Origin of the sequence: Desulfohalovibrio reitneri (genome assembly GCF_000711295.1) — a bacterium.
Lineage (GTDB): Bacteria > Desulfobacterota > Desulfovibrionia > Desulfovibrionales > Desulfovibrionaceae > Desulfohalovibrio > Desulfohalovibrio reitneri.
Map to the genome: position 1 here is coordinate 56,941 of NZ_JOMJ01000004.1, position 57,671 is coordinate 114,611.

Genomic DNA, 57,671 nt, shown 5'->3' on the forward strand with positions numbered 1-57,671 from the left:
CCTGGAGTGGCGGCACAGCGACTACACGGAAGAGCGGTCCTGCCAGTCCTGCCACATGCCCGCCCTGGAGGAACCAGCGGAACTGACCTCCGTGCTGGGCAAGGAGCGGGACGGGTTCTCGCGCCACGTTTTCCGGGGCGGCAACTTCCTGATGCTGGACATTCTGCGCGAGAACGCCGGAGAGTTGGGCGTGGTCGCCCCGGCGGCGGACCTGCGCGTCACGGCCGAGCGCACGCGGGAGCACCTGCGGGAGAAGTCGGCACGGGTGGCGCTTGAGCGCACGGCCCTGGACGGGCGAAGTTTGGCGGTGGACGTGCGGGTGGAGAATCTGGCCGGGCACAAGCTGCCCACGGCCTATCCGTCTAGGCGGGCTTGGCTGCGCCTGCGGGTGGAGGACGCCGGGGGGAACGCGGTCTTCGAATCCGGGGCGCTCAACCCGGACGGCTCCATCCAGGGCAACGACAACGACCTCGACCCCAGGGAATATGAGCCGCACCGCGAGATGCTCACCGCGCCGGGGCAGGTGCAGATCTACGAGGCGGTCATGGCCGATCCGGACGGCGTTGTGACCACGGGGCTGCTGCGGGCCATCCGCTACGTCAAGGACAACCGCGTCCTGCCGCGAGGGTTCGCCAAGGACACGGCCGGGGAGGACATAGCCGTGCGCGGCCGAGCGGTGGACGACGAGGATTTCACCGCCGCGGGGGACACGGTGCGCTATCGGGTGGAGACTCCCGGCGGCGGAGGTCCGTACACCGTGCTGGCCGAGCTGTGGTACCAGCCCATCGGCTTCCGCTGGGCGAAAAACCTCGAAAGGCGGGAGGCCCCGGAAATAGCCCGCTTCACCGGCTACTACCGGGGGGTGGCGGGCAATTCGGCCATCCTGCTGGCCAGCGACAGGAAAACCGTGCGCTAGCTCCCTTCCCATAGCGGTCAGCCGCCTGCTTATTCGATGCCTCGCGGCCGCGTTGTCCGGCGGCCGCGGGGTTTTCTTTTTTCCACAGGGTGTTGTGTATTCCGCCTGGGTCGGGCGAGAATATGCTATGGTAAAAAGATATATCCCGGTTCTTTACAAGAAAAAAATGGGCATTAATATGGTGTGTAAAACACAGCGCGTTTCATTCCCGTGAAACGTCGCCGATTCTGTCGCAAGGAGGTGTCCATATGGAAATGAACAGGCTGAAACCGTGGAACTGGTTCCGCAAGGAAGAGCAGGAGGCCATGCCCGCCCGGTCCGAGTTCGGCGTGTCCAGAGAGATGCGTCCCTGGGATGTCTTCCGCGACATGGACCGCTTTTTCGAGCGCGCCATGCGCGAGGGAGGAATGCCGGAGTTTCCCGGCGAGTTGCAGTCCTTCAAGCCCCGGGTGGACATAGCGGGCAAGGACGGTGAATACGTGGTAACCGCGGAATTGCCCGGAGTGGACGAAAAGGACATCTCCCTGGATCTCTCCGGCGACAACTTGGTTCTGACCGCGAAGAAGGACCAGGAGAAGAAGGAAGAGGACAAAGAGGGCGGCTACTACCGGGTGGAGCGGTCCTACGGTTCCTTCCGCCGGGTATTCACCCTTCCCGCGGACGTTGACCGCGAGAATATCAAGGCCAACTACGACAAGGGCGTGCTGACCATCACCATGCCCCGCTCCGAGCAGCTGGAGCAGGGGGCCAAGCGCATTGAGATCGGCGGCTCATAGACGCCGGGCGCGCGGCATGCACGACGGGCGGACGGGCGGACCGGCCGCCCTTTTTTGTGTCCGCCGCTTTTCATCAGCGGTCGCCTAGCCTATCCTGGCCTACGGGAGGACGCATGGCCAGCGAAGACGTGGAGACATTCTACCAGTGGCTGGAGCACGACCCGGGCCTGAGGGAATCCTTCGAGCGCATCGACCCCTCGGCAGGGCGGGCGGCTTGGCTGCGGGCCGTGGTGGCCCTGGGCCGCGAGCACGGGCTGGAGTTCAGCGAAAAGGAGTTCGAGCGGGTCTCCGAGGAGCTTGCCGGACGGGGAGGCGGGGGCCGCAAGTCCGGCAAGCCCTGGTGGAAATTTTGGTAAGTCCGCCCGCCGTTCACGGGAGGCGCGCTAGTCCAGCTCCTTGGCCGTCCAGATGCAGCGGGCGATGATGCGGAAGTGGTCCTCGCCCCGTATTTCCTGTTCCACCCCGCCGTTGTCCGAGACCATGAGCACGGTGTCGCCGCGCTTGCGCAGCCGCTTGATGACGATGCCGTCCTGGTGCTCCACCAAAAAGACCCGGTTGTCAGCGAACTCCGTGCGCGACTCGTCGCAGAGCACGATGGAACCGTCCTCGATGGTGGGGGCCATGGAGTCGCCGTCGGCCCGCACCACCACCATGGAGCCGGGGCCGCCCTTGGTGCGCAGCCAGTCGGTGCGGAAGGCCAAGTGGGACTTGACCTGGCGGGACAGCTGCAGCGACTCCCCGCCCATGGTGGGCACCGCCTCCAGGAAGGGCACGCGGGTCAGGCCCTGCTGGCCGTATTCGGCCACATGTTCTGGCATGGAGAATTTTTTCCGCGAATCGTCTTCGGGGCGGTCCGCGATTTCCCTCCCCATGCGGAGCATGTCCTCGTAGCCGTAGCCGAGGAAGGAGGCGATGTAGCGCCTGGTCTCCTCGGTGCCGGCGCCGCGTCCGTTCTTGATGTCCGCGATGTAGCTCGATTCCTTTCCCAGGGCCTTGGCCAGCCGGGCCTGGGTACCGCGTTCGCGTCCAGCCAGGACGCCCTTGAGGGCCAGCCCGAAAATCTTTCCCGTGGTGTCGTACATGGCGCCATCCTACATGATTTGCCCCGGAAAGAACATTCTTCAAGTTCCAACAACCGGGTTGATAGTTTCGTTGTAATCCAATATACTGTTCGAAATCAAGGCGGGGCGTGAAAAATAGGTCAGCCATTTTGGAGCCTTGAGGTTTTCGTTTTTCAATTCGTGTTTCCGGTTGGTCGTGTTCCGGCCGGATGGTCCCCGGCTCGCCGGGGCGAACACCGCCCGCCCGCTTCGCAAGGCGGACGGGCGGAAAACACTGGAGGCGACATGATGCGCTACCGCTTCGTTGCGCGGCCGGATTCGGCCCGGCCGGCCGGGGGCGATCTCCCGGCCATTCGGCCGGAAACCGCGCCGGAGGGCCGCCACGGGCCGCGCCGGGAGCGGGCATGACCCGGAGGGGGCACCGTCCGCGCCACTTCGCCATTGAGGAGCTGGTCCCGCCCGAGTTTCTGCGTGAATACACGGAGCGCATTCTCTGGGGATTGCTCGATTCCAGGCTGTTGTGGACCATCGACGCCTTGCGCGACATTTATGGGCCGCTTGTCGCCAACACCTGGCACGGCGGCGGCGAGCACGCCTACCGGGGGCTGCGTCCGCACGATTGTCACGTGGGCGCCCCGCTCTCCGACCACAAGTACGGCCGGGCGGTGGACCTGGTGCCCGTGCATGCCACGTCGGAGCAAATGCGGGAGGACATTCGCCGCGACGCCCATCCCGAGGCCTTCCAGCATCTCACCGTGGTGGAGCTGGATACGCACTGGCTACACATCGGCTTCCGCAACATCGACAACTCAGACGGCATCATCTGGATTCCAAGGGGGTGATTCCAATGGCCATCCTGCTCGTGGGAAAGGAACAGATCGCCAAGGCCCTGGGCGTGGGTAAAAACACCATCCCGCGCCTGGTGCGCGAAGAGGGGCTGCCGGCCTGGCGCGAAGGCTCCAGGGGCATATACCGCGCCCTGCCGGACGACCTGACCACCTGGCTCAAGCAGCGGCGGCGCCAGTACAAGGGCGACTGCTGACGCGGGCCTCGTCCGATGCGGGCGGCCGGCAAGTGAAGCGGCTCCGGGGGAAGGGCGCTCCCTCCCCGGAGCCGCCCGATCAACCAGTGGCGGGGGAGAAAAGCAGGGGGGAAAATTAGATGTTTCGCACGGTTTGTTCTGGAAAAGGCCGAATCCCTCCAACGTGGCGGATTCGCCGGAGAACTTCCCTCGCGTGTCCCGCCATGACCAATCCCGCGAACACACATGTGAATTGTTTTGCCGCGGGTCCAGGCCACGCGAGTCCTGGTCGCCCGAAGGGCGAACCCGTAGATGTCTTCGATGTCCTGTGATTCAAGGAGGTTTTGTTTATGTTGGTCTATGTGGCCCGCGACAGGGACGGCGAGGTGCGTCTGCATGGGAAGCGCCCGGAGCGTCTTGAGGCCTTGGGGCTGTGGGATTCGGGCGGGGAGGCGGCCACGCTGGCGGGGGAGTGGCCGCGAGCGGTCTGGCGGGAGGGGCCGGTGGCGATGCGCCTGGTGGCGGCGGTGGATGCCCCGCGCGTCCCGGCGTGGGCTCCTGGGGTGAGGGGGTGTGGAAAACATACGTAAACGGCCTGATATTTTTTGTCTAATTTGTCGCAAGCTTTGCATGCCGTGGGTCGCGGCATGATAATTTTCGCACAACCTCTTATGGAAATGGAAAAACGTATCCGATGTGGGATAGGCGGAGGGTCGGAAAAGGCTCCGTTCCGGGCTGGGCGGTTCGGCGTCGCTGGAAGGGGCCCTCTTTTCATACGGCGCGCGACCCGGCGGGGGCGCGCCGGACTATTTCGCAGGAGGGTGTATTCCATGAGCATTCGTCTCAAGCTGCTGCTGCCCATCATACTGACAGTGGTGGTGCTGGGGCTGGGCGGGTATTTCGTCATCCAGGGCCAATTGGACGAACTCCGGGACATGAACGTCCGGGCGCGGGTGGAGTCCAAGCAGGGCGAGATCGCCAACGCCATCGACGAAGCCTCCCGCTTCGCCCGCGATACGGCGGCCATCTTCTCCAAGCTGCCCGAGGTGATCGAGGCCTACCAGCAGGCCACGGGCGGGGACGTCAATGATCCCGAGGACCCCGCGGCCCAGTCCGCCCGCGAGATGTTGCGCCGGAGCCTGGCACCGGCCATGGCCGGGTACGCCTCGGTGAACCAGGGGGACAAGCTGCGGCTGCACTTCCATCTGCCCTCGGGCCGCTCCCTGGTGCGCATGTGGCGCGACAAGCAGGCCAGGCGCGGCGGGCAATGGGTGGACATCTCCGACGACATCTCCTCCTTCCGCCAGACCGTTTTGGATGTGAATTCCCGTGGCGAGCCGGTGCAGGGCATCGAACTCGGGCGTGGCGGCTTCGCCATCCGTGGGCTGGCTCCGGTCGAGTCGGGCGGGCGGCAGCTTGGCAGCGTGGAAACCCTCATCAGCTTCGAGCCCATCCTGCGCTCCGCGGCCAAGGGCGAGGCCGGAAACCTCATCCTCTATATGAACGCGGACAAGCTGCCCATCACCACCAAGCTGCAGGACCCTGATGAATATCCCGTGCTGGGCGGGGAGTATGTGCGCATAACCTCCACCGCCCGGGGCGGCGGCGTTCCCGAGGGGGTGGACCGCGCCCTGCTGAACGCCGGGACCGGGGGCGTGAGCATGCGGCAGGTGGAGGGCGGCGCCCTGGCAGCCTTCCCGGTGAACGACTACAAGGGCGATCAGGTGGGCGTGCTGGTCTACGCCCTGGACACCTCGGCGCAGCAGGCGGTCATCGGCCGCGCCGAGCGGATATTCCTGGGCGTGCTGGCGGCCATCCTGGTCATCCCCGCCCTGCTGGTGGCCCTGCTGGCCGGCCGCTACATCGCCGGGCCGGTCTCCCGCATCGTGGCCGTCATCAAGGACATCGCCCAGGACAAGGCCGACCTGACCAAGGAGCTGGACATCAAGCAGCGCGACGAGATCGGCGAACTGGCCACCTGGTTCAACCGCCTCACCCGAAAGATAGACACCATCCTCTGCGACAGCGAAGGCTACGTGAACATGCTCAACGCCGTGGCCGACCCCATCTTCGCGGTGGACGACGACTACAACATCACCATGGCCAACAAGGCCACCCAGCGGTTCCTGGGCATGGACATGGAGCAGTTGAAGAACAAGCGCTGCTCCCAGCTCTTCAAGACCGAGCTGTGCGGCACCGACCGCTGCCCCATGGGCCAGACCATGCGCCACGGCAAGTGCACCGAGGCCGAGGTCATCCGCATCGGCGACGAGAACGACCCCACCTACATCCTGCCGACCACGGACATCCTGCTGGACTGCCACGGCAAGAAGGCGGGCTATGTTGAGGTGGCCCGCAACGTCACCGACCTGATCAAGAAGGAGCACGAACTCAACGCCAACCTGGAGCGCGTGGAGCGGGTCAACTCGCAGGCCTCCGGCGCGGCGGGCGAGGTTTCGGACGCCGCGGACAACCTCTCCGTGGCCTTCGAGCAGATCGTCACCGGGGCCTCCCGCCAGCGGGAGAACGTGCAGGACACCGCCTCGGCCATGGACGAGATGAACTCCTCCGTGCTGGAAGTGGCCAGAAACGCCTCGGACACCGCCTCCCAGGCGGACACCGCCCGGGAGCGGGCCACCGCCGGGGCGGAGATCGTCTCCCAGGTGGTGGAGGCCATCGACACCGTGCGCAAGCAGGCCAACGAGACCGCCGAATCCATGTCCGAGCTTGGCGAGCGGGCCGAATCCATCGGTCAGGTCATGAACGTCATCACGGACATCGCGGACCAGACCAACCTGCTGGCGCTCAACGCGGCCATCGAGGCCGCCCGCGCGGGCGAGGCCGGGCGCGGTTTCGCCGTGGTGGCCGACGAGGTGCGCAAGCTGGCGGAAAAGACCATGTCCGCCACCAAGGAGGTGGGCGAGGCCATCCAGGCCATTCAGGACAACGCCCGCAAGAACGTGGATGGCGTGCATGCCTCGGTGAAATCCGTGGAGCAGGCCACGGAGCTGGCCAACCAGTCGGGGGAGGCCCTGCAGGAGATCGTGGCCATCGTGGCCCAGACCACCGACCAGGTGCAGTCCATCGCCTCGGCCGCGGAACAGCAGTCCGCCACCTCCGAGGAGATCAACCGCTCCATTTCGGAAATCTCCCGCATCACCGACGAAACCGCCGACGCCGTGGACCGTTCCGCGCAAAACGTCCGCAAACTGGCCGACCTCGCCTCCACCCTGCGCGACATCTCGCAAGGCTAGAAAGCGCTGGAAAAACATGGAAGGCGGCGGAAGGGCACAGCCCTTCCGCCGCTTTTTTTTCGTGCGATGCGGGAAAGAGGGTGGAAGGGAATGGTGGAAGGGAACGCGTGGTTGTTGGCGGGTAGGTGAAAGTTTCCTTTGGAGTCTGCGCATCAAGAGCCAAACGGCCGGGATGGGTTGCAACCGGTTGGATTCGCCTCGAAATCGTACAATCGCCGGGGCGCTCCCTCGCCGCACTCCACCGCGCGTCATCACTCGTCACAACCGCAAACCGAGTTTGCCTCGGACCCGGGGCCGCGCAGGCCCTGGCCGCCCGAAGGGGGAATGCCCGCCGTCAGCGTGTTACGGCGATCAGTTCCCGCACGGCTCGGATGAAGTCGTTCATGCGGACGGGTTTGCTGAGGTAGGCGTCGTAGCCGCCGTCGAGGATGCGACGCCGGTCTCCTTTCATGGCGCAGGCGGAGACGGCCAGGATGGGGATGGCGGAAAGGCCGGGAGTGGCCTTGATGCGGCGGACTTGCTCAATGCACTTTTCCGGCGGGTACTGGACGTCGAGGACGATGAGGTCGAAGTCGCAGGTATGCAGCTTTGCCAGTGCTTTCTCTTCGTGGTCCACACCAACGGGCAGCATGCCGGCGCGTTTGAGAACGCTGATGAAGAAGTATCTGTTGCTCAGGACGGGCTCGTTCACCAGCACCAGGGGCTTGGCGGTCAAGCGGGGGGTATCGGCGAGGCGGTCGTGGCAGAAGGTGACTGATTCGCGCGCCGAGGGACCAGCCGGAAGTGCTTGTGGAAAGTCGCTGCTGTCATGGAAACGGATATTCATGATGGCTCCGAAAGTTGCTGCGTACTGTACGGTCCACGTTTTTATCCGCCTCCTCTTACATATTTCTCACCCGCCCAACTTGTGGGTTCTGGACGCGTATCGGCTTTGGCCATACCCTGGCCGAAACCGATAGAGGGAGCGGGATATGACCACCATTCGCCGCAACGCCGCGCTGGAGCAGTGCGAGTTGCTGGATCGTTCGCCGTGCCGGGTGCTGCTGGTGCAGGCCAGGGCCGGGCAGGGCAAGACGGTGCTGGCCGGGCAGTTCGCCGAGGAGGGCGGGGGTCCGGCGGGCTGGGTGGCCCTGAGCGGGCTGCACGCCTCGCCCACGGTGTTTCTGGAGGCTCTTTTGCGGGAGCTTTCGCGTCTGGCCCCGGAGGTGTCGCCGGAGGTGGTCATGGCCCCGGTGCTGGCCAGCACCACGCCAGGGGAGCGGGAGGTGGCCTTCCGTTCCGCCCTTGAGGCCGCCTTCGACGGCCGCGACGTTCGCCCCGCGCGGCTGGTGGTGGACGACGCCCATTTGCTGCTGGACTCCCCGGAATCCCTCGGCCTTCTGCGGGCGGCGGTGGACGCCACCCCGGACAGCCTGTCCTGGCTCGTCCTCACCCGGCACAAGCTGGAGCGGGAGGGCAAGCCGCTGTTCCGCTTCAACGAGTACCTGCGCATCGACGAGGGGCTGCTGGCCTTCGAGCGGCGCGAGGTGGTGGAACTGTACTCCGAGGTCTTCGGGGAGAAGCTGACCTCGGGCGAGGCGGACGGACTGCTCCGGGCCACCGAGGGCTGGCCCGCGGGGCTTGTGCTGTTGCATTCGGAGTCGCGCGGGCAGGGGCTGAACCTCACCCCCGGGGCCTCGCTGGACAGCTACTTCCTCAGCCTGTGCCTGGCCGGGGCGGACGAGGAAACCGCCACCCAGGCCATGCTCCTGGCCCACCTCAAGGAGATGCCCCGCGAACTGCTGGAGGAACTGCGGCTGGAGAAGGCCCAGGCATGGCTGGAAGGGCTGGCGCAAAGGCGTCTGTTCGTGCGGCGGGCGGAACGGGCGGGAGGCGTTACCTACTTCTTCCACCACCTGTTTCAGGAGAGCCTGCGCACGGCTGCTGGGGAGAATCTCGATCCGGAGCGTTTGCGGGAGTTCTGCCGCGCCGCCGGGGACAGGCTGGCCCGCCACGGCTCGCCGGAGGAGGCCATGCTCCTGGCCGCCTCGGTGCAGGACTGGCCGGTGCTGCTGGATATCCTGCGGGAGCACGGCGTGGGCCTGCTCTTCCGCAACCGCGACTCCCTGGTGCGCCAGGCCCTGGCCGACTGCCCGCAGGGAGATTTGGAATCCTCGGCCTGGGCCTGTCTCTGCCTGGGCCGCGCCCTGCTCACGGAAGACCCGGGACGCAGCGAACAGCTCTACCAGCGTGCGGCGGAGCGGTTCGTGGAGGCGGAGGATAGGTTTGGGGAGTTGTTGGCTCTGGTGTTGTTCGTCCAGTTCGAGATTTTCGTCAAAGCGGATTTGCGAGGGATGCGTGACATAGCCCCACGGTGTGAACGTCTCCTAGAAGAGCTTCAGGAATACTTGCCGCCAAAGCTAGAGCAAATCTGTTTGGAGCAGATATGCTATGCCATATGCTATGGCACAGGCGACTTTACTCACGCCACCAAAACACTTGAAAAATGCAGTGCATTTTCTTCACAGATCGGATTTGGCTCTCTCCCTCCGGAATTGCTCATTGTTGCCAGCCATATATGGACCGTGCAAGGTAATGAAATCGCCGCATTGCGAATGCTGCAAAAGCACTATCACAGCCGCAATGATGCATCTCTCAGTCCAGTAGCAAAAATTCTTTTCAATATTGTCTATCTCAACACAAGTCATATGCGAGGCAGGTTGGATGACTATGCATCCATGCGTGATGAATTGCTCTCTAATCACCAAGATGCATTGCAGAACAGCTATTTTGATGGCTTCATACGGATTTGGGATATTGATCTTGTCCGGAAGAAAGACGACCAGCAGGGTGTCCTGCTCATGGTGGATGAAGCCCTCTCGGATCCGAGAGTCGCCGGTATCTCCCATATTTCCAGTTTATGCTACATGGCCCGGGCTATGGCCTTGGCCATGCTCGGGGAGTCCGACAAAGCCTGGACTTCCATATCGCAAGCACTGCGGCTGCGTGCGAAATGTGGCGGGTTGATGTTTATTCACCTCGGCCATTCGGTGACCGCCTGCGTGCTCTCTCTCATTGGCGATCATCGCCGTGCTGAGCACGTTTTCGCGCGTTGTCTGCGGCGTTCGGACCAGTTTGGGGAGTATTCCGTCCGCGCCCAGCTCTACGCCTACCGCGCCCACATGCGGCTGGACCAGGGGCGGATGGACGAGGCTATGGCGGATTTTCGGGCCATGCTGGCCACCCTGGCCGTGTACGGCAACACCTACTTTTTCTACTGGTCGGACCGCGTCATGCTGCGGCTGTTCGGGGAGGCGGCCCGGCGGGGAGAGATGACCGCCCAGGCGGAAAAGATTCTGCGGCGGCAGCTCGACCACGGCGTCCACCAGGGGGAGATCGTGCCGCTGCTGCGTGTCCGCTCCATCGGCGAGTTGCGCTTGAGCGCGGCGGACGGGGCCGCCCTGGACCGGGGCGACCTGACCGCCGGGCAGGAGGCGCTTTTGCGTTTGCTGTTGCAGCGGCCGGACAGAAGTCTGGCCGTGGAGCGGGTGATGGCCGCGCTGTGGCCGGAACAGGCCCAGGGCAAGGCCAGGCGCAGCTTCGACACCGCCCTCTCCCGGCTGCGCAAGCTGCTGGACGCCACCTTCGGCTCCGGGCGCGGCAAGGCGTATCTGCGGACCCGCTCCGGGGTGCTGCGGCTGGCCTGCTGCCGGGTGGACGCCGAGGAGCTGCGGGCGGAGATCGAGGAGGGGCTGCGGGCCGCGCGGGAGAACGAGCCCTGGCACGCGGACATGCGCTTCAGGGCCATGCGGCGGCTGGTGGAGGCCGCGCCGGGGGACGCGGAGTGGCCTTTCGAGCTGGCCGAGGCCGTCAGCCGGGCCGCCCTGGCCTGGGCGGACATCCTGGTGGCGGCGCGGGAGAGCCAGCGCGCCGTGGAGGCCCTGCAAAGCGCCCTGCGCCCGGCTCCGCTGGACGAGCCCCTCAACATGCGCCTCTACCGCCTGCTGCTGGACACCCGCCAGTCCGACCACGCCGCCAGGCACCTGCGGGAATACGCCGACCGCCTCCTTGAAGCGGGCTTTTCCCAGGACGACGTGGAGGAGGTTCTGGCGGGATTCGGCGAGTAAGGCGGGAAGCTGGCCGCCTCCACGCCGGTCAGAACTCGTAGCCGAACGCCTCCACGTCCTTGGCGTACACGTCGGCCACGATTCGTTTCGACGGCTCATCGTAGTATTCCCTGTACGGCCGCTTGGCCCTGTTCACGTTCTTCCTGTCCAGTCTGGCGCGCAGTCCGAGTTTATCGGAAATGACGCCGAAATCCTTGCCCAGCGTCTCCAGCCTGGCCACGTAGCCCACGGACAGGTTTTGGCCGTCCAGAGTCAGGTAGTCGAACTGCGGCCGGAAGTGATGGTACGTCCGGGCGTTTTCCGGCGAGAGCCAGCCACTGACGAAGGCGGGGAAGTCGTTGAAGCGGGCGATGTGCCGTTCCGCCCACCGCCTGTCGTCCTCGTTCATCCCGCCGCGCTTGAGGAAGAGGAAGGCGGAGACCAGCCTGTCCCACGGGTTCCTGACCACGGTGAACTTGAAGAACTTCCGGAACTCGCGCGGGCTGAATATGGCGGCGTATTCACGGATGGTCCTGTGCCCCCCGGCGAGGTTTCCGAACAGGGCCAAGCACACGGAAACGCCCGCGCATTTGGGGATGTGGACGAAGATGGCCTGGTGGTCGAGGAAGGGTTTCAGGGAGTAGGTCGTCGTCGTGGTCCTGCGCCGCAGAACCATGTTCCGGCAGCTCTCCAGGGGGGAGAGGAACGGATGGGTGTAATGACGCAAGGCGAGGGCGAGGCGAACCTCATCCCGGCCCGCCTTGTGTTCCCCTCCTCCCTGGTGGATTCGCGGCATGGCGTGCGCCTCCCGGTTTTGCCCGACAGGTGGGGAGAAAAGCACCATCTCAGATGGTCGCTTGGATGCCGGGCCTGCCCGCGCGGGACGCGAACCCCTTTGCAAATGGCGTGCGGCGGGGCGGCGAATAGCCGCCGGTTCCTTGACCGCCGAAGGGCTTCTCATGGAAAGCCGGAGAGTTCGACGCGGGACTGCGGGTATGGGAGGGCCGTGCGTATCCTACCGGACGGGGCGGAATGTAAAGGCCGCCGACGTCCGTGCCTGAAAAATTGACAACATTTCTCAGCCGCGCCGTTTGCGGCGGGCCTTCCAGACCACCCCGGCGCCGCCTGCCAGCAGCAGGGCCTGGCTGCCCGGTTCGGGAGCGGGCACGGGGCCCTGGCCGTGGAGCGCGTCGTTGGCGCAGTTCATGGTGAAGCCGTAGGTCAGGGTGCCGCCGGGGCTCAGGCCCAGCAATCCGCTTATTCCGGACACGTCCCAGTAGGCGCTGTAGGTGTCCGCCAGCACAGGGTCTTTTTCCCAGCCGGAGAAGGCGGCGGAGCCGATGAGCCCTGCCTGCTCCAGCGTGGCCAGCACGGGATGCCCCTTGCGCTCCAGGCCGCCGAGGGCGTTGTAGACGTCGTCGGAGAAGGCGTAGGACCCCGCGTCCCCGTATGCCAGGTTCACGCCGTAGACGTTCCGGCTTCCGGCCTCGCGGCTGAGGGCGTTGGCCAGCGCCACGTCCCAGTAGCCGTCGGAGTCCACGTCCAGGAACCAGTCGCCGGGGACCACCGTGTCCCACAGGGCTGTGGACGGCGCGGAGTAATCAACCCGGATTCCTAGCAAATGCTGCCCATTAAAGACGAACTCGCCGCCCAGCAAGTCGGGGGTTCCGTTGACGTCCCTGGCGTTCTGCCCGGAAAGCGGGCTGGCGTAGCCGGGCCAGTGGACCACGGAATCGGAAAAGACGAAGCCGTGGGCGGGGAGGGGGGAGCCGAGCAGGAGGGCCAGGGTGAGCAGGAGCGGGAGTCGGTACATGATCTTCTCCATGATTTGTGGATAGTCAGCAAAGGACGTACCAAAGCGATGCTGCCGTGCGGGGCGGATGGGCCGGACAAGTCGAACAACCTTACATTGGCGCGGATTGCCTGCGCGGGAGTGCAGGGGGACAACACGGGGAAGATTGCATAACAGGCTGAAATGGCGTGCCTACGTATGCATGGCGCACAGCTTGCAATACGGGCGGAAGGCATTCCCCACTAAAGGAGACTTCCCGTGAAAAAGATCGTGCTGGCTCTGTTTCTGCTCTGCCTGCCCTCCATGGCCTCCGCCCTGCCGGTGGTGAGCCTTGGGCCGTCAATCCAGTCCGACTCCGACTTTTTCTCCTGGCTGCCGGCCGGCGGCGTGGAGACGTTCGTGGCCCAGGGCCGCATCGGCGACCTCGGCGGCGCCGCCACATACGAGGTTGGGCTGCACGGTCCGGACATGTTCACAAACGCCGGGCCGATACCCGGAGGCAGCAGCCAGTGGGCCTGGTCCAACGGCGTGGGCTACGATTTCAGCCTGTCCCGCTCCGGCGGCCTCATAAACTTCCAGCTTGGCGGCTACGACGGTTCCCTGGCCGAGTCGGCCGAGACCAACCTGCTGGCCATCCGCATGTCCGTGGCCCCGGACAGCGGCCTTGACCTGACAGGCCTGGAGATGGACGGCTCCCAGTTGCCCGACTTCGCCAACGACAACAACCTCGCCAACCGGATCGTGGCCTACATGGTGGTTGAGGGGTTCGGCGCCGACTTCTATTTGGACGGCCTGGCCGGGATGTCCTGGCTGAACCAGGCGCCGGGGCAGTCGAACCTGGCCTTCCAGATCAAGGGCTACAGCGTGCCCAACCCCGTGCCCGAACCGGCCACCCTGCTGTTTTTGGGCGCCGGACTCCTGCCCATGGCCTACATGGCCAGGCGGAAGAAGCGGAATTGAAACGCCGGCCCGGGGCGGGAACGAGAGGCCGGTTCCTTCGGGAATCGGCCTCTGGCGCGTGGTGCGGGGAACAATGCGTGGAACGGACAACTCGGCCCGCTCCATGTTTCATGGAAACGGGTGGAGCGGAAGCCGCGCAACCCCCTTGCTGTGGGCGGAAATAGCGGCTTTTCCTTTTGGCATGCTTCTCGCTTGATTCTCGTGTTGGACCTTGCCGCCAGCCCCGCGCCAGGCCGTCCGCCATTGCCGCGAGGGCGGGCTTTGGGCGTGGTCCACGGGAGGAGAAGTGTGAAACGGAGCATCGAACGGCGCCGCACCATCCGGATCCGGCGTTCGTCACTGCTGGAAGCCAGGCTGGAAGACCTGGACAGGCCGAGCATCAAGATCGCGGAGACCCTGGACGAGTACATCCAGTCCTTCCGCCTGGTGCATGACGAGTATCTGGCCCAGGGATACATCCCCGTGCCGGAGTCGGGGGGAATGAGTTACAACCTGTACAATTTCCTGCCGAAAACCTGTATCTTCATCTTCAAGTCCTACCTGGACGTGCTGTCCACCCTGACCTACGTGCCGGACAACGACGTATTCGGCCTGCCCATGGACACCCTCTACAAACCCGAGGTGGACGAGCTGCGGGCCAGGGGGCGCAAGGTGGTGGAGCTGGGCGCGCTGGCCACCGTGCGCAGCAAGCGCTGGCGCAACATCCTGATGATGACGGTCAAGGCCATGTTCCATTACGCCAAGTTCACCCGGGCCAACGACCTCTGCATCACGGTCAACCCCAAGCATGTCCGGTTCTACAAGAACATTTTTCTTTTCGAGGACTTCGGCGAGGAACGCTTCTTCGAGAAAGTGGGCGCTCCGGCCGTGGCCCTGCGGGTGTCATTCGACAACATCGAGGAAAAGCTGGCCAAGACCTACGGCGGCATGGACTTCGACACCGACCTGCACGGCTTCTTCGTGCAGATGAACCGCAACCCCATGGAGCCGGACATTCCTGAATACCAGGTGGAGCGGCGCAGGCCCCTGGAGTACGAAGTGGCCAGGCACCTGCTGGCAAACAAGCCGGAGCTCCTGTGCGACTTCAAGAACGAGGAGCAGGCCAGATACTTCGAGGGCTTGTATCACAAGGCACTGTACGCGCCGACCGGGGTGGCCAGGGTTCCCTGCGCGCCCGACGTGACGCAATGAACATCATCGAGGACAAACGGCTCGAAGGCCCCTGGGCCGGTCCGCTGGGCAGGCTGGGCATCACCACGCTGGAGCAGTTCCAGGACGAGGCCTTCGCCCGCAACCTCGGCATCCTGGACTTGGCGGAGCAGGACAGGCTGTCCCAGGCCACCGTCTGCATCCCCGGCATGGGCGGGGTGGGCGGCCAGCACCTCATGGGGCTGGTGCGGCTGGGCATCCGCCGTTTCCGGCTGGCCGATCTGGACACCTTCGACCTGGCCAACTTCAACCGCCAGTATGGCGCCACGCTCAACGGCCTGGGCTCCCCCAAGCTGGACGCCATGCACTCCACGGCCTGGTCGGTGAACCCCTTCCTGGAAGTGGAGCAGTACCCGGACGGGCTGGGGGAGCAGAACATCTACTCCTTCCTCAAGGGCGCGGACCTGGTCATGGACGGCCTGGATTTCTTCGAGTTCCCCATGCGGCGGCGGCTGTTCACCCTGGCCAGGGAGATGGGCATACCAGTGGTCACGGCCGGGCCCCTGGGGTTCGGGGGCGCGCTTCTGGTCTTTACCCCGGAGGGCATGTCCTTCGACCGCTACTTCGACATCCGCGAGGGGCAGACCCTGGAGGAGCGCTTTCTGCGCTTCGGCATGGGGCTGGCCCCCAAGGGGATGCACCTCAAGTACATGGACCTCGGACGGGTGAACCTGCACGCCAAGGCCGGGCCGTCCACCTCCATCGCCTGCCATCTGTGCGCCTCCCTGGCCTGCATGGAGGCCATCCGGCTGCTTCTGGACCGGCCCGGCGTGCGCGAGGCCCCACGCTACATGCAGTTCGATCCCTACCTGACCAGGCTGCGCACCGGAAAGCTGCGCTGGGGCAACCGTGGACCGGTGCAGCGCGCCAAGATTTTCGTGGCCTCGCGTTTCCTTCTGGACAACGAGCCGCCGGCCGGGCAGCGCGCTCCGGATTTTCCGGACACCATCATGGTGGGCTCCTCGGTGAGCGACGAGGCCCTGCGCTACATCATGCACGCCGGCGTTGCCGCGCCCTCCGGGGACAACGCCCAACCCTGGAAGCTGCGGCCCAAGTCCTCGGCCGTGGGCCTGCACCTGGACGCCGACGCGGACCGCTCCTTCTTCAACGTGCGCCAGATCGCCTCCCTCATCTCCTGCGGGGCGGTGCTGGAGAATATGCGCGTGGCGGGGGCGGCCATGGGGCTGCGGGGCGAGGTGGTGGAGGCGGACTCCTTCCCGGGGAACGGCCCGGTGGCCGAGCTGCGACTGACCGCCGCTCCGGAGGTTGGGGACGCCCTGCACGACGCCATCTGGGAGCGCACCACCAACCGCCGCCTTTACAGCCGCAAGCCGGTGCCCGAGGGGGTGCAGCGCCGCCTGGCCCGCGAGGCCGGGCTTGTGGGCGGGGTGCGTTTGCACTGGCTGGAGGGGAAGGAGAGCCTGGAGCGGCTGGCCCGCGTGGTGGCCAGGGCGGACACCATCCGCACGGAGCACCGGGGGCTGCACGAACATTTCCACGCCATGCTGCGCCACTCCAAGGACGAGGCGCGCAAAACCCGCGACGGCCTGCCCGTGGACAACCTCTACGCGGGCAAGTCCGGGGAGTTGTTTCTGCGGGCCACCGGACCGTGGCCGGTCATGCGGACGGCCAACCTCTTGGGAGCCAGCCGCATGATGGCCATGCACTCGGCGCGGGGCATCCGCCACAGCGGGGCGGCCGTGCTGCTGACCACCACCGGCTTCGGCTGGGAGGACTTTCTGCGAGGCGGCCGGGCGCTTGAGCGGTGCTGGCTGCGGCTCAGCCAGCTGGGGCTGGCCATGCAGCCCATGACCGCCATCACGCTTTTCCGCCTGCGTTGGGTGCTGGAAGGGGAGGAGGAGTTCGACCCGGTGCACAGGAAGCGGCTACGTTCCCTGTGGCCCATCTACCAGGAACTGTTTCCCCAGGCCAACCTGGACCGCGAGGGCGAGGTCATGCTCTTCCGCATCGGTCACGCCCGGCCCATCACCCGCGGCACCCTCCGCCGCAAGCTGGATTCCTTCATTCTCTAGGCCCCGGTTGGGGCGCTTTCCAGGGGCTTCATCCCGGCGACCGGGCGGTAGCCGGGAAGCCGGGCGTTCCCGTGGTGCTTGATTCAATTCCATCCAAGGGCTTTGCTTACCCGCCGAAGCTGGGGACTGGTATTCGCTTGATTCATGAATCGCCAGTAGCAGACGCCGGCGGCGTCTCGCGGGTCAGGGGCCTGTTGCTTCGGGCCTCGCTTGGGGAGCCGGAGCGGCCGCGATTACAAAGCCTGCCCGGCCAGGGGGCGCATATGGTGGAAACCGGAGCAGGGGGATGCGGCGCCGCCGTGTCGCCGTCGTGGAGTCCCGGAAAAGCGATCGTTCCGGTTGGTAAACAAAAAAGTGCGGGAGGGCCCGAGGGCCCTCCCGCGATGTGGGGGGGGGAAGTGACGTTGTTGGGGCTTAGGCCGCGGCGTTCTTCTTCTGGCGGCGGCGGAAGCCAGCCAGGCCCAGCAGGCCGGCGCCGGTGATCAGCAGGGTGCCCGGCTCGGGGGTGGCCAGGACCGCGGGGTCGTCGCTGATGAAGGCCCACTCGGAACCGGCGTTGGGGTTGGTCTGGAAGGTGGACTCGCCGTAGAGGTTGACGTCCAGGTCGAAGAGGGCTTCGGCCGGATCGTTCAGGATGATGTCGGCGAAGGAGGAGTTGTAGTAGTTCAGGCCGAACCAGGTGTCGCCCTGCACCAGACCGGAGGTGGGATCGATGGTCGGGGTGCTCCACCAGTAGCCGCCGTCGAGGGTCAGGTCGAGCCAGGTGTTGCCGTCGGTGTAGGTGGTCAAGCCATCGGCCACGGTACCGGCGTCGGGGACGGATTCGGTGCTGTCGGCGTAGAGCTTCAGGACCACCTCGTCGCCCAGCTCGGCGTCGCTGATGATGCCGTTGGGGTCGGTGGAGGGGGCGCCGAAGATGAAGTTGCCGAAGCCGTCGATGGACGTGACTTCGAGCAGGAAGTAGCCGGTCAGGGTGTCGAAGCCGCCGGCGACCGTGTCGTCAGAGTTCCAGTACGTGGTGGACTGGTCGAGATTCGTGATGTTCTGGGCGGTCAGGATGCCGTAGAAGGTGGAGCCGACACCGGCAACTTCCTGTCCTTCCTGAAGGATCACGTTCTCAAAGTTGTTGAAGAAAATCTTGTTCAGCCCCGGGCCGAGAACGGGAGCGGCGAAGGCGCTCCCAGCAGCGATCACCATGATCGCAGCGCTGAGGATGAGGGTTCTGAGGGTCGTCCGCATCGTAAAACCTCCAAGTTGGTTTTTCTCCATCTGGAGGCTCTGTTTGCACGGGGTGTGCCAGTCTTTACTGTACTGAAATAACTGGCTATTTGTCATGTTTTTTCTCTGGCTGGGCCTTTGTCTGTAAGGTGTCCCGACAAGCGTGGCAGGGCTGTCGACAATCATTCATCCGCTTGCGGCGCCCCGTCCACCTGGATGAAGGCGTCCATGCGCAGCCCGGGGTAGATGTCGGGGTTGCCTTCGAAATCGATGAGGACTTCCAGCACCCGGCGATCCTTGCGCTCCTCGGGTTCGCCGGTCTGGATGCGCTTGGGCCCCACCATCTCGCCCACGTCGATGACCACGCCGGGGAAGCGCCTGTCCCCGTAGGCGTCGGCCCGGGCGTAGGCGGGCTGCCCCTCGCGCACCAGGGCCACGTCGCTCTCGTCCACCTCGGCCCGCAGCCGCAGTTGACTCATATCGCCCACGGTCATCACCGGGGAGGCGAAGAATTCCGACACGGCCTCCCCCTCCTTGCGGTGGATGCGCAGGATCTCCACGGAGCGGCGGGTGCGCAGTTCGGTGTTCTGCAGGGCGGCCCTGGCCTCGTCCACCCGCGCCTTGGCCTCTTCCAGGAGGGCGCTGGCCTCGGCGATGTCCTCCTCCCGGCCGGTGGCTGTCTGCTGGTACTGCTGCCGGATGGCCTCGTACCGCTGCTCCGCCTCCTGGTACTCGGTCCAGGCGCGTTCCGCGGTCTCCTGGTCGATGAGGTCCTGCTCCACCAGCTCCTGCCTGCGCTCGGCCTCCTTGCGGGCGTTGCGCATAGTCACCTGGGCCCGCTGCAGTTCGGCCAGAACCTCCTTCTGCTTTTCCGGACGCGCGCCGGAGAGCATGCGGTCCAGGGCGGCCTCGCGGGCGGTGACCAGGTTTTCCGCCTGGGCCAGCATGGCTTCCTCCTCCTCGCTTTCCAGGGTGGCCAGCAGGGTGTCGGGCTCCACGTTCCGCCCCTCTTCCACCAGAATCTCCTTGATAACGCCGGTGGCCTCGAAAGAGAGCAGGATTTCCTCGTCCAGGGGCTCCGCCCGTCCGGCGGCGGCCACCCACCGCCCGTCCTCCTCGTCGGGCATGGTCTCCACGAAGGAGGATGTGGCGTTTTCCGCGGGCGCGGGCTGGCGGCTCTGCCAGATGGCCACCGAGCCGCCCGCCAGGATCAGGATCGCGAGCAGGAGAAGGATGGTTTTCATGGTTCGCCTTCGGCATCTAGAGGTTGTTCCCTGGAAAGCTTGCCGTCCTCGATGGTCACGACCCGGTCGGCGTACCGGCGGATGCGCGGGTCGTGCGTGACCACCACCAGCGTCCTGCCCAGCTCGAAGGTCAGCCGGTGGAGCATGTCCAGGATGCGTTGGCCGTTCTCCGAGTCCAGGGCGGCCGTGGGCTCGTCAGCCAGGATGATTTCCGGTTCGCCGCACAGGGCGCGGGAGACGGCCAGCCGCTGCTTTTGGCCGCCGCTGAGCTTGGCCGGATAACTTGACAGCTTGTCCGACAGCCCCACCCAGTCCAGCCGTTCCTCGGCTATCTCGCGTGCCTTGCGGCCCCGGATTCCCTTGAGGTCCAGCACCACCAGCAGGTTCTGCACCACACTGAGGGTGTGGAAGAGGTGGTATTCCTGAAAGATGAAGCCGATGTGGCGCAGCCGCACCTCGGCCAGGCGGCCCCGGCCCAGGGAGGTGATGTCCTGCCCGGCGATCATGATCCGTCCGCTGTCCGGGGTGAGGATGCCACCCATCATGGACAGCAGGGTGGTCTTGCCGCTGCCGGAGGGCCCCATGAGCAGCAGGGTCTCACCCCTGCGCACGCGCAGGTCGGCCCGGTTCACGGCCAGGGTGGCGGAGGGGCCGGAGCCGAAGCGCTTGGTGACGTCGCGCAGCTCCAGCTGGATGGAGTCGTCCCGGGACATGCTCATCGCCCCTTGAAGACCAGCATGGGGTCGGTCTGGGTGATCTTGTTGATGGAGACCAGGGACGCGCCCAGGCACATGGCCAGGGTGAGGAAGAACATCCCCCCCACCACGGGCCAGGGCAGGCGGATGAGGGCCTCGGCGTTCTGGCTGAGCCGGGCCACTCCCAGGCTGGCGGCCATGCCCAGCAGGTAGCCCCCCACCGCGCTGATGACCGCCTGGGCGATGAGGATGCGGTAGATGTACGCGTTGGGCGCGCCCACCGCCTTGAGGGTGGCGAATTCCGGCAGGTGGTCCATGGTGGTGGCGTAGAGTGTCTGGGCCACCACCACCATGCCCACCACCAGCCCCAGGAAGGCGGCGATGAGCAGGGCCATGCCCGCGCCGGTGCTGAGCATCCAGTAATTGATGGTTTTCAGGCTGAATTCGCCCGTGGTGAAGACGTCCACGTCGTCCACCCTGGCCAGGATGCGTTTCTTGAGCTCACTGGAGGAAACGCCGTCGGCGGCCTCCACCAGGATGTAGACCAGCTGGTCCTCCTGGACTGTGGAGTACTCCAGGGCGTTCTTGAAGGAGGTGAAGACGTAGGGGGAGGTGGTGAAGGAGCGGATGCCGTGGGTGAAGGCCACCACCCGCGCCCGCTTGTTGGCGATTTCGGCCGAGTCGCCCAGATCCACCACGCCCAGCTTCTCGGCGTACAGCCTGTCCACCACGATGGTGTCGCGGATGTCCAGCCAGTCCGTGTTCCCTTCCACCAGGTTCCACGGCCCGCCAAGCCCCTTCTCCAGCTCGTAGCCCACGATCTCGATGGATTCCAGGTCGCCGTTGGGCTTTTTCCAGTTGGCGAACTGGATGATGAGCTTGCCGGTGCGCGCCACCCCGGGCACGGCCATGACCAGGTTGTTGGTGCGCTCCTCCATGGGCAGGGCGATGTCGAAGTTCTTAATGCCGCGCGAGGCCACCCACACGTCCGCCCCGGAGTTGTCGATGACTCCGGAGATGGTCGTGGTGAAGCCAATGAACAGCCCCAGTTGCACACTTATGAGCACAACCGCGAAGATGACCCCGATGAGGGTCACAGCGAGCCGAACCTTGTCGTGGACAAGGTTGCGGTACGCCAGAGGTACGATCACCGCATCACCGCCTCCGCTCCGGACAGGGACGGGAGATACCAGTCGGCGGCCTTTTGCAGTCCCTGCCGTACATCAAAGGCCGGTTCGTATCCAAGCAAAGAGCGTGCCTTGCTTATGTCCGCCAGGGAATGCCGCACGTCTCCCGGGCGTTCCGGCCCGTATTCCGGCTCCATGTCCAGCGCGGAAGGACGCACCTGGCCCACGATTTCTCGAATGAGTCCGAACAATTCGTTGAGCGAGGTGCGCTGGCCGAAGGCCACGTTGTACACCTGCCCGTGGGCCTCGGGGTTGGGGCAGCGGGCGGCCAGCAGGTTGGCCTGCACGGCGTTGTCCACGTAGCAGAAGTCGCGGCTGGTCTCGCCGTCGCCGTTGATGACCGGCCTCTCCCCGCGCAGCATGGCCGCGAACCAACGGGGGATGACCGCGGCGTACGCCCCGTCCGGATCCTGCCTGGGACCGAAGATGTTGAAGTAGCGCAGCCCGATGGCCTTGAAGCCGTAGCAGGACTGAAAGACCTCGGCGTACAGCTCGTTGACCAGCTTGGTCACGGCGTAGGGGGAGAGCGGACGGCCGATGGTGTCCTCCACTTTGGGCAGGTCAGGATGGTCGCCGTAGGTGGAGGAGGAGGCGGCGTAGACGAAGCTTTTCACCTCGGCGTCGCGGGCGGCCACCAGCATGTTCAGAAAGCCGTCGACGTTGTTGGCGTTGGTCAGGGCCGGGTCCTCGATGGAGCGGGGGACGCTGCCCAGCGCGGCCTGGTGCAGCACGTAGTCCACCCCCTCGCAGGCTCGGGCGCAGGTGCCTGGCTCGCGGATGTCCCCCTTGATGAATTGGAATCGCGCCCGCTGGGACGCGCCCACCCCGTCCAGGGCCTCCTCCACATTGATGAGGTAGCCGGTGGAGAGGTTGTCCAGCCCCACCACCTCCTGATCCAGGCGCAAGAGCGTTTCCACGAGATTCGATCCGATGAAGCCGGCCGCCCCGGTGATCAGCCAGCGAGCTGGCCGGTCCGAGCTGAGGAGAAGAAGATTTTTTTCCGTAATGTCCATGCATCCCTCTCTGCGGTTTGGTTCACGCGGGTTGTTCAAGAAGCGTGCAAGCCGGGGGAAGCGGTCGGGCAAACCAGCCCATTCGAGTTAAAATCGTGTGCTTCCAGCTGGTTGTCTTGCCACCCTTCCAGGCTGGGAGCCTGTCGGGGGCGAACCGAGGGTGCGGAAACGTCCCGGTGGTGTCCGGGGAAAGTATTTCGCGGGCGGACTATTCCGAAAAAACCGGACAAGCGGGGGGTGGTCGGAGGGGGCAGCGTGGGGGCTGTGTGTTCTACTAGCTTGAAATGTTTATTTTTATTTTGCCAGCGGATGCTGGCACGCATTTCGCTCAAGAGGGGGACAGGCATCGGGCCCGGCCGCCGTGACGCGGCTTGGGGACGAAGAGAACAGGCCGGCCCTCCTCGGCCGGCAATCGGGGAAACAACCTGGGGAGAGTGAACTCGTGTTCAGAGCAAGAACCTTTCTCGCGGCCGTATGCGCGGCCTTCCTGCTTCTGGCGGCCGGATGCGGCCAGGACAAGGCCTCCCTGTACGAACAGGGCCGCGAAATGCTGGAAAACGGGGACTACAACGGGGCCATCGTGCATCTCAAGAACGCCCTGGAGAAGGACCCCAATCTCGAGGACGCGCGCTTCGACCTGGGCCGGGCCTACATGGAGGCCGGGAAGTTCGACCGGGCCGAGGCGGAATTCAAGAAGGCCCTCCTCCTGGATCCCTACGACAAGCGGGTCAGCCTGCATCTGGGCCGCATAGAGAACTCCCGCCGCAATCCGGACAAGGCGAGGGAGCACATCCGCGAATACCTCGAGGAATACCCGGAGGACGCGGCCGGGTACGAGCAGTTGGCCTACGCCTACTCGGTGGACGGCCGGCCGGAGTTGGCCGTCACCCAGCTGCGCAAGGCGCTGGAGCTCGAACCGGACAGGACCTCGGCCCGTCTGGGGCTGATCCACACCCTCATGGACATGGGCGAGAACCGCGCCGCGGGGAAAGAGGTGGAGATCATCCTGACGGACGATCCGGACAACCGGGCGGCGCTGCACGCCAAGGCGCAGCTGGAGAGTCAGGAGGGCGACCTGGACGCCGTGCTGGCCACTTACACCCGCATCGGTTCGGCCCACCCCGGGGACCTCTACGCCCGCTACAAGGCGGCCACCCTGCTCGGAGATCGCGGCGAACTGGACGAGCTGAACAAGACCGCCGAAAAGATCATGGCCGAGTACCCCAAGAAGGCCCAGGGCTACAAGCTCAAGGGACAGTACCATTTCAAGACGGGCAACTACGAGGAAGCGGTCAACTCCCTGCGCGAGGCCATCAAGATTCAGCCCGACCTGGAGTCGTACTACCTCCTGGGCCTGGCCTTCTCCCAGCTGGGCAACCTGGAGATGGCGGTCAGCCAGCTCAACACCGTGCTGGACTACAGCCCCGAATTCACCAAGGCCCGCCTGCTGCTGGCCGAGGTGCTGGTGCGGCAGAAGCGCGGCGACATCGCCTTGAGCGAAGTGGACAAGGTGCTGGAGTCCAATCCGGCCGATCCGGCCGCCCTGGCCCTGAAGGGCGACGCCCTGCTCTCCATGAACCGCAACCGCGAAGCCCTGGAGTGGTTCGACAAGGCCGCCGAGCGGGCCCCGAAGATGTACCAGCTGCACCTCAAGAAGGGCATGCTGCGGGTGGTCATGGGGGAGCACGAACAGGGCGAGGTAGACCTGCGCCGCGCTGTTGAGGAGGCTCCCGAGGTCAACGCGCCGCGCCTGGCCCTGCACGCCCTGCTCAACGGCCAGGGCCGCGCCGAGGAGGCCGAGGCGGTGCTGCGCGAAGGGCTGGGCGGCGGCAAGAGCGACGCCACGCTGCTCAACGCCCTGGCCGGAATGAAGATCCGCGCCGGAAAGCCGGATGAGGCGGAGCGCCTCATGGCCCAGGCCAAGGAGGCCGACCCGGATTTCCTGCCAAGCTACCACGGCCTGGCCACCACGTATCTTTCCCGGGGCGACAAGGAGAAGGCCCTGGCCGAGTACCAGGCCGCCCTTGAGCGCGCCCCGGAAGACCTCAAGTCACTGCTGGGGGCGGCGGCCGTGCTGGATATGCAGGGCGAGACCGTCCGTGCCGGGGAGTACCTCCGGCGCGCCGCGGACGGCGGCAGCGAGCGCGGGATCACCACCCTGGCCCGCTTCCACATGCATCACGACAAGCCGGCCGAGGCCCTGACCATCCTGGAGGAGGGCATGGAGCTGCACCCGCACTCCAAGAGCCTCCAGCTGCTCAAGGCCGAGGTCCACTTGGCCATGGACGATTTCGACAAGGCCATGGCCGAGTACTCGGCCATTGAAACCCGCGACCCCTGGCTGGGCCTGCTGCACAAGACCCGCGCCCTGGCCTCCCGGAAGCGCTTTGGCGAGGCCGAGGACATGGCCCGGCAACTGGCCCAGGTGAAGCCGGACAACGGCTTCTCCTACCTGCCCCTGGCCCTGGTGCTGGAACTGAGCGGCCGGCGAGACAAGGCGGATGAGGTGCTCCAGCGGGCCATGGAGACCGATCCGGACAATGTGGAAGTGATCATGGCCCGGGCCAGGCTGAGCAGGGCGCAGGGCCGTCTGGACGAGGCCGAGAAGCTGTACGATCGGGTGGTCGAGCGCGATCCGAAGAATCCGGACGCCCTGACCAACAAGGGCGTGCTGCGCCAGATGCAAGGCGACGAGAAGGGCGCGGAGCGGGCCTATGCCCTGGCCGTGCGGGCCGATGCGGACTACGTGCCGGCCCTGAACAACCTGGCCATGATCTACGCCGACATCGAGGGCAAACGGGACCTAGCCTACAGAATGGCTGTCAAGGCCTACTCGGCCGCCACCGGCAGCCCCGGCGTCGCCGACACCCTGGGCTACGCCATGCTGCGCAACGGCCGCCCGGAGGAAGCCCTGAAGATGTTCAACCGCGCCCTTGAAGGCGCGCCCGAGAACCCCACCATCCACTACCATCTGGCCCTGGCCCACATCGAGTTGGGCCAGACCGAGCAGGCCGTGGCCAGACTGGACGAGGCCCTGCGGGTCCCCGCCTTCCCCGATCGGGACGAGGCCGGGCGTCTGCTGGACTCCCTGCGGAACAACTAGGGAGGGACGGACATGAAAGGACTGCTGCTGCGACACTTCGCCACGGACACGCTGCTGGCGCTGCTGGCCCTGAGCGCGGCCACCCTGGCCCTGGCCGGGGGGGTCGAGGACCTGCTGCAACGCGGCATTCTGCCGGACGAGTCGGTGCGATTCCTGCTGGTGGCCGTTATTCCCTCGGCTCTGCTGGGCATGTTCGTCCGCGAGAGCAAGCCGTTCGAGCGGCTGATGAAAGGGCTCATCGGCGGCCTGTCCGCCTTCGCCGTCTCCCTGGCCGTACTCTTCCTGCTGGATTCGGTCCAGGCGCTCAGTCCGGACCGGCTGGACTCCATGCTCATGGCCCTGATCCTCTTCGCCGCGCTGAAGATGCTGGTGGCCCTGGGAGCGCGGCTGCGCGGCAATCTGCCGGGAATGGCCAAGCGCATCCTGGTGGTGGGCAGCGGGCCCCTGGCCGAGCAGATGGGCAGCCTGGCCGCCCAGAGCGGCGAACGCTTCCGCTTTCTGGGACGCGTGGACTGCCCGGGCTGCGGCGACAACGCCTGCTCCGACGGCGGCGAGGACACCTCCCGGCTGCTGCGCGTGGCCAGCAACTTCATGGCCGACAAGGTGGTGGTCTCCCTGGCCGAGCGGCGCGGCGTGTTCCCGGTGCGGGAGATGCTCTCCTGCAAGCTGAGCGGCATCGAGGTGCTGGACGCCCCGTCCTTCTACGAGCAGGTCAACGAGAAACTGCTCATCGAGAACATCACCCCGAGCTGGTTCATCTTCAACCCCGGCTTCCGAATCAACCCCATCAAGCGCTTCAACAAGCGGACCGTGGACATCCTTCTGTCCCTGGTGGGCATCGCCGTCGCCCTGCCCGTCATCCCCTTCGTCATGCTGGCCATCAAGCTGGACTCGCCCGGACCGCTGCTGTTCAGCCAAGTGCGTGTGGGCCGGGGCGACAAGCCCTTCACCCTGCACAAGTTCCGCACCATGCGCCAGGACGCCGAATCCGGCACCGGCGCGGTCTGGTCGCAGCCCGACGACCCGCGCATCACCCCAGTGGGACGCTTTCTGCGCAAGTCGCGGCTGGACGAGCTCCCGCAGCTGATCAACATCCTGCGCGGCGACATGAGCCTTGTGGGGCCGCGTCCGGAACGCCCGGAGTTCGTGGCCAAGCTCAAGGAGCGCATCCCCTATTACTCGGAGCGGCACTACGTGAAGCCGGGCTTAAGCGGCTGGGCGCAGGTGCGCTACCCCTACGGCTCCTCCGTCGAGGACGCCATCGAGAAGCTCCGCTACGACCTCTACTACGTCAAACACCTCTCCCTCTGGCTGGACCTGCGGGTCATCATGCGGACGGTGTCCGTGGTCCTGCTGGGCAAGGGCGGGAGGTAGAAAACCATGTTCAAGAAAAGGGAGAAACCCATGAAAAGGAATGCGTTGCTTTCGCTGGCCGCGGGGTGTCTGATTTGCTTCATGGCGGGTCTGCTGGCCCCCTCCGCCGCATCGGCACAAGGGGATTACGTCATCGGAGCCGGCGACCAGCTGGCGGTCTCGGTCTGGGGGGAGGACGCCCTGAACTTCTCCGCCCTGGTGCGGCCCGACGGAAAGATCACAGTGCCCGGGGTGGGCGACATCAAGGCCGAGGGACACACTCCGGCCGAGTTGCGCGACGTGCTCAAGGAGGAGCTGAGCAGCCTGGTGCGCGACCCCTTCGTCACCGTCTCCATGGAGGAAATCGTCAATTGCAAGGCCTACGTGGTGGGCGGGGGCGTGCAGCCCGGCGTCTACGACCTGCGCCAGCGGACCTCCCTGCTACAGCTTCTGGCCTCCCAGCCCCTGGGCGCGGCGGACCTCAGCCGGGCCTACGTGGCCCGGAGCGGCGAGAAGATCCTCACGGACTTCCGCAGCCTCTACCACGAGGGCGACCTCAGCCAGGACATCAGCCTGGAGCATAACGACATCGTTTTCATCCCCGGCCAGCGGGAACCCTTCGTCTACGTCCTGGGCGCGGTCATGGCCCCGCAGGCGGTTCCCTACCGCGACAGCATCACCGTGCTGGACGCCATCCTGCAAAGCGGCGGCTACAACAAGTTCGCGGACAAGGGCGACACTGTGGTCGTCCGCCGCAACGGCGAGGAAAAGGACGTCATCAAGATCCAGGGCGACAAGCTCATGGAAGGCGAGCTGGAACAGAATCTGGTGCTGGAGCAGGGCGACTACGTCATCGTGGACGAGAGCTACTTCTAGACACTGGTCTGACCCGGAAAAGAACACACACGTGCGCATTGCCGATCGGGCGGGGCGGGGGAAGCGCCGCCGGACGCACGCACCCCAGCGAAAGGCGGATAACGAGACATGAACGTCGGCAACTACGGATTCAAGGACTACCTCAAGGTGGTCTCTCGCCGGAAAGGGCTCTTCATGCTGGTGGCCCTGGCCGTCATGAGCTGCGCCCTGATGGTCAGCTACCTGCTGCCCAAGAAGTACGAGGCCCAATCCACGGTATTCATCGAGCAAAGCGTTGTCTCCGACCTGGTCAAGGGCATCGCGGTGACGCCGTCCATGGACTCCAAGGTCAAGGTGCTCAGCTTCACCATGCTCAGCCGCAGCATGCTCATGGACGTGCTGCGCAAGCTGGACAAGGACGTTACCCTTTCCAACCCTTCTGAGCGCGAGGCTTACATCGAGAGCCTGCGGCAGCGCACGAGCATCGTCATCAAAAAGAAGGAAGGCGTTTTCTTCGTCTCCTTCCGCGACTCCTCCCCGGAGTTCGCCCGCAACTACGTGAACATGCTTACCCAGACCTACATCGAGAAGAACACCGCCTCCAAGCGCGAGGAGTCCATGGAGGCTACCCGGTTCCTCTCCGAGCAGATCGAGGTCTTCAAGAAACGCATGGACGCGGTGGACAAGGAAATCGACCAGTACAAGAGCAAGCACGGCATGGTCCTGGCCCTCAACGAGGGCAGCCTGAGCCGCGACATCGACCAGGCCCAGAAGCGCCTGGAGGAACTGCGGCTGCAGCGCATGGGGCTGGAGGCCAAGCGGCGTTCCCTCATGGCCCAGTCCCCCAGGCGGCAGAAGATCGCCAATCTCGAGGGCGCCCTGGAGAGCCTGCGCAGCCGCTACACCGAGAACCATCCGCAGGTGATGCAGGTGCAGAGCCAGCTGGAGGCCCTGCGAGAGGGCGACGACGACAAGGCCACCCTGGCCTCGAACGACCGCGAGGCCCTGGAGATGACGAGCATCCAACTGGAGTCCGTGCGCAGGCAGGAAGCCCAGCAGGAGAAGATCATCGAGGAGAGCAAACAGCTCCTTCGGGAGATTCCCGCCATCCAGAGCGGTTTGCAGGAGCTTCTGCAGCGCAAGGAGAACGAGCAGCGCATCTACGACCAACTCGTTTCCCGCTACGGCCAGTCCGAGGTCTCCAAGCAGATGGAGCTGGAGAACAAATCGGTCAGTTTCCGCATTATCGACCCGGCCATCCTGCCCAAGGCGCCCGTCAGCCCCAACCGGGCCATGATCATCTCCGGCGGGGCCATGGCCGGACTGGGGCTGGCCTTCGCCCTGGCTTTCCTGCTGGACCTGCTGCGCGGGGCCATCAAGTCCCCGTCCGAGTTGAAGGAGTTCGGCCTGCCGGTCATGGGGGTCATTCCCAGGATGACCATCCCGGAAGAAGAGCGGCGCCGCAAGCGAATCGAGTTGGGCATGTACATGGCCGGAGGCACCTGCGCCTCGCTCATCCTGGCCGTGGCCATCAGCGAGGCCCTGGGCGCGTCCTTCGTGGACCAGCACCTGGGCGTCCATCTGCGGGGCGCGCTGCACGAAATGACCGAGCCCGGAGGTAGCGTCCGGACCTTCCTGAACAGCCTGGCCAACCGCTTCTAGCCAAACGAAAGGAGCACGCATGAGCCGCATTGAAGAAGCCCTGGCGCGTGCCGGGCGGGACCGCATTTCCCACGGCGGGGGCTCCGGATCGGAGCGCACGCGCCATGAAAGCACCCTTCCACCCCTGCATTGTCCCGAGGACATGTGTGTCCCGGAGCCGCGCCTGGTGGTGGTCAACTCGCCCTTCTCCCAGCAGGCGGAGGAATACCGCAAGCTCAAGGAGGCGGTGGTCAAGAAGACCAAAGGCGAGTCCTTCCGCAACCTCATCATGGTCACAAGCCCCAGCGCCGGGGACGGCAAGAGCGTCACGGCCATCAACCTGGCCGCCAGCCTGGCCCAGGAGTACGACCATACTGTGCTCCTGGTGGACGCCGACCTGCGCGCCCCCGCCTGCCACAAGTACCTGGGCATCGCGCCCTCGGAGGGCCTCTCCGACTGTTTGGTGGACGGCAAGGATATCGGCTCCGCCCTCATCAAGACGGGTATCGGCCGGCTGGTATTCCTTCCGGCTGGCAGGACCATCCCCAACCCGTCGGAAGTATTCGCCTCCAAGTCCATGAAGCGCCTCATCCAGGAGGTGAAGCAGCGCTACTCCGACCGCTTCATCATCATCGACACCCCGCCGGTGATGCCCTTCGCGGAGACGCGCACCCTCTCCAGCCTCATGGACGGGGTGTTGATGGTGGTTCGCGAGGGCAAAAGCTCCATGGGCGAGGTGGAGTCCTCGCTGCGCGCCCTGGGCAGCAACGTGCTGGGCCTGGTCTACAACGAATCTTCCGAGTCGGAATCCACCGCCTACGGCTACAAGTACTACGGCTAGCGGAGAGCGATCTTGTACGAGGAATTCTTCGGACTGGCTGAAAAGCCCTTCACCCTGCTGCCCACGCCCAAGTTCCTGTTCCCCAGCAGGGCGCACCGCAAGGTGCTCACCTACCTGCAGCACGGCATACGGGAACGGGCCGGGTTCATCCTGCTCACCGGCGAGGTGGGCTCCGGCAAAACCACCATCATCCGCGAGATCGTCAAGAGCCAGCTCACCGATCTGACCCTGGCCAAGGTGTTCAACACCAAGGTCGACTCGCACCAGCTCCTGTGCATGATCAACGACGACTTCGGGCTGGAGACGCGGGACAGGGACAAGGCGACACTGCTGCGCGACCTCAACGAGTTCCTCATCAACGAGTACGCCGCCGGGCGGCAGGTGGTGCTCATCATCGACGAGGCCCAGAACCTCACTCCGGACCTTCTGGAGGAGGTGCGCATGCTCTCCAACCTGGAGACGGAGAGCGGCAAGCTGCTGCGCATCATCATGGTGGGCCAGCCGGAGCTGCGGGAGACCCTGGCCCGGCCGTCGCTTCTGCAGTTGCGGCAGCGCATCCAGATCAACTGCCACATCGACCCCCTCTCCGAGGAGGAGGTGGAGGAGTACATCCTCTACCGCCTGGAGCGGGCGGGCAACCGGGAGGCGCTGCGCTTCTCCCCCGGGGCCATCCGGGCCATTCACTCCTACAGCCGGGGCATACCCAGGCTGGTGAACATCCTCTGCGACTACATCATGATCGACGCCTACTCCGCCGAGACCCGGGACGTGGAGGAGGAGTCGGTGCACGAGCTGGCCCGCGATCTCTCCTTCGAGTCCCACTACTGGGAGGGAAGCGGCGGGAAGGACGCGGAGAACGGCGAGGAGGCCGTGGCGGCCCTGACCGGCGGCAATGGAGGACGGCCGTCGTCTGCCGCCTCGCGGCGCGCGGGGGGAGGCAACCACTTCAAGGCCAAGCTGCACGGCCACCTCCTGTCCCTCAGCCGCCGCCTTTCCCTGCTCGAGGAGGAGGCCAACCGCTGCGGGCAAGGCCAGATCGTGGAGTTGTCGGAGCGGGTGGACAAACTGGAGAAAACCCTGGAGCGGCACATGGAGGAGTGGAGGCGTCCCCTGCGCATGGAGGAGAGGCCTCGCGAGGAACCCGCCGTGTACCAGCGCCCCATGGGGGCCGCCCCCCCGCCCGCGTCCGAGGAGCCCAAAAAGAGGGGAACCATGCGTCTTGTATGGAAATTCCTGTGGGGGGAGTGAAACAGTGACGCGTACTTGCGGCGGACGGGGCTTCCCAGGAGCCGAAAGATGGGGTATTGCCCTCGGCGAGCAGGGTTTGTATCGCGTGGCGAACGGGGTTTGCGCGCCGTCGGCCGGCGATGTCGCGCCCACCCGAGCCACGGCCAACGAACAGGGACCTTTGCATGCGGTATCCTCTTTTCTGCGCTGCGCTACTCTTCCTTCTCCTGCCCGCTTCAGCCCTGGCGGAGACCCTCTTCGACTTCTCGCTGGGCGTGGCCGAGGAGTACATCTCCAACGTCAACGAGGCCCCCAGCGGCGAAGGGGAGGAGGACTACGCCACCTCCCTCCGTCCCACGGCCTCCTTCCTCTACGAGAAGTCGCGCCTTCTGCTGGAGGCGGACTACTCGGCATCCTTCATCTACTACGCCCTGCAGAACAGGGAGGACGAAGCGATCCACAACCTTCAGGCCCACGGGCTGCTGGAGGCGGTGGAGGATTTCCTCTTCCTGGATGTGACCGAGAGCGTGCGGCAGGTGAACCGCGACGTGACCAGGGGCGAGACGGTGGAGGGCGACACCACGGAGCGCCAGGTCACGCAGAACACCTTCGCCGCCTCGCCCTACACCCTAATCCGGCTGGGGCAGCGGGGCGAGGCCAAGACCGGCTACCGCTTCTCGAAGATCTCCTACTTCGATGGCGAGGGCGAGGGGCGCACGGAGCACCAGGGCTTCACCGACCTGACCTACGAGATGACCGGGCGGCTCACCAGCCTGGGCGGCTACTCCCTGACCCGTTCCGAGGCGGACACCAGGGACTACACCCGGCACCTGGCCTACCTGGGCGCCAACTACGCCTATGCCGAGGATTCCTCGGCCTACTTCAAGGCCGGGCCGAGCATCATCAACTACAGCGACCAGGAGGACAGCACCACACGCTTCTTCTGGAATGCCGGCCTGACCCACGTCATGGGCTCCGTGACCGCCTCGCTGGACACCGGCCTGGACTACGAGGACGATCCGCTGGCGGACACACCCACGGTCACGAAGTACGCCGGGCTGACGGTGAGCAAGAACTTCGAACGCTCCACCGCGGCGGTATTCACCCGCGTGGAGGACTACGACAGGGACGTCGCTCCGGAAAACACGGTTTCCTCCGCGGACGCGGACACCGGCAGGCACTACGTGGTGGGGGTGCGCGGCACGCACCAGCTTTCCGAACGGTGGAGCGCCAACGCCGACGCCCGCTGGGACCTGCAGGACCGCGACGTCAACGACGTCACCCGCTGGTACACCGGAGTGGGGCTGAACTACGAGATCGGCCACGGCTTCACCGCCGGAACATGGTACCGGCTGAAGCTGGTTTCAGGGGACCGGGAGGAGGACAAATACAACGTCAACCGCGTGGGGGTGCAGCTGACCAAGCACTTCTAGCCTCCGCCGGGTCCCTTCCGGGGACCGCCGGACCGCGCCTTCCCTCGCGGGCACACCGCGCCGAGCGCGCCGAAGAGGGGAACAGGGGAGGTCCGGCATGAACAACGCACTGACCATCGACGTGGAGGACTATTTCCACGTCACCGCCTTCGAGGGGACGGTCCAACGCAAGGACTGGGACTACTACCCCCTCCGCGTCGTAGACAACACCCACCGTGTCCTCGACCTGCTGGACGAGTTCGGCCGCCGGGGCACCTTCTTCGTCCTGGGCTGGGTTGCCGAAAAGGCCCCCGAACTGGTGCGGGCCATCGCCCGCCGGGGTCACGAGGTGGCCTGCCACGGCTACGGTCACGAACTGGTCTACACCCTCTCCCGCGAGGACTTCCGCCGGGACGTCACCTCCGCCAAGTCGCTGCTCGAGGACATCCTGGGGCAGCCGGTCACGGGCTACCGCGCCCCCAGCTACTCCATCACCGAGCGCTCCATGTGGGCTCTGGACGTCCTGGTGGAGGCGGGCTTCACCTACGACTCCAGCATCTTCCCCATTGTGCACGACAACTACGGCGTGCCCCACGCCGAGCGGTTCCCGCACGTCATCGAGCGCGAGGCGGGAAGTTTGGTGGAGTTTCCGCTGACCACCCTGCGGACCAGGCTGCTGGGCCGGGAGTTCAACCTGCCCATCGCAGGGGGCGGCTACCTGCGCCTGCTGCCGGCTTCGCTGGTGGCCAGGGGGATCAAGCGGATCAACCGGGCGGAGCGGCAGCCGGCCGTGCTCTACTTCCACCCTTGGGAAGTCGATCCGGACCAGCCCCGCATCAAGGCCGGGCTGAAATCCAGCTTCCGCCATTACCTGAACCTGGACAAGACGGAAGACAAACTGCGCCATATGCTCTGCGCCGTGCCCTTCGGCACCATGCGCGCGGCCATCGCGGAGTGGAGCGAGGCGCGGCAAGCGTGCCCCGCGGCCGAGGCAGCCGCGGAAGCCACCTAGAGGGGAGTGGAGCATGCGGGAAGTCAATCGCGGCGACATCTATTCCCGAGTGGTGCGTCACGTGGTGGCGCCCATGTGGGCCGCCTGGGAAGGCTCGCCATACCTGAAGCACCTGGCCCGGCTGCGCCGGGCGCAGTACCGTACCCTGGAAGAAGTCAAGGCGGACCAGTTCCGGCGGCTGCGCGAACTGCTCTCCCACGCCTACGCCCACGTCCCCTACTACCGGAGCCGGTTCGACGCCGCCGGGGTGCGGCCGGAGGACGTGGCCTGCCTGGACGACCTGCGCCGCCTGCCGGTGCTGACCAAGGACGATATCCGGGCCAACCGCGAGGCCATGGTGGCTGACAACGTGCCCGCCGACAGGCTGCACCCGCGCAAGACCTCCGGCTCCACCGGCGTCTCCCTGCAATTCTCCGTGGACGATGACAGCATGCAATGGAAGCGCGGCTGCACCTACCGCCACGACGAGTGGGCGGGCTGGCGGCTGGGCGAGCGGGTGGGGCTGGTCTGGGGCAACCCGGAGTACAAGGGGTCCTGGCGCGGCTGGCTGCGCAATGCCCTGTTGCACCGGGGCACCTACCTGGACACCCTGCGCATGGACGACGAGGCCATGCGCGACTTCCACTCCCGGATCATGCGGGAGAAGCCCACGCTGCTCTTCGGCCACGCCCACTCCCTGTACCTCTTCGCTTGCTTCGTGCGCGACAACGGGCTGGAGCCGCCCAGGCCCAGGGGCGTCATCTCCACGGCCATGGTGCTGCACGACTACGAGCGGCGCGTGGTGGAGGAGACCTTCGGCTGCCGGGCCACCAACCGCTACGGCTGCGAGGAGGTGAGCCTCATCGCCTGCGAGTGCGAGGCGCACCAGGGGCTGCACGTGAACATGGACACCCTGGTGGTGGAGTGTTTGCGCGACGGCCGTCCGGCCGAGCCGGGCGAGACCGGCGCGCTGGTGGTCACCGACCTGACCAATTACGGCATGCCCTTCATCCGCTACCTGGTGGGCGACACGGCCCGCATGGCCGCCGATCCCTGCTCCTGCGGCCGCGGCTATCCCCTCATCGAGTCCCTGGAAGGGCGCATCGCCGACTACGTGCGCACTCCGGAAGGGGAGTACGTCTCCGGCATCTCCCTCACCGAAAACTTCGCCATGGTGCTGGAAGGGGTGAAGCAGATGCAGATCGTGCAGGACCGGCTGGACCACCTGGTTTTCCGGGTGGTTCCGGGCGAGGACGGCAACCAGGGCTTGGAGGCGGACATCGCCTCCCTGGTGGAGCAACGCTTCGGCAGGGGCATGGAGCACCAGGTGGAGTACGTGGACTCCATCCAGTCCGAGGAATCCGGTAAGTACCGCTTCTGCATCTCCAAACTGGACGCGGCCCAAGCCTTCCGGGCCGGAGAGGCGGCCAGGCAATGACCGCCCTGCTTCTGGCCATTCCCCTGGCCGGCCTGACCCTGGCCGTGGCCTACCTCTGGCTCATGGCCCTGGCGGGCCTGCGCCGCCCGTCCGCCCGGGTGGAGGCGGCGGGCGAGTCCCTGCGCTTCGCGGTGGTGGTCCCGGCCCATGACGAGGAGGAGACCATCGCTCCCACCCTGGCCAGCCTGCACGCCATGGACTACCCGGCGGACTCCTTCCAGGTGGTGGTGCTGGCGGACAACTGCACCGACGACACCGCCGGGACCGCCCGCCGCGCCGGGGCGCGCTGCATCGAGCGCACCGCCCCGGATCGCCGAGGCAAGGGGCAGGCCCTGCGGCACGCCTTCGACATCCTGCTGGGCGAGGACGTCCAGGCCGTGGCCGTGGTGGACGCGGACACGGTGGTGGAGCCGGATTTCCTGCGGGCGGCGGATGCCCGGCTACGGGCGGGCGAGCGGGTGGTCCAGGCGCGCTACGGTGTGGAGAACCCGGACGACACGGCCCTCACCTACATGCTGGCCGTGGGCAACGCCATCGAGAACGACCTCTTCCTGCGCGGCCGGGAGCGGCTGGGGCTGCCCTCCATCCTGCGCGGCAACGGCATGGCCTTCGGCGCGGAGCTGCTGCGGGAGCACCCGTGGGAAGCGGGTTCCGTGGTGGAGGACACCGAATACTCCCTGGACCTGCTGCTGGCCGGAGTGCCCACCCGCTTCGCCGGGGAGACCGAGGTGCGCGCCCCCCTGCCGCGCACCCTGGAGCAGGCCGCCTCCCAGCGCGTGCGCTGGGCCTCGGGCAACAGCGGGGTGGCCCGCCGCAAGGCGCGCGATTTGCTGGCCGAGGGACTGCGCAGAGGGCGGCCGGAGCTTCTGGACACGGCCTTCTGCCTGGCCATCCGTAGCAAACCGCTTTTGCTGCTGGCCTCTTTTCTCCTGGCCGGGGCGAGCCTGCTGGCGGGCGAGCACGCCCCCTGGGCCGTGACCCTGGCCGGGCTGCTGGCGGCCTACATGGCGCTGGGCATGGTGGTCATGGGGCTCACCCCCGCCCGGCTGCGGCTGGCCCTGGCCGCCCCCTTTTCCCTGGCTTGGCTCACGGCGGTCTCCCTGCTGGGGCTGACCGGCTTCCGGGGCGGGCAATGGACACGCACGGGGAGGGCCTGATGCCGCGAATCGCCCATCTCATCGCCACCAATTTCTACGGCGGGCCGGAGCGGCAGATTCTCTGGCACGCCCGCCACCTGTCCAAGCGCGGCTACCAGCCTCTCATCGTCTCCTTTCAGGAGCACGGCAAGGAAAACGAGCTGCTGCTGGCGGCCGGGCGGGCAGGGGTGGACCACCGGGGCCTGAAGGCGCGAAGCCCCTTCCATCCCGGTTCGGTGTACGAGCTGGCCCGGCTGCTGCGACGCGACGGCGTGCGGGTGCTGGTCACGCACGGCTACAAGGCCAACGTCGTCGGGCGGCTGGCCTCCTGGCTGACCGGCATCCCCGAGGTGGCCGTTTCCCGGGGCTGGACCGGGGAGAACGGCCGGGTGCGGCTCTATGAGAAGCTGGACAAGCTCTTTCTGCGGCTGGCCGACCAGGTGGTGGCCGTGTCCGGCGGGCAGCGCGAGAAGGTGCTGGCCTGCGGCGTGCCCGGGGAGCGGGTCTGCGTCATCCACAACGGCATCGACCTGGAGAGTTTTCCCGGCCCCTGCGAGCACAGCGTGCGACGGGAGCTGGGCGTGCCGGATGATGCCCCCTTCGTGGTCTCCGCGGGCAGGTTGAGCCCGGAGAAGAACCATATGGGCTTCATCGAGGCCGCGGGCATGGTGCTCACGGAACGCCCGGACACCCGCTTCGCCGTGTTCGGCGAGGGGTTCCTCCGGCCTGAGCTGGAGCGGGCGGTGGCCGAACTGGAACTTGAGGACCGCTTCTTCCTGCCCGGCTTCCGGCCGGACGTGCGCTCGCTGCTGCACGAGGCGGACGTTTTCGTGCTGCCGTCCCACACCGAGGGCCTGCCCAACGTCATCCTGGAGGCCTTCGCCTGCGGCAAGCCGGTGGTGGCCACGGCCGTGGGCGGCACGCCGGAGGTGGTGCGGCACGGCGTGGACGGCTTCCTGACCAGGCCGAACGACCCCGGCGCACTGTCCGAGGCGTTGCTGGCGCTCATCGACTCCCCTGAATTGCGGGCCGAAATGGGTGGCAACGGGCTGAACCACGTGCGCGAGCGATTCGACTTCGCCGACCAGACCAACCGCTACCTGGAGCACTACCAGCGGCTGCTGGAGACCAATTCGCGCGGGGAGGGCAGGGCATGAGTGGCCGGGAGAGGGAAGCCCCCTTCATCACGGTGGTCATGCCGGTGCGCAACGAGGCGCGCTTCATCGAGGGAACACTTTACAGCCTGCTGGAGCAGGACTACCCCGGGGACCGATTCGAGATCATCGTGGCCGACGGCTTTTCCGACGACGGCACCCGGGACATTGTTTCCCGGCTGGCCGGGAGCCATCCCCAGGTGCGGCTGGCGGACAACCCGGGCCGCCGCTCCAGCGCCGGGCGCAACGTGGGCTTCCGTCTGGGGCGGGGCGACTACTTCCTGGTGGTGGACGGCCACTGCCACATTCCCACCACCGGCCTGCTGGCCCACCTGGCCCGCATCTTCCGCGAGACGGGAGCGGATTGCCTGGGCCGCCCCAACCCCTCGACCCGCCCGACCTGACCCCCTTCCAACGGGCTGTGGCCGAGGCCCGGGCCTCGCGGTTGGGGCACGGCGGTGGCTCCCTCATCTATTCCGGCTACGAGGGCTACGCCAGCCCGGTGAGCAACGGCGCGGCCTACAGCCGCCGGGCCCTGGACCGGGTGGGGCTGGTGGACGAGTCCTTCGACGCCTGCGAGGACGTGGAATTCAATCACCGGGTGGAGCGCGCGGGACTGCGCACCTACACCAGCCCGGCCCTGACCGTGCGCTACTACCCGCGCGAGTCCTTTTCCTCCCTGCTGCGGCAGATGGTCCGCTACGGCGAGGGGCGCTGCCGCTTGTGGCGCAAGCATCCCTCCAGCCTGTCCGCCACCACCCTGGTTCCGCCCCTGTTCGCGGCAGGAGCGGCGGCCGCTCCGGTCGGCCTGGCCGCCTCCGCCATCGGCGCGCTGCCCATGTGGCTGGGCGCGGCCCTGCCGCCGGGCTGGCCGCCTACGCTCTGTTGGTGACGGTCCAGAGCCTGGCCCTGGCCAAGAGGCTGGGCCGCTCGGCCGTCTGGCTGCCGCTCATCTTTTCGGCCATCCACGCCGGACTGGGCGCGGGCTTTTTGCGCGAGCTTGTCCGGGGGGGCGGCCGCGCCGAATCCGGCCCCGCCCGCCAGCCCGTGGGCGAGGAGGGCGGCACGTGAGCCTGGTTTCGGTGGTCGTCTCGGCCTACAACTACGCCGCCTACATCCCCCAGGCCCTGGACTCGGTGCTGGCCCAGACCCACGCCGACCTGGACGTGGTGGTGGTGGACGACGGCTCCACGGACAACACCGCCGAGGTGGTGGCCCGCTACCTGTCCGACCCCAGGGTGCGCTACGTGTACCAGGACAACGCCGGGCAGGCCGCGGCCAAGAACCGGGGACTGCGGGAGAGCGCCTCCGACCTGGTGGCCTTTCTGGACGCGGACGACGTCTGCCTGCCCACGCGCATCGAGAAGCAGCTCCGCCTCTTCGACGACCCGGACGTGGGTGTGGTCTACGCCAAGCGGGTGCTCATCGACGCCCTTGGCAAGGAGTCGCCCTTCAACCATCCCCCCCTGTACCGGGGCTGGGTGCTGGACCGCGCCTTCGTGGACAACTTCATCTGCTTTTCCTCCTCCATGGTGCGCAAACCGTTCTTCCTGCGGGCCGGGGGGTTCGACGAGTCCATGGCCATGGGCATCGACTACGACCTGTGGATACGCATGGCCGCCATCTGCGCCTTCGACTACGTGGACGAGGAGCTGGTCAAGTACCGGGTGGGCCACGGCAACATGTCCACCAATACGGAAAAGCGGCTGCGCTCGGCCTGGGATATCCAGGAGCGGAACCTGCGCGATCCCGAAGTGCGGCGCAGGCTGCGGCCCGGCACCGTGGGCGAGGCCCGGGCCTGCCTGCTGCGCACCTACGGCAAGCTGCGGGCCGCCCAGGGCAGGCCTCTGGCCGCGCTGGGCTTTTTCGGGGCCTCGCTCTCGCGCCGTCCCTTGTGGGCCGGAACCTGGCGGGCCATGCTCCGGGCGGCCATGCCGCAGCGGGCGGTGGACCTGTACAAGGGACTGCGGCGGCCGAAGGAGGCGCGGGGCTCGTGAAAACGCGCGTCTGCCTGCTCATCGACACGGTGTATTCCCCGTCCGGGGGGACGGAGAAGCAGCTCCTCCAGCTGCTGCGCCACATGGACCGGGACGAATTCGAGCCCAGGCTGTGCGTGCTGCGAAACTCGGATTGGCTGCGCCAGAGGTTCGACCTCGCTCCCCTGGACGTGCTCGGCCTGGACAGCTTTCGCCGCCCGAGCGGCTGGGCCGGGGTGCTGCGGCTGGCCTCCCTGCTGCGCCGCCACCGCATCGACGTGGTCCACACGCATTTCCGCGACGCCTCCATCGCGGGCATTCCGGCGGCCAAGCTGGCCGGGGTGCGCGGGGTGGTGGCCGCCCGCCGCAACCAGGGCTACTGGATGACCCCCCTGGAACTGCGCCTGCAGCGGACCCTCAACCGCTGGGTGGACGTCTTTGTGGCCAACTCGGACAGCACCCGGCGCTGGTGCCGGGAGACCGAAGGCGTGCCCACTGAACGGGTGCTGGTGGTCTACAACGGCCTGGACCTGGCAGCCTTCGACCCGGCGGACGCGGGTGGCCGGGAGGCCGTGCGCCGCGACCTCGGCATCCCGCCGGACGCGCCCGCCGCCTGCATCGTGGCCAATATGCGGCCGGTCAAGCGCATGGATGTTTTTCTACGCGCGGCGGCCCGGGCGAGGCAGAGCGTGCCCGGCGCGCGGTTCGTGGTGGTTGGGGACGGCCCCCAGCGCGGTGCAATGGAAGCCCTGGCGAGGGAACTGGAACTGGACGGCTCGGTCATCTTCCTGGGCAACCGGAACGACGTGCCCCGCCTGCTCCCGGCCATGGACGTCGGCGTGCTGGCCTCGGACTCCGAGAGCTTTTCCAACTCCGTGGCCGAGTATATGGCCTCGGGGTTGGCCGTGGCAGCCACGGACGTGGGCGGCTGCCGGGAAGCCCTGGGAGAGGAGGGCGTCGGGGCCATCGTGGCCTCGGGCGACCACGCGGCCCTGGGCGAGGCCCTGGCCGGGCAACTGCTGGACCGTCCGGCCCTGCTGCGGGCCCGGCGGGACAATCCGGCCCGGGCGGCCGAGCTCTTTTCCCTGTCCGAGTGCGTGAGGGCGCACGAATCCGTGTATCGTCGTCTGGCGGGCAACGACGTCGCGAGCGAAGCCGCGGACTCGGCCGCCCCGGCGGGGAGGGGCGCGTGAGGGCGCTGAAGGACATGGTGCTGTGGGGATTCGTCTACCTGTGGTCGCCCTGCCGCAACGCGGTCCGCTCCCTGTTCGGCCGCTCCCATGCGGTCATCATCAACTACCACCGGGTGAACGACGCCCACCGCGACACCGTGAGCGTGGGGGAGGAGCAGTTCCGGCGGCAGATGCGCATCCTCAAGCGCAGGTGCCGGGTGCAGGACATGCATAGCTTTTTGGAGGCGCGGGGCGAGAAACGCCGCCGCACCGTGGCCCTGGTGACCTTCGACGACGGCTACGACGACAACTACGAGGCGGCCAAGCACCTCCGCGAGGTGGGCCTGCCCTGCACGTTCTTCGTGACCACCCGCAAGGTTGGAACGGAGGAGGGCTTCGCCCACGACCTGAAAAAGCTGGGCCGGGCCGTGCCCACGCTCAGCTGGGACCGTGTCCGGGAAATGCGGAAGTGGGGGTTCGGCATCGGCAACCACACCGCCACCCACCCCAGGCTCTCCACCCTGGACACGGACGAGGCGCTTGGGGAGATAGCCTCCGGCATGGAGGACCTGCGCCGGGAGGTCGGGGCGAACTGCGGCGAGCGGTGGTTCGCCTATCCCCACGGCAGGCCGGAGGACATCAGCGACGAGGTCCGCCGGCGGCTGCCGGAAATCGGCGTGGAGTGCTGCTTCTCGGCCTACGGCGGCACCTGCCCGCCGGACTTCGACCGCTTCGACATCCGCCGCCAGGGCGTCCACCACGCCTTCAGCGACCTGTACTTCAAGGCCCTGGTCGAGGGGTGGCGGGTCCGTTCGTGAATCAGTCGTCCCGGGGTTCCGGGGCGGATTAGGGGGAGTGGCAATGCGGATTTCCGTTCTGGAGGGAAGCCGGGCTGAAGAATTCCTGTTCGACGAGGATGCCGAACGGGCCTGGCGGGATTTGCTGGACGCCTGCCCGTGGAGCACGGTCTATCAGGACGTTCCCTTCGTCAGGACGTGGTGCGAGACCTACCGCGACGAGTGGGAGCCCGTGGTGGTCCTGGGCGGCTCTGTGGAAGATGGCCTGGACGGGCTTCTCCCGCTGGCCAGGGCGCGCGGCGACGGGCGGCTGGTCCCGCTGGGCGGCCGCGAGGCCGAATACCAGGGCTGGATAACCCGGCCCGGCGAGGCCGAGGACTTTCCGCGCAAGGCCTTGCACGAGGTGAACGGCCGGTTCCCCGGTCGCGACCTCGTCTTTCGCTACCTGCCACCCGCCACCCCCCTGCAGTGGCTGGACAAGGGCGGCAACGGCTTCAGGTGGAGCGCCACGGAGTGGATGCGGCCCCTGGTGCGGGACCCGGCGCACCGCGCGGACAAGTCCCTGCGCAAGAAAAGCAACAAAAGCAGATTGAAGCAGATGGCCCGGCACGGCGAGGTCAAGCTGGACCGCATCCGCGACGGGGCAGAACTGCGGGGGCTGCTTGCCCAGCTGGCAAGCTGGTGCGACCTGCGCCACGGCGCCTGGCACGGCGCGCTGCCCTTCGAGCGGGACGCGCTGAAGGGGCCTTTCCTCTGCTCCCTGCTGGACGCGGGCGTGCTGCACGGTTCGGTGCTCACCGTGGGCGGGGAGCCCGCCTCCATCTATCTGGGCTGTCTGGGACGGGGGACCATGCACCTCGGCGTCATCGCCCACACCCCCTTCCTGGCCAAATACTCCCCTGGCAGGTTCCACCTGTACCTGCTGGCCCGCATGCTGGGCGAGGAGGAGGTGCCCGTCCTGGACATGACCCCGGGCGAGGATCCCTACAAAGAGCGCTTCGCGGACAGTTTCGACGGCGTGCGGGAGCTGACCGTCCACGGCGGATTGTCCTCCTTCCTTCGGGACAGGTGCGCGGCCAGGGCGCGCAAGGTGGCCAGGAAGGCGCTGGAGCGCGCGGGCGTGGAGCCGGAGCGGGTCAAGGCGTTCCTCGCCAGGGCTCGGCGGGTGCGGCCCTCCAGCATTCCGGCCGAGCTGGTCAGGCGGATGCGCCACAGACTGTGGCGCGACGCGGAGTACCGCATCTATTTCTACGACCTCGCCGCCAACCGTCCCGAGCCGGGCGGCGAGGAGGTGGAGGCCGACTCCATCCCGGCCGTGCTCTCCTATCGACCCGAGGAGGCCTGGCAGACCAGGGAAGCCTTCCTGCGCCAGACCATCAAGGCGCTGGAGAACGGCCACCATATCTACACGGTCAGCGATGCCGAGGGGCTGGTTCACTACGGCTGGGTCTGCAAGGAGAGCGAAGGGACATTCGCCACCGAGGTGGGCCAGGAAATCCGTTTTCCCCGGAAATCCCACTCCCTCTGGAACTCCTACACCGCACCGCGCGGCAGGGGGAAAAAGCTCTACCAAAAGACCATGCGCCAGACATTGTACGACCTCCGCGCCAAGGGCTGCGACGGGCGGGTCTACGCGGGCGTCCTTTCGGACAACCACGCCTCGCGGCACGTGGTGGAGAAGGTGGGCTTCACCTACGAGCGCTCGGCTTTCGAGCGGGTGCGCTTCGGCCGGACGACCAGGTGGCAGGAGGACCCACCGGAGTAGGAAGGTTCTCCCGGGCGGCCGGACAATCCGGCCGCTCCCGGACTTGTCCGCTCCGGCCGCGTATGTCCGGGCTGGACGATTCCGGGAAAACCGGACCGCATGGCTCCGGCGGACAACTCGCAGCGATTTTCTTTACACCCATTGTCCTGGAATCATTAAGTTGTTTGTGGCCGGTTTCTTGGCACGCATTTCGCTCTCCCCTTGTTTCGAAACGGGGGATTCGAGCGGCGCGGCAGGGGCCGGCCGTGGAACGAGCAACGATGTGGAGGGGCAATGGCACCTATTCCCGCGATGCGGGCCGTCTGGTTCGCACTCGTCCTGAGTATCTGCATGGCCGGGGCGGCCCACGCCCAGGGCATATTCGAGCAGGGCGGCACCCTGCACCAGGACTCCTCCGCCCTGCTGCGCTGGAAGCTCAAGCCCGGCGTGGCCGAGCGGCTGAACCTGGAGATGATCCGCATCTACCGGGTGCGCACCGGCGACGAGCTGGGATTCGGCAAGAAGTCCCTGGAGCAGGTGGCCGAGCGGGACGTCGACGGCGAGTACACGGTGGAGCGGCTTGAGAACGGCCAGCAGTACGCTTTCATCCTCCGCGCGGTGGACGCCTCCGGCACGGAGCACGGGCAGGCGCTGCTCATGGCCTACCCGGGCGAGGACGGCGAGGGCCCACCCCCGGCGGTGAAGAACCTCTACGCCGCGCCCGGGGCCGTCGGGGTGGGCGTTTTCTGGGATCGCCGCCGCGAAGTGGACATCAAGGGGTACGAGGTGGCCCGCAAGAGGCCGGGCGATCCCTCCTACCGCATCATCGCCCGCCTGCCCCGCGTCACCAAGGCCGGACAGTGGACCAGGGCGGCCACCGGCAAAATGGCCAACGCCCCCATGATCCGGCCCACCATGTACCTCGACACCAAGGCGGAAAAGGGCGGCGAGTATATTTACCGGGTGCAGGCCGTGGACCTCGACGGAAACCTGGGCGAACCAGCGGAGGTGCGGACCACCGGCAAGACCGCCCCCCGCTCTCCGCGTTTCGACGAGGTGCTCCTGCTGGTTCGCGCCCGCGACGGCTCCTCCCGCCATGTGGCCGAAGAGTACGCCCGGGCGCGCAACGTGCCCGAGTCCAACATCGTCGAATTCTACATCCCCGAGGACCGCTACGACTTCGGCTACGAACGCCACCTGGCCGAGCCGCTGCGCGAGCACCTGCTGGAGAACGGCCTGGCCGGGAAGATCCGGGTGCTGGTGCCCTGCTACCGCATGCCGCGCTCCACCGGGGCCAGGTCGGTGGACTCCATGCTCTCCGACCTTTTTGGCCGCTACACCTGGGGCCGGGTCATGGGCACTCCCAGCCCGCTTTTCCGCAGCGACAACCACTTCGACCCCGCCCTGGGCATGTACCTCGTCACCCGCCTGGACGGACCGGACGAGGAGACCGCACTGAGCCTGTTCGAAAAGGCCAGGATCGCGGAGCGCCGCGTCACACCCGCCAGCGGCGACGCCTATTTCGTGCAGGACGAAAAGGGCAGGCGCATGGCCAAAATCGTGGAGAAGTACGGCGTGGAGTCCGTGCTGCACGGCCGGCTGCACACCAGGGAAAACCAGGTGCCCGACGGCACCATGTGGCTGTTCGCCTGGGGGCACGACTACATCCGCCTGCGCGACACACCCTGGCCGGACGGCTCGGTGGCCGCCTTTCTCAAGTCCAACTCCTTCGGCACGCTGCGCAAGGAAAACGGCAGGCCCAGCTGGGTGCAGGGGCTTCTGCAGGAGGGCGTCACCGCCACCTTCGGTTCGGTGGTGGAGCCGTACGTGCAGGGCTTCACCCGGGGCGACATCTTCTTCGACCGCTTCCTCAGCGGCCGCTACTCCTTCGCCGAGGCGTACGGCATGGCCACCCCCACGGTGCGCTGGGCCATGAGCGCCGTGGGCGACCCGCTCTACAGGCTGGATAGCTGGCAAGCCGCCGGGGAGGCCAGGTGAACGGACTCTCCGTTCGGACCGTGGCCGGGAGGAACGCCGCCTGGAGCCTCCTGCGCTATGTGGTCAACTTCGGCGTGGTATTCGTCCTCACGCCGTTCATCATTGAAACGGTGGGGGACGCGCGCTACGGCCTCTGGGCCCTGGTTTTCGCCATCATCGGCTACGCCGGGTTCCTGGACCTGGGCGTGCAGCAGGCCACCATGAAGCTGGTGGCCCAGCACCGGGGGAAGGGGGAGAAGGACCGGCTCAACGCGGTGGCCTCCACGGCCATGGCCTTCTTCCTGCTCCTGGCCCTGGTGGCCGCCCTGGCCTGCTGGTTCGTCCTGCCCCACTGGATGCACCTCTTCGTGGACAACCCCGCGGACGTGCTGGAGTCGCAGCGGCTGCTCCACGTGGTGGGGCTGAACATGTTCTTCCTTTTCTGCGGCAACGTCCTCTCCGGCGTGGCCCTGGGGCTGCACCAGTACCACTACAAGGGCATGTTCGACAGCCTGACCGGGCTGGCCAGGCTGGGCCTGACCATCCTGGTTCTGCGCCAGGGGTTCGGGCTGGTGGGGCTGGCCTGGGTCAAGCTGGGACTGGATGCCGCCTCCATGCTCTTCATGGCCTGGGCCTGCCGCCGGGGGTTTCCCTCCCTGCGGCTGGCGCCGGGCCTGGTTGGGAAGGAGCCCATGCGGGAACTGCTGCGCTTCGGTACCAGCGTCTTCACCTCCTCCAGCGCGGTGCGCTTCAACCGCACCACCAACCCCATCATCGTCTCCTGGCTCCTGGGCACAGTGTACACGGCCTACTTCACGGTCTGCACCCGTCTGGTGGGGTACGCCAACGAGGTGCTCATGTCCCTGACCGCGGCCTTCATGCCCATCTTCAGCGAACTGGGCGCGCAGGGCAGGGACCGGGTGCGGGAGGTCTACCTGCGCTACACCCGCTACCTGGTGGGGCTGACTCTGCCCGCCTATCTGGCGGTGATGCTCTGCGGGCCGCACTTCGTGGCCCTGTGGATCAGCCCGGAGTACGCCCGGGAGTGCGCCTGGCCGCTGCGGATAATGGCCCTGGTGGCCCTCATCCGGGGGCTGCAGCCGCTGCAGGCGCGGGTGCTCATGGGATGGGGCGACGTGCGCTTCTATGCCCGCATGGTGGTCTGCTGCTCCCTTACAGCCACGGTCGTCGGGGCCGCCCTGGTGCCGGTGGCCGGGATAGCCGGGCCGCCCCTGGCCGGGCTGGCCGCCACGCTGGTGCAGCAAACCGTCTTCCTGCTGCACCTCTCCGACCGCATGGACTTTTCCAAGGCGCGGTTCGCGGCCTCGTGCCACCTGCGCCTGCTCGCGCCGGTGCTGGTATTCGCCGGACTGCTGGCGTGGATTCTGGGGCCGTTGGATGAAGCCAGCTATCCGCGCCTGCTTCTGGCCGCCGCCGCGGCGATCGCCGCCTATATTCCACTGGCCTTCATGGGGCTGCTGGATTCCGGCGAGAGGCGGGGCGTGCTGGCCAGGGTCCCGGGATTGGGCAAGAAACAACCCGGCGACGCGCCCGTCGCGCCGCTGGCCGAACCCGTGGAGCGGCCGTGAAGCACCTCATCTCCATCTACCTTTTCCTGCTGATCTTCAGGCCCTACGAGTACTGGCCGCAACTGGGCAGCCTGTACATCCAGAAGGTCTTCATGATCCTCCTGCTGATCTGCGCCTTCGTCTACCGCGACAAGCGGTTCCGCATGGACACGCTGCACCTGTGGCTGTTCGTCCTGGTGCTCAGCCTGCTCCTGTCCACGGCCACGGCCTGGGACGTGCCCCTGGCCTGGGAGATGACCGTCAAATACCTCAAGGTGATGGTTTTCTACCTGGTGCTGGTGATGACCGTGCACGGCCAGGAGAGGCTGGAGTACGTCGCCAAGGCCATGCTTGTCGTGACCATGATCTACGTGGGCAAGTCCGCCTGGGAGTTCTTCGTCCACGGCCGCTACGTGTGGCGCATGGGAATCGCCCGCATGATCGGCATCGACCAGACCTACGCCATGCCCAACGCCTTCGCGGCCACCATCTGCTACTCCCTGCCGCTGCTTTGGGCGGTGCTTGGCAAGGGGCTGACCAAGCGCTGGATGCGCTTGGCCATGCTGGGCTACGGCGTGCTGGCCCCCATCTGCATCGTCATGACCGGGTCGCGCAGCGGCATGGTCACGGCGCTGTTGTTCGTGGCCATGATCTCCTGGCGGGCCAAGCGCAAAATCGGCGTGGCCGTGCTCTCCGTGGCCATCCTGCTGGTTGGCTGGCAGTTCGTGCCGGAGATGCAGCAGCGCCGCTTCATGTCCATCTTCAATCCGGAAGTGGGGCCGGCCGCGGAGTGGGCCGAGCAGTCCGCCGAGGGCCGCCTCCAAGGGCTGCTGCACGGACTGGAGCTGTTCACCCAGCACCCGGTCTCCGGCGTCGGCCCCAACAACACGCGCCGTACCTGGTACGGCGGCGACGGCCCCCAGGCGCACAACCTGGTGGGGCAGGTCATCGGCGAGTTGGGAGGCGTCGGCTTCGTGGCCTTCTTCGGCTTCATCGCGGCCATTTTCCTGCGGCTGCGAGCCACGGTGCGCCTAGCGGACAAGAGGCTGGCCAAGGAGCCCGACCCCCCGCTGGAGCGCACGCTCGTCTTCAACCGCCGCCTTGCCCTGGCCGGGCAGATGATCATCGTGCTCATGCTCTTCAACGGCCTCTTTGGACACAACATGTTCCGCTACAACTGGCTGTTCGTGGCCTTCTTCGCCCTGGCCTCCTCCGAGGTGGTGCGCGGCGAGGCCTCCCAGGGGGCTGGAGAGCGGGAAAGTGAACGCTTTTGCGGCGAGGATATGGAGTACGCCAGATGCCGCGCCTGATCCCCCGCCTCCTGCTTCTCGCGGCGTTGCTTGTTTTCTTCCAGCCCGCCGGGCCGGCCATGGGCGCCAGCCTTCAGGACGTGCTCGCCCGCACCCCGGCCGGAGCACCCGTGGCCATGGGCCGCGCCGACATGGAGACCGGGGCCGGCCGGGCGGACGTCGCCCCGCGCCAGCGCAGCCGCAGAGTGGTGGTCAGCGGCCCGGCCGTGCTGAACCAGCGGCATACGGAATACGTTCTGGACCGTGACATCGAGACCGAGGGAACCGCATTCAGCATTAGGGCCAACCACGTCACCCTCAATCTCAACGGCCATACCGTGGTCTACAACCAAAGCGAGAAGGGCGAGGGGGTGAGCCTGGACAAGTGGTGGCTGGAGGACGTGCAGGTCATCAACGGCACCATCCGCCAGGGCCGGGCGCAAAGCCCCGGCTCGGAGCACGGCATGGGCTGCAATCCGATCTTTTCCCTCAGCGCCAAGAAGCTGCACCTGGGCGGTCTGCGCCTGGAGTGGTCCGCCCGGGACGTCATCGGGCTTTTCGTGCGGGGCAGCAAGGGCGTGGTGGTGGAGGCCTGCACCCTGGTGGACGGCGGCACGGAGGTCTCCAACCGTCATCAGGGGCTGGAGGCGCTCTACGTCAACGGCAACGACATCACCGTGGAGCGGGTCAAGGTGGTCAGCGCCCGGCAAAACGGCATCTCCATTTTCGAAGGGGTTGTGCGCGACTGCGACGTGAGCCTGGAGAGCGTGGTGACCAACTCCACCGGCGTGCGCGTGGGCAAGGGCGAAATCGTTGGCAACCGGATCGTGGGCCGGGGGGTTCACCCGGTGGGCTTCTGGCCCGCGCCCAGGGTCAGGGCCTACTCCAACTATGTGGAGGTCATGAACACGGCTTCGGGCTCGGAGTACGGCTCCACGGGCTCGGCGGGCATGCGCATCGCCTGGGGCAAGAGCGACGGCATTGAGATCTTTTGCAACACCTTCCTGGTGCGGGCGGAGAAGAACCGAATCGGCCCGGGCGAGGACAGCTGGGGGAGGGCGGTCAACGTGGGCGTGCCCAATCCCAAGCAGACGGCCAGCTTCCACCACAACATCATCGCCGCTGTAAACGGGGGCGACGGTGCCAAGGCCGCGGCCGTGGGCGTGGTGGCCAACAACAAGTCACCCGGCCTGGTTTTCGAGAAGAACATCATCGCCAGCAACTGGGGCGCTCTGCTGCTGGGCGACGACTACGGCCCCTGCGACGGTTTTCCGGTCTTCCGCGACAACACCATCGTCAAGCTGCCCGGCGGCGAGGACAACCACACCATCCGCAGCGCCTACCGCGACTACGCCTCCACCGCCCTGCTGGTGGACAACCGCTACGAGGGCGGGGCCGCGCCGGAGGACATCTGGTTCGAGCTGCCCAGCCCCATGGCCAAGGAACTGCGCTTCGCCCGCCAAGTGGAGGTGGTGGTCCGCGATGGCCAGGGACAACCTGTTCAGGGTGCGGAGGTGTCCGCCATGCTGCCCGGGACCGGCGTGCTGGACACGGCGGTCAGCGGGGCCGACGGCGGGGCCGGGCTGGCCCTGGTCCGGCGGCGGCTGGTGGGCGAGCGCGGGAACGCCTCCCTGTTGACCAAGGTGCTGGGCATCGGCGGGGGCGGCCTGGTGGAAAAACCGGTGGACGAGGTGGTCCTGCGGGTTTCCGGCGACGGCTACAGCGCGGAGAAGCGGGTACCCACTGACGTCACCGGACCCGTGGAGGTGCGGCCGTGACCGTTCCCGCCGACACCGGGCGCATCCGCCTGCTGGCCGTTGTCCGCTGGCCGGTGGGGGGCATCCGCACCTACATGCGCTACACCTACGGCGCGTTCCCCGGGGAGACGGAGTTGACCATTCTGGCCAACCGCACCCAGGAGGAGGACCTGCTGCGCCAGGACGCGGCCGAACTGGGGGCCAGGCTGGTGCCGGTGGAGGGCGGAACCCGCGAACTGGCCAAGGCGGCCTGGCGGGAACTGCGCGGCGGCGGGCACACCGTGGTGCAGAGCCACGGCTTCAACGCCGCGGCCGCTGTCTCCCTGGCCAACGCGTTCCGCCCCCGTCCCCACCTGCTGACGGTCCACGGCATCCTGGAGCAGCGCCTGCTGACGGGCTTTTCCGGCCGGCTGAAGCGGCTCGGACTGCGGCGGCTGGTGCGGCGGCTGGATGCGGTGCACGCCGTGGGGCGGGACATCATGGAGCATCTGCGCGAGGAGATTCCCGGCCTGGAGGAGTCCGGTGTGCGCTGCGAAATCATCCCCAACGGCGTGGACACCTCCCGTTTCCTGGGCTGCCGCGACACCGCACCCGGCTTGCGCGCGGAGCTGGGGCTGCGGCGGGACGAGTTCCTGTTCGGTTTTCTGGGGCGGCTCATGGAGCAGAAGGGCTTCGACCTTGTCATCCGGGCGGCCAAGGAGCTGGCCGGGGAAGGCCGCGCCTTCCGCGTGCTGGTGGCAGCCTCCGGCGACTATATCCGCGAGTACCGCCGCCTCATCACCGAGGCCGGACTGGCGGACCGCTTCGTCTTTCTGCCCTACCAGGACGACGTGCGGCGGGTGTTCGCCACGGTGGACGCGGTGCTCATGCCCTCCCGCTGGGAGGCCTGGGGGCTGCTCAAGGCCGAGGCCCTGAGCAGCGGGACGCCCCTGGTGGCCTCAACCTGCATGGGGCTGGCCGAGGACATCGAGGACAGCCCCACCCTTTTCGTGCGGCCCGGCGACGCGCCGGACCTGGCCCGGGCCATGCGCCTTGCCCTGGACGACCCGGACTTGGCGCGGCGGTTCGCGGAGTTCGCGCCGGAAGCGTCCAGGCGGTTTTCGGTCTGCAGGTCGGCGGAGCGCATGCGCTCCCTGCTGGGGGAGCTTCACCACAACGGGGCGGGCCGGGTGCCGGCCGGGCCCATGGGAGCGGTCGAGCCATGAGCGATTCCGGGGACGGCGCCGTGCAAGGCGTGTCCGTCATCATTCCCACCTACAACCGCGCCCGCTGCGTGCTGGACGCCATCCGCTCTGCCGTGGAGCAGGACCCGCCCCCGCTGGAGGTGGTGGTCATCGACGACGGCTCCACAGACAACTCCGGGGAGCTGATCCGCGACTTCGGCCATCCCCTGGTCCGGTACCAATGGCAGGAGAACAAGGGCCTCTCCGGGGCGCGCAACGCGGGCCTGCGGCTGGCCAGGGGCGACCTGTGCGCCCTGCTGGATTCGGATGACACCTGGCTGCCGGGCAAGCTGGCCGCCCAGGAACGGATCATGCGCGAGGACCCGGAATGCGCCCTGGTCTACACGGACATGGTGGAGACGCGCTTCGGCGAGCTGGCCCACCGCTCCGTGCTGCACGAGAAGGGCTACCAGCGCCTGGGCGAGGGGTATCTCTACGAGAACCTGCTGCATGAAAACTTCATCATACCCTCCACGGTCATGCTGCGCACGGAGGACGTGCGCCGCGTGGGCTATTTCGACGAACGGCTGCGCTCCTCCGAGGACCGCGACATGTGGCTGCGGCTGGCCGAGACGCGGAAGTTCCGCTTCGTGGACCAGCCGCTGTGCATGCGCAACATCGACTCCGACGCCCTGACCGGCGACCTGGACAAGTGGATCACCAACCAGCTGGCCATGTTCCGCGAGCACCTGCGGCTGCGGCGGGCCGAGCCATTGGGCGGCCCCTACGAGGGGCGCGGGGAGGCCATCGTCAAGCGGCTGGAGGAAAACGTCCACCTCGCCCTGACCACCCTGGGGCAGAACTGTTTCCGGAACTTCGACCTGCCCCGGGCGCGCCGCCTGCTGCGCGAGAGCCTTGGGCGCAGGTTGGACAGGCACAACCTCAAATACTACCTGGCTTCGCACGTCCCCGCTCCGGCCCTGCGCCGGTTGAAGCGGCTCAAGGACGCCCGCGCGGCCGGGAGGGAGCACGCATGACGCTGACGACCGCTCTCCGCCGAACCTGGCCGGGCTGGGTGGCCTTCTTCGCCGTTCTTTCACTGGTTTATTTCCCCGTGGTTCAGGGCATGGTCGAGGACTGGGCCACGGACGAGAACTACTCCCACGGCTTCCTGGTGCCGCTCATCGCGGGCTACCTGGTCTACCGCAAGCGGGACGAGCTGAACCAGACCCCGGTCGGCACCGCCCCCATCGGATTGGCCGTGGTGGCCGGAGGGGTGGGCATGCTGGTGCTTGGCTGGCTGGCCTCGGAGTACTTCACCATGCGCTCTTCCCTGGTGGTTGTCCTGGCCGGGGCCTCGCTCTTTCTGCTGGGACGACGGGTGACGGGCAAGCTGGCCGCGCCGCTGGCCTACCTGCTGCTCATGGTGCCCATCCCCTACGTGCTCTACAACGCGGCCGCCTTCCCCCTGAAGCTGTTCGTCACGGAAATCTCCGTGTTCACGCTCAAGACCATGGGCGTGGTGGTCTGGCAGGAGGGGAACATCCTCATGTTCCCCCACATCACCCTGGAGGTGGCCAACGCCTGCAGCGGGCTGCGGTCCATCATGTCCCTGCTGGCCATCGGCGTGGCCTACGCCCTCATTTTCCACCGCTCCAACATCCAGCGGGCGCTGCTCATCCTGTCAACCATCCCCCTGGCGGTCATCACCAACGCCCTGCGCGTGGTGGGCACGGGCATTCTGGCCAAGTACTTCGGCGAGGCCGCGGCCAAGGGCTTCTTCCACGAGTTCGCCGGACTGTTCGTTTTCATGACCGCCGTGGCGCTGTTCGTGGCCCTCGGCGTGGTACTCAAGAGGATTGGGATATGACCGCGCAGACCAAGCAGCCGCCGGTGTTCGTCGTCGGCGTCCACCGTTCGGGAACCACCCTGCTGAACCTCATGCTGGACAGCCACTCCCAGTTGTGGATTCCCTACGAGTCGCACTTCATCGTCAGGCTCCACCGCAAGTACGTGCTGAACGGGCAAGGGGATTTCGAGTCCCCCGTCTTCCGCCGGGCGCTGGTGGAGGAGATTCTGGGCGACCACTTCGTCAAGGACTGGGAGGTGGACGTGACGCCCGACGAGGTGGACGTCGACGCCTGCCGGGACCTGTCCTCGGCCATCGACGCGGTTTACTCCGCGCACGCCGCCAAGGCGGGCAAGACCCGCTGGGGGGACAAGACCCCCTCCTACGTCTACCATGCGGACCTGCTCAACGAGTTGTTCCCGGAATGCAAGTTCATCCACCTGGTGCGCGACGGCCGCGACGTGGCGCGTTCCGTGGTCCGGCGGCACTGGGGGCCGGATGATCTGGTCTCCGCCCTGCGGGAGTGGGCGCGCAAGGTGGAGGTCTGCGACAAGATGCTGCGCATGCTGCCGCCCGGGCGGCGGAGCACCCTGCGCTACGAGGACCTGGTGGAGAAGCCCGGGGACAGTCTGCGAGGTCTCTGCGAGTTCCTCGATCTGCCCTTCGAGGAGTCCATGCTCCAGTATCAGGGCAGGTCGGCGGAAAAGCTGGGCCAGCGGCGGTCCTCCACGTATCACTCGGGCCTCATGGGCGCGCCCAGCAAGGACTTCGTGCAGCAGTGGAAGCGGGAGATGAGCCCGGTGGATCAGTCCATCGCGCAGGAGGTTGCCGGGGAAATGCTGGACTACTTCGGTTATGAGCCGGGCAGGAGGAACCACCCCCTCAAGGCGTGGGGCAGGTTCCGGCACAAAATAGACGAACGGCGCAGTTGGAAGACGAGAAAGGGGAGGGCGCAGTGATGGTCTGGTGGCGTTTTCTGGCGGTTTCCCTGTTGGTGGCTTGCGCAGGTGCCTTCATGCATCTGCATGAGGACGTGGCCGTGCCTCTGGCCCGCCCCCTGGAGCAGTTCCCGGCCTCCCACGAGGGATGGCGCATGGTGGGGCAGTCCCAGCTCAGCTCGGGCGAAATCCAGGTGCTCAGGCCCACGGACTACCTCGCCCGGCGTTACCGCCACGAGGACGGGCACACCGTGGACCTGTTCATCGGCTACTTCTCCGGCTCGGAGGAGGCGGGGGGCATCCACTCCCCGCGCAATTGCATGCCCGGCAGCGGCTGGACGCAGTTGTCCTCAACCCCCACGTCACTGGACGTGGGCGGCGAACAGGTCAATCTGGTCAAGGCGGTCTACGGCATGGGCCAGACCAGGGACATGCTCCTGTACTGGTTCCAGATGCGCGATTTGACCCTCAACGACGAGTACTCGCTGAAGATCAGGGAGGTGCTCAACTCCGCGCTGCACCGCCGCCGCGACGAGAGCTTCGTGCGCATCTCCACCCCGGTCCGTGGAACGAAAGACGCGGCTTGGGAGGCCGGAACCCGTTTCGTGCGGGACTTCTATCCGGTCATCGACGGATTCCTGCCGGAGTAGCCATGCCTCGGAACCTGGCCTATCCCACCATTTCGGGCGCGGCCGTCATTCTGACCGTGGTCTTTTGCGTCTACCTGGTGGCCAGGACGGCGCGGGGACACGGAGGGGCGGCACACGCCGCCCTGGCCGCCGCCCTGGCCTGCACGGCCATGGTGGAGCTGTGCGACCTGCTGGCCCTGCTGGGGCCGGAGGGTGTCGGCCCCTGGCGCCAGGCGGCGGTGGTGGCCGAGGGGGCCATGTGTCCTGCCTGGCTGCTCTTCACCGTGCTTTTCGCCCGCCGCTACGAGGAGCGGTCCATGCCCTGGACCCAGCGGGGCATGGTCCTGGCGGGATGCCTGATGCCCCTGTTCGGGGCCTACCTGGCCGTCCGGGGCTACTACTACGCGCCCAACTTCGACTCCGAGCCCATCCTTTTCCTGCACGGCGGGGCCTTCTATTTCTACCTGGGGGTCGTGCTGTGCTCGGTGCTGGCCCTGTTCAACCTGGAGGGCACCCTGGCCGGGGCCACCCACCACCGCCGCTGGAAGATCAAGTTCGTCCTGCTTGGCGCGGTGGCCGTGCTGGGCACCCAGGTGCTGTACTACAGCCAGGGGCTGCTCAATCGCTCCCTGAACCTCGGCCTGGCCCCGGCCCGTTCCCTGGCCCTGCTCCTGGGCGTGGGGCTCATGTGGTACTCCCTGGCCCGCCGGGGCGGGGAGGTGAAGATCAGCTTTTCGCGGCGGCTGACCTATAAGTCGCTGGTGCTGGCGGCCGCGGGCATCTACCTGGTGGTGCTGGGGCTGGCGGGCGAGGGCGCGCGGCAGCTCGGCGAGTCTCTCAGCCCGGTGGTGCTCCTCTCCATTGGCATCGTGGCCGGGCTGGCCCTTCTGGTGGTCAGCCTCTCCGAAACGGTGCAGCGCAAGGTGAAGGTCTTTCTGCAGCGCCACTTCTACCAGGAAAAGTACGACTACCGGCAGCAGTGGATGCAGTTCACCAAGCGGCTGCACGCCGCCCGCACCGTCCACGAGTTGCATCAGACCGTTCTCGGTGCTTGGTGCGAGACCTTCGGGCTGGAGGGCGCGGCCATGTTCCTGCACCGGCAGGCTGACAACCGCTTCGCCTGCGTCTCGGCCCTGGAGATCCTGCAGCCCGAGGTCCGGTTCGCCCCGGACTCTCCGCTGGTGCGCGCGCTGCGGCGCACAGGCGGCACGGTGGACGTGCGCGGCGGACTGGCGGGCGAGGGCGGCGAGGCGGCCAGCTACCTGGAGGCCTCCGGGGCCACCTTCGCCGTGCCCCTGACCCGCGAGGGCGAGCTGGACGGCTTCGTGCTCATGGGGCCGACCATCAACAAGGCGGAGTCCTACGACCTGGAGGACTTCGAGCTGATGGACACCATGGCCGGGCACGTGGCCTCGGCACTTTTGAACATGCGGCTTTCCGACCAGCTGGCCAAGGCGCGGGAGATGGAGGTCATGGGCAAGGTCTCCACCTTCGTGGCCCACGACCTCAAGAACCTAGTCTACACGCTTTCCCTGGTGGTGGAGAACGCGGGCAAGTACATCGCCGACCCGGACTTCCAGAAGGACATGCTGGGCTCGTTGGACAGCACAGTGGGCAAGATGAAGGTCCTCATCTCCCGGCTGAAGGGGCTGCCCGAGCGCCACACCCTGAAGCGTGAGCCGGTTCGGCTTTTGACCGCCGCCCGAGAGGTGGCCGGGCTGGTGCCCGGCGAGCGGCTGCGGCTGAACGGCGACGACGTGTGCGCCGAGGTGGACCGCGAGGAGTTCTCCAAGGTCATCCTCAACCTCTGCCTCAACGCGGTGGAGGCCAGCACCGACGGCGGCGAGGTGCGGGTGGAAACCGGCAGCGACGGTGGGCCCTACCTGCGGGTGGAGGACTCCGGCCGGGGCATGGAGGAATCCTTTCTTTCCGAGGCCATTTTCCAGCCGTTCCAGACCACCAAGAAGGGAGGCATGGGCATCGGCCTGTACCAGTGCAAGCAGATCGTCGAGGCCCACGGCGGGTGCATCGAGGTCAGCAGCGCGCCGGGCGAGGGAACGGTATTCGTGGTGCGCCTGCCCGAGCACGCGCTCTGCCGGGGCGGCGACGAGGCTGAATCGCAAAGGTTTTCCCAAGGGAGCGCGTGATGGCTGACCTGGTTTCCGTTCTCATGGCCTGCTACAATGGCGAGAAGTATCTGGAGGAATCCATCCTGACCGTCCTGAACCAGACCTACCGTGATCTGGAGTTCTTCATCATGGACGACGGCTCGACCGACGGGTCGCGGGAGGTCATGGAGAAATACGCCGACAGGCTGACCGTTCTGGAGCACCCGGGAAGGGGCAACAGGGGCCAATACTACTCGCTGAACGAGGCCCTGCGCCACGCCCGGGGGAAATACGTGGCCTTCATCGACGCCGACGACCTCTGGGAGCCGGACAAGATCGAGAAGCAGGTGGCGCTGATGCGGCGGACGGGGCGGAAGTTCTGCTACACCGCGGTGAAGGGGTTCCACGGCGACGACATGGACAGGTGGTTCTCCTTCACGGACAAGGACGGTCCCCTGGCCACGGCGGAAGCCATCCTGCTGGACTGCGGCATCTGCCCGGCGGCCACCATGGTGGAGCGGAGCGCCCTGGAGGACGTGGGCGGGTTCGCCGAGGACGTGATGCCCGGGGACCACGACTTCTTCCTGCGGGTGCTGGAAAGGCACCCCGCCTGTTTCCTGCGGGAATACGCCACCTGGTACCGGTTCCATCCCGCACAGATCAGCGCCAAGCGGGTGCTCTGGGAGGACGGGTTCGCCGTTCTGCGCAGGGCGGCCGGGCGGTACCCCTACGGGCGGCGGCTGGTGCGCAAGCGCAAGGCCGTGCTGTACTACAGGCTGATGCGGCACGACCTGCGGGACAAAAAGCCCAGGTTTCTCTACTACGCCCTGCTTTCTTTTCTTTACGACACGAAACGGGCCGCCGGGCACGCGCTCGGCGCGCTCCGCAAACGGATGCGCGGGACGCCGCCCGGCGTCCGCCAGGGTGGTGCGGCATGAGCAGCCTACTGATCGTCGACGACAACAAGGACATCCTGACCCAGCTCAAGTGGGGGCTGGCCTCGGAGGGGTGGGACCTGCACTTCGCCCACGACGCGGACGAGGCCCTGCGGATGTATGACGAGGTGGCCCCCAAGGTGGTCACGCTGGA

49 protein-coding genes (2 of these 49 only partly in view) are annotated in these 57,671 nt (G+C 66.8%); 40 read left to right on the forward strand and 9 right to left on the reverse strand.

The window, feature by feature from the left end:
• The 3 genes from N911_RS0112820 to N911_RS0112830 form a co-directional block, all read left to right on the forward strand.
• On the forward strand, window positions 1-916 hold the 3' portion of the coding sequence (locus tag N911_RS0112820; RefSeq protein WP_029897793.1) for a hypothetical protein. 752 nt of this gene lie to the left of the window's left edge; 916 of the gene's 1,668 nt are visible here — the last part of the coding sequence; its start codon lies beyond the left edge, outside the window; it ends in the stop codon at window positions 914-916.
• 248 nt (window positions 917-1,164) lie between these two features.
• Window positions 1,165-1,692, forward strand: coding sequence for an Hsp20/alpha crystallin family protein (locus N911_RS0112825; RefSeq protein ID WP_029897796.1), 528 nt, complete (start codon window positions 1,165-1,167; stop codon window positions 1,690-1,692).
• Window positions 1,693-1,805: 113 nt separating this feature from the next.
• On the forward strand, window positions 1,806-2,048 hold the full coding sequence (locus tag N911_RS0112830; RefSeq protein WP_029897797.1) for a Nif11-like leader peptide family natural product precursor: 243 nt from the start codon (window positions 1,806-1,808) through the stop codon (window positions 2,046-2,048).
• Between the two features lie 27 nt (window positions 2,049-2,075).
• On the opposite strand, the gene N911_RS0112835 is transcribed toward N911_RS0112830, so the two are convergent.
• Window positions 2,076-2,774: a S24 family peptidase gene (locus N911_RS0112835; RefSeq protein ID WP_029897799.1), complete on the reverse strand. Its 699-nt coding sequence runs from the start codon at window positions 2,772-2,774 to the stop codon at window positions 2,076-2,078.
• Between the two features lie 383 nt (window positions 2,775-3,157).
• Here N911_RS0112835 and N911_RS0112845 point away from each other — a divergent pair, with 383 nt between their 5' ends.
• The 3 genes from N911_RS0112845 to N911_RS0112860 all read left to right on the forward strand — a co-directional run bounded on the left by N911_RS0112845 (window position 3,158) and on the right by N911_RS0112860 (window position 7,028).
• Window positions 3,158-3,595 carry a peptidase M15 gene (locus N911_RS0112845; protein ID WP_035105521.1) on the forward strand — a complete coding sequence of 146 codons (438 nt, stop codon included), beginning with the start codon at window positions 3,158-3,160 and terminating at the stop codon, window positions 3,593-3,595.
• A 5-nt stretch (window positions 3,596-3,600) separates the two neighbouring features.
• Complete coding sequence (locus N911_RS0112850) at window positions 3,601-3,795, forward strand: helix-turn-helix domain-containing protein (protein WP_029897804.1); 195 nt, start codon at window positions 3,601-3,603, stop codon at window positions 3,793-3,795.
• An 809-nt stretch (window positions 3,796-4,604) separates the two neighbouring features.
• The gene (locus tag N911_RS0112860; protein ID WP_029897808.1) at window positions 4,605-7,028 is read left to right on the forward strand and encodes a methyl-accepting chemotaxis protein; all 2,424 of its coding nucleotides are present in this window, start codon (window positions 4,605-4,607) and stop codon (window positions 7,026-7,028) included.
• Between the two features lie 334 nt (window positions 7,029-7,362).
• Here N911_RS0112860 and N911_RS0112865 read toward each other — a convergent pair whose 3' ends face one another.
• Window positions 7,363-7,854 carry a response regulator gene (locus N911_RS0112865; RefSeq protein WP_051694372.1) on the reverse strand — a complete coding sequence of 164 codons (492 nt, stop codon included), beginning with the start codon at window positions 7,852-7,854 and terminating at the stop codon, window positions 7,363-7,365.
• A gap of 145 nt (window positions 7,855-7,999) precedes the next feature.
• Here N911_RS0112865 and N911_RS0112870 point away from each other — a divergent pair, with 145 nt between their 5' ends.
• Window positions 8,000-11,134 (forward strand): AfsR/SARP family transcriptional regulator, encoded by a 3,135-nt coding sequence (locus N911_RS0112870; protein ID WP_029897812.1) that lies wholly within the window; start codon window positions 8,000-8,002, stop codon window positions 11,132-11,134.
• A 28-nt stretch (window positions 11,135-11,162) separates the two neighbouring features.
• Here the strand turns inward: N911_RS0112870 and N911_RS0112875 are convergent, their stop codons facing one another.
• Together N911_RS0112875 and N911_RS0112880 are read right to left on the reverse strand one after the other, a co-directional pair.
• Entirely contained in the window at window positions 11,163-11,909 is a 747-nt protein-coding gene (locus N911_RS0112875) for a sulfotransferase family 2 domain-containing protein (RefSeq protein WP_202593874.1), read from the reverse strand.
• A gap of 282 nt (window positions 11,910-12,191) precedes the next feature.
• A complete protein-coding gene (locus N911_RS0112880; protein WP_029897816.1) occupies window positions 12,192-12,926 on the reverse strand; it encodes a PEP-CTERM sorting domain-containing protein in 735 nt (244 codons plus the stop codon).
• A 237-nt stretch (window positions 12,927-13,163) separates the two neighbouring features.
• Between N911_RS0112880 and N911_RS0112885 the strand changes: the two genes are divergently transcribed.
• From N911_RS0112885 to N911_RS0112895, 3 genes are all read left to right on the forward strand, one after another.
• Window positions 13,164-13,865 carry a choice-of-anchor W domain-containing protein gene (locus tag N911_RS0112885; protein ID WP_029897818.1) on the forward strand — a complete coding sequence of 234 codons (702 nt, stop codon included), beginning with the start codon at window positions 13,164-13,166 and terminating at the stop codon, window positions 13,863-13,865.
• 288 nt (window positions 13,866-14,153) lie between these two features.
• Window positions 14,154-15,056 carry an N-acyl amino acid synthase FeeM domain-containing protein gene (locus N911_RS0112890; RefSeq protein WP_035105524.1) on the forward strand — a complete coding sequence of 301 codons (903 nt, stop codon included), beginning with the start codon at window positions 14,154-14,156 and terminating at the stop codon, window positions 15,054-15,056.
• On the forward strand, window positions 15,053-17,107 hold the full coding sequence (locus N911_RS0112895; RefSeq protein WP_051694374.1) for a ThiF family adenylyltransferase: 2,055 nt from the start codon (window positions 15,053-15,055) through the stop codon (window positions 17,105-17,107). Before N911_RS0112890 ends, N911_RS0112895 begins: the two co-directional genes overlap by 4 nt.
• 414 nt (window positions 17,108-17,521) lie before the next feature.
• On the opposite strand, the gene N911_RS0112900 is transcribed toward N911_RS0112895, so the two are convergent.
• The 5 genes from N911_RS0112900 to N911_RS0112920 all read right to left on the reverse strand — a co-directional run bounded on the left by N911_RS0112900 (window position 17,522) and on the right by N911_RS0112920 (window position 22,464).
• On the reverse strand, window positions 17,522-18,346 hold the full coding sequence (locus N911_RS0112900) for a PEP-CTERM sorting domain-containing protein (RefSeq protein WP_029897824.1): 825 nt from the start codon (window positions 18,344-18,346) through the stop codon (window positions 17,522-17,524).
• Between the two features lie 161 nt (window positions 18,347-18,507).
• A complete protein-coding gene (locus N911_RS0112905; protein ID WP_029897826.1) occupies window positions 18,508-19,569 on the reverse strand; it encodes an HlyD family secretion protein in 1,062 nt (353 codons plus the stop codon).
• A complete protein-coding gene (locus N911_RS0112910) occupies window positions 19,566-20,282 on the reverse strand; it encodes an ATP-binding cassette domain-containing protein (RefSeq protein ID WP_029897828.1) in 717 nt (238 codons plus the stop codon). The genes N911_RS0112905 and N911_RS0112910 overlap by 4 nt, the downstream gene beginning before the upstream one ends.
• 2 nt (window positions 20,283-20,284) lie before the next feature.
• Window positions 20,285-21,415 (reverse strand): FtsX-like permease family protein, encoded by a 1,131-nt coding sequence (locus N911_RS0112915; RefSeq protein ID WP_029897830.1) that lies wholly within the window; start codon window positions 21,413-21,415, stop codon window positions 20,285-20,287.
• Window positions 21,412-22,464 carry an SDR family oxidoreductase gene (locus tag N911_RS0112920; protein WP_035105526.1) on the reverse strand — a complete coding sequence of 351 codons (1,053 nt, stop codon included), beginning with the start codon at window positions 22,462-22,464 and terminating at the stop codon, window positions 21,412-21,414. The genes N911_RS0112915 and N911_RS0112920 overlap by 4 nt, the downstream gene beginning before the upstream one ends.
• A gap of 442 nt (window positions 22,465-22,906) precedes the next feature.
• Here N911_RS0112920 and prsT point away from each other — a divergent pair, with 442 nt between their 5' ends.
• The 30 genes from prsT to prsR all read left to right on the forward strand — a co-directional run.
• Entirely contained in the window at window positions 22,907-25,567 is a 2,661-nt protein-coding gene (gene prsT / locus N911_RS0112925; RefSeq protein ID WP_035105528.1) for an XrtA/PEP-CTERM system TPR-repeat protein PrsT, read from the forward strand.
• Between the two features lie 12 nt (window positions 25,568-25,579).
• Complete coding sequence (locus tag N911_RS0112930; RefSeq protein WP_029897836.1) at window positions 25,580-26,941, forward strand: TIGR03013 family XrtA/PEP-CTERM system glycosyltransferase; 1,362 nt, start codon at window positions 25,580-25,582, stop codon at window positions 26,939-26,941.
• Between the two features lie 30 nt (window positions 26,942-26,971).
• Window positions 26,972-27,796, forward strand: coding sequence for a polysaccharide biosynthesis/export family protein (locus N911_RS0112935; RefSeq protein ID WP_029897839.1), 825 nt, complete (start codon window positions 26,972-26,974; stop codon window positions 27,794-27,796).
• 108 nt (window positions 27,797-27,904) lie between these two features.
• Window positions 27,905-29,437, forward strand: a complete 1,533-nt coding sequence (locus tag N911_RS0112940; protein ID WP_051694376.1) for an XrtA system polysaccharide chain length determinant — start codon at window positions 27,905-27,907, stop codon at window positions 29,435-29,437.
• Between the two features lie 19 nt (window positions 29,438-29,456).
• Window positions 29,457-30,257 carry an XrtA-associated tyrosine autokinase gene (locus tag N911_RS0112945; protein WP_029897842.1) on the forward strand — a complete coding sequence of 267 codons (801 nt, stop codon included), beginning with the start codon at window positions 29,457-29,459 and terminating at the stop codon, window positions 30,255-30,257.
• A 12-nt stretch (window positions 30,258-30,269) separates the two neighbouring features.
• The gene (locus N911_RS0112950) at window positions 30,270-31,505 is read left to right on the forward strand and encodes an XrtA/PEP-CTERM system-associated ATPase (protein WP_029897844.1); all 1,236 of its coding nucleotides are present in this window, start codon (window positions 30,270-30,272) and stop codon (window positions 31,503-31,505) included.
• A 164-nt stretch (window positions 31,506-31,669) separates the two neighbouring features.
• On the forward strand, window positions 31,670-32,917 hold the full coding sequence (locus tag N911_RS0112955) for a TIGR03016 family PEP-CTERM system-associated outer membrane protein (RefSeq protein ID WP_029897846.1): 1,248 nt from the start codon (window positions 31,670-31,672) through the stop codon (window positions 32,915-32,917).
• Window positions 32,918-33,014: 97 nt separating this feature from the next.
• Window positions 33,015-33,908, forward strand: a complete 894-nt coding sequence (locus tag N911_RS0112960; RefSeq protein ID WP_051694378.1) for an XrtA system polysaccharide deacetylase — start codon at window positions 33,015-33,017, stop codon at window positions 33,906-33,908.
• Between the two features lie 13 nt (window positions 33,909-33,921).
• A complete protein-coding gene (locus tag N911_RS0112965) occupies window positions 33,922-35,325 on the forward strand; it encodes a phenylacetate--CoA ligase family protein (protein ID WP_035105531.1) in 1,404 nt (467 codons plus the stop codon).
• Window positions 35,322-36,482 (forward strand): glycosyltransferase family 2 protein, encoded by a 1,161-nt coding sequence (locus N911_RS0112970; protein ID WP_035105533.1) that lies wholly within the window; start codon window positions 35,322-35,324, stop codon window positions 36,480-36,482. Before N911_RS0112965 ends, N911_RS0112970 begins: the two co-directional genes overlap by 4 nt.
• Window positions 36,482-37,618, forward strand: a complete 1,137-nt coding sequence (locus N911_RS0112975; RefSeq protein ID WP_237559977.1) for a glycosyltransferase — start codon at window positions 36,482-36,484, stop codon at window positions 37,616-37,618. The genes N911_RS0112970 and N911_RS0112975 overlap by 1 nt, the downstream gene beginning before the upstream one ends.
• Complete coding sequence (locus tag N911_RS19035; RefSeq protein WP_051694382.1) at window positions 37,615-38,019, forward strand: glycosyltransferase; 405 nt, start codon at window positions 37,615-37,617, stop codon at window positions 38,017-38,019. Before N911_RS0112975 ends, N911_RS19035 begins: the two co-directional genes overlap by 4 nt.
• Window positions 38,020-38,036: 17 nt before the next feature.
• Entirely contained in the window at window positions 38,037-38,507 is a 471-nt protein-coding gene (locus tag N911_RS19040) for a glycosyltransferase (protein ID WP_272913357.1), read from the forward strand.
• Window positions 38,504-38,686 carry a hypothetical protein gene (locus N911_RS18905; protein ID WP_029897860.1) on the forward strand — a complete coding sequence of 61 codons (183 nt, stop codon included), beginning with the start codon at window positions 38,504-38,506 and terminating at the stop codon, window positions 38,684-38,686. The genes N911_RS19040 and N911_RS18905 overlap by 4 nt, the downstream gene beginning before the upstream one ends.
• Window positions 38,683-39,612: a glycosyltransferase family 2 protein gene (locus N911_RS0112995; RefSeq protein WP_051694384.1), complete on the forward strand. Its 930-nt coding sequence runs from the start codon at window positions 38,683-38,685 to the stop codon at window positions 39,610-39,612. The genes N911_RS18905 and N911_RS0112995 overlap by 4 nt, the downstream gene beginning before the upstream one ends.
• Complete coding sequence (locus N911_RS0113000; RefSeq protein ID WP_029897864.1) at window positions 39,609-40,784, forward strand: glycosyltransferase; 1,176 nt, start codon at window positions 39,609-39,611, stop codon at window positions 40,782-40,784. The genes N911_RS0112995 and N911_RS0113000 overlap by 4 nt, the downstream gene beginning before the upstream one ends.
• Window positions 40,781-41,581, forward strand: a complete 801-nt coding sequence (locus N911_RS0113005) for a polysaccharide deacetylase family protein (RefSeq protein ID WP_051694386.1) — start codon at window positions 40,781-40,783, stop codon at window positions 41,579-41,581. The genes N911_RS0113000 and N911_RS0113005 overlap by 4 nt, the downstream gene beginning before the upstream one ends.
• A gap of 43 nt (window positions 41,582-41,624) precedes the next feature.
• On the forward strand, window positions 41,625-43,325 hold the full coding sequence (locus N911_RS0113010) for a GNAT family N-acetyltransferase (protein ID WP_029897867.1): 1,701 nt from the start codon (window positions 41,625-41,627) through the stop codon (window positions 43,323-43,325).
• Between the two features lie 273 nt (window positions 43,326-43,598).
• On the forward strand, window positions 43,599-45,302 hold the full coding sequence (locus tag N911_RS17050) for a TIGR03790 family protein (protein ID WP_081859246.1): 1,704 nt from the start codon (window positions 43,599-43,601) through the stop codon (window positions 45,300-45,302).
• Window positions 45,299-46,870, forward strand: coding sequence for a lipopolysaccharide biosynthesis protein (locus N911_RS0113020; RefSeq protein WP_029897869.1), 1,572 nt, complete (start codon window positions 45,299-45,301; stop codon window positions 46,868-46,870). Before N911_RS17050 ends, N911_RS0113020 begins: the two co-directional genes overlap by 4 nt.
• The gene (locus N911_RS0113025) at window positions 46,867-48,159 is read left to right on the forward strand and encodes an O-antigen ligase family protein (RefSeq protein ID WP_029897871.1); all 1,293 of its coding nucleotides are present in this window, start codon (window positions 46,867-46,869) and stop codon (window positions 48,157-48,159) included. Before N911_RS0113020 ends, N911_RS0113025 begins: the two co-directional genes overlap by 4 nt.
• Window positions 48,147-49,916 carry a carboxypeptidase-like regulatory domain-containing protein gene (locus N911_RS0113030; protein WP_029897873.1) on the forward strand — a complete coding sequence of 590 codons (1,770 nt, stop codon included), beginning with the start codon at window positions 48,147-48,149 and terminating at the stop codon, window positions 49,914-49,916. Before N911_RS0113025 ends, N911_RS0113030 begins: the two co-directional genes overlap by 13 nt.
• Complete coding sequence (locus N911_RS0113035) at window positions 49,913-51,100, forward strand: glycosyltransferase family 4 protein (RefSeq protein ID WP_029897874.1); 1,188 nt, start codon at window positions 49,913-49,915, stop codon at window positions 51,098-51,100. Before N911_RS0113030 ends, N911_RS0113035 begins: the two co-directional genes overlap by 4 nt.
• Window positions 51,097-52,095, forward strand: a complete 999-nt coding sequence (locus tag N911_RS17665) for a glycosyltransferase family 2 protein (RefSeq protein ID WP_051694391.1) — start codon at window positions 51,097-51,099, stop codon at window positions 52,093-52,095. The genes N911_RS0113035 and N911_RS17665 overlap by 4 nt, the downstream gene beginning before the upstream one ends.
• Entirely contained in the window at window positions 52,092-52,928 is an 837-nt protein-coding gene (xrtA, locus tag N911_RS0113045) for an exosortase A (RefSeq protein ID WP_029897879.1), read from the forward strand. The genes N911_RS17665 and xrtA overlap by 4 nt, the downstream gene beginning before the upstream one ends.
• Window positions 52,925-53,866: a sulfotransferase family protein gene (locus N911_RS0113050; protein ID WP_029897881.1), complete on the forward strand. Its 942-nt coding sequence runs from the start codon at window positions 52,925-52,927 to the stop codon at window positions 53,864-53,866. Before xrtA ends, N911_RS0113050 begins: the two co-directional genes overlap by 4 nt.
• Entirely contained in the window at window positions 53,866-54,495 is a 630-nt protein-coding gene (locus N911_RS0113055; RefSeq protein ID WP_035105689.1) for an exosortase C-terminal domain/associated protein EpsI, read from the forward strand. Before N911_RS0113050 ends, N911_RS0113055 begins: the two co-directional genes overlap by 1 nt.
• A 2-nt stretch (window positions 54,496-54,497) precedes the next feature.
• Window positions 54,498-56,621 (forward strand): XrtA/PEP-CTERM system histidine kinase PrsK, encoded by a 2,124-nt coding sequence (gene prsK, locus N911_RS0113060; protein WP_081859248.1) that lies wholly within the window; start codon window positions 54,498-54,500, stop codon window positions 56,619-56,621.
• Window positions 56,621-57,520, forward strand: a complete 900-nt coding sequence (locus tag N911_RS17670) for a glycosyltransferase family 2 protein (protein ID WP_029897887.1) — start codon at window positions 56,621-56,623, stop codon at window positions 57,518-57,520. The genes prsK and N911_RS17670 overlap by 1 nt, the downstream gene beginning before the upstream one ends.
• Window positions 57,517-57,671: the 5' end (the start) of a PEP-CTERM-box response regulator transcription factor gene (prsR, locus tag N911_RS0113070; protein ID WP_029897889.1), read on the forward strand. 1,228 nt of this gene lie beyond the right edge of the window; the window shows 155 of its 1,383 coding nt (coding positions 1-155); its start codon is at window positions 57,517-57,519; its stop codon lies off the right edge, out of view. The genes N911_RS17670 and prsR overlap by 4 nt, the downstream gene beginning before the upstream one ends.

Coding starts and splice junctions, on each gene's coding strand:
- N911_RS0112825 (WP_029897796.1), top strand. CDS start 1,165: ATGGAAATGAACAGGCTGAAACCGTGGAACTGGTTCCGCAAGGAAGAG.
- N911_RS0112830 (WP_029897797.1), top strand. CDS start 1,806: ATGGCCAGCGAAGACGTGGAGACATTCTACCAGTGGCTGGAGCACGAC.
- N911_RS0112835 (WP_029897799.1), bottom strand. CDS start 2,774: ATGTACGACACCACGGGAAAGATTTTCGGGCTGGCCCTCAAGGGCGTC.
- N911_RS0112845 (WP_035105521.1), top strand. CDS start 3,158: ATGACCCGGAGGGGGCACCGTCCGCGCCACTTCGCCATTGAGGAGCTG.
- N911_RS0112850 (WP_029897804.1), top strand. CDS start 3,601: ATGGCCATCCTGCTCGTGGGAAAGGAACAGATCGCCAAGGCCCTGGGC.
- N911_RS0112860 (WP_029897808.1), top strand. CDS start 4,605: ATGAGCATTCGTCTCAAGCTGCTGCTGCCCATCATACTGACAGTGGTG.
- N911_RS0112865 (WP_051694372.1), bottom strand. CDS start 7,854: ATGAATATCCGTTTCCATGACAGCAGCGACTTTCCACAAGCACTTCCG.
- N911_RS0112870 (WP_029897812.1), top strand. CDS start 8,000: ATGACCACCATTCGCCGCAACGCCGCGCTGGAGCAGTGCGAGTTGCTG.
- N911_RS0112875 (WP_202593874.1), bottom strand. CDS start 11,909: ATGCCGCGAATCCACCAGGGAGGAGGGGAACACAAGGCGGGCCGGGAT.
- N911_RS0112880 (WP_029897816.1), bottom strand. CDS start 12,926: ATGTACCGACTCCCGCTCCTGCTCACCCTGGCCCTCCTGCTCGGCTCC.
- N911_RS0112895 (WP_051694374.1), top strand. CDS start 15,053: ATGAACATCATCGAGGACAAACGGCTCGAAGGCCCCTGGGCCGGTCCG.
- N911_RS0112900 (WP_029897824.1), bottom strand. CDS start 18,346: ATGCGGACGACCCTCAGAACCCTCATCCTCAGCGCTGCGATCATGGTG.
- N911_RS0112905 (WP_029897826.1), bottom strand. CDS start 19,569: ATGAAAACCATCCTTCTCCTGCTCGCGATCCTGATCCTGGCGGGCGGC.
- N911_RS0112910 (WP_029897828.1), bottom strand. CDS start 20,282: ATGTCCCGGGACGACTCCATCCAGCTGGAGCTGCGCGACGTCACCAAG.
- N911_RS0112920 (WP_035105526.1), bottom strand. CDS start 22,464: ATGGACATTACGGAAAAAAATCTTCTTCTCCTCAGCTCGGACCGGCCA.
- N911_RS0112930 (WP_029897836.1), top strand. CDS start 25,580: ATGAAAGGACTGCTGCTGCGACACTTCGCCACGGACACGCTGCTGGCG.
- N911_RS0112935 (WP_029897839.1), top strand. CDS start 26,972: ATGAAAAGGAATGCGTTGCTTTCGCTGGCCGCGGGGTGTCTGATTTGC.
- N911_RS0112940 (WP_051694376.1), top strand. CDS start 27,905: ATGAACGTCGGCAACTACGGATTCAAGGACTACCTCAAGGTGGTCTCT.
- N911_RS0112945 (WP_029897842.1), top strand. CDS start 29,457: ATGAGCCGCATTGAAGAAGCCCTGGCGCGTGCCGGGCGGGACCGCATT.
- N911_RS0112955 (WP_029897846.1), top strand. CDS start 31,670: ATGCGGTATCCTCTTTTCTGCGCTGCGCTACTCTTCCTTCTCCTGCCC.
- N911_RS0112960 (WP_051694378.1), top strand. CDS start 33,015: ATGAACAACGCACTGACCATCGACGTGGAGGACTATTTCCACGTCACC.
- N911_RS0112965 (WP_035105531.1), top strand. CDS start 33,922: ATGCGGGAAGTCAATCGCGGCGACATCTATTCCCGAGTGGTGCGTCAC.
- N911_RS0112970 (WP_035105533.1), top strand. CDS start 35,322: ATGACCGCCCTGCTTCTGGCCATTCCCCTGGCCGGCCTGACCCTGGCC.
- N911_RS0112975 (WP_237559977.1), top strand. CDS start 36,482: ATGCCGCGAATCGCCCATCTCATCGCCACCAATTTCTACGGCGGGCCG.
- N911_RS19035 (WP_051694382.1), top strand. CDS start 37,615: ATGAGTGGCCGGGAGAGGGAAGCCCCCTTCATCACGGTGGTCATGCCG.
- N911_RS0113010 (WP_029897867.1), top strand. CDS start 41,625: ATGCGGATTTCCGTTCTGGAGGGAAGCCGGGCTGAAGAATTCCTGTTC.
- N911_RS17050 (WP_081859246.1), top strand. CDS start 43,599: ATGGCACCTATTCCCGCGATGCGGGCCGTCTGGTTCGCACTCGTCCTG.
- N911_RS0113030 (WP_029897873.1), top strand. CDS start 48,147: ATGCCGCGCCTGATCCCCCGCCTCCTGCTTCTCGCGGCGTTGCTTGTT.
- N911_RS17665 (WP_051694391.1), top strand. CDS start 51,097: ATGAGCGATTCCGGGGACGGCGCCGTGCAAGGCGTGTCCGTCATCATT.
- xrtA (WP_029897879.1), top strand. CDS start 52,092: ATGACGCTGACGACCGCTCTCCGCCGAACCTGGCCGGGCTGGGTGGCC.
- N911_RS0113050 (WP_029897881.1), top strand. CDS start 52,925: ATGACCGCGCAGACCAAGCAGCCGCCGGTGTTCGTCGTCGGCGTCCAC.
- N911_RS0113055 (WP_035105689.1), top strand. CDS start 53,866: ATGGTCTGGTGGCGTTTTCTGGCGGTTTCCCTGTTGGTGGCTTGCGCA.
- prsK (WP_081859248.1), top strand. CDS start 54,498: ATGCCTCGGAACCTGGCCTATCCCACCATTTCGGGCGCGGCCGTCATT.
- N911_RS17670 (WP_029897887.1), top strand. CDS start 56,621: ATGGCTGACCTGGTTTCCGTTCTCATGGCCTGCTACAATGGCGAGAAG.